Source organism: Agrobacterium sp. FDAARGOS_525 (assembly GCF_003938925.1).
In the GTDB taxonomy this organism is placed as follows: Bacteria; Pseudomonadota; Alphaproteobacteria; order Rhizobiales; family Rhizobiaceae; genus Agrobacterium; species Agrobacterium pusense.
Genome location: NZ_RKIU01000003.1, coordinates 2,107,196 through 2,162,621, shown reverse-complemented (window position 1 = coordinate 2,162,621; position 55,426 = coordinate 2,107,196). Strand labels below are relative to the sequence as shown.

The window sequence follows — 55,426 nt, the reverse complement described above, 5'->3', positions numbered from 1 at the left end:
AAAGACAGAGGCGGGACGGGAAATCACGGCTGAAAATCTCCCGAAAGGGTCCCGTGATGAATTTTGCAACGGGTCCCCTCGGGGAGAAGACGCGGATGCGAGCGCTCGCTCCCCCGTTACCCACAACCTCATCAACCGGGCCTTGCATAAATTCACCAAAAGGGCTTTAAAAACAGCTTCATAATTGGAGAGTCCGTTTGGAAATCCCGCTGTTTATCCTCGCCCTTGTCGCGGCCTTCATCTACACGCTCGTCGCAAGCATCCGCAATTCAAGCCGCATCAAGTCGCTCGAACGGGAGGTTCACAGCCTCAAGCGGCTGATGGCGGCGGGCGTGGTCGCTCCTGCTGCGGCACTGGCAGAAAACGCGGAAACCGCCGAAAAGACTGATTTCGCAGCAGAGACGGAAGGCCAAACGGCGCTGGAACCAGCGGGCATCCGGGATGAAGACGCCTTCGAGCGTTCAGAAGCCAGCACCGCTGCGGCGGATCAAGACGTGGCGCGCGAAGACGCCCCCGCTGCGCCACTCGCCGATGCCGTATCCGTGGCGGCTTCTGATACCGCGCCTGCCCCGGCAGCGAAAGAAAGCTTCGAAAGCCTGCTCGGCGCGCGCTGGGCGGTTTGGGCGGGCGGGCTGGCGCTGGCGCTCGGCGGCATTTTCCTCGTCAAATATTCAATCGAATCAGGCCTGCTCAGCCCGGCGGTCAGGCTGTCGCTCGCCGCCATTTTCGGCCTCTTTCTCGGGCTTGCCGGTGAAGCGATACGCCGCAAGGCGGTGCCAGGCATCGCCACCACCTACTCCAACGCCATGATACCGGGTGTGCTCACTGCGGCCGGCGCATTGACGCTGTTCGGTGTGGTTTATGCGGCTTATGGCATCTACGACTATATCGGCCCCGGCACCGCCTTTATCCTGCTCGGCCTCGTCGCCTTCGCCACTATCGGCCTGTCGTTGTTGCACGGACAGGCGCTCGCCGGTCTCGGACTTCTCGGTTCGATGCTGACGCCGGCGCTGATTTCCACCGAGACGCCGAATATCTGGGCGCTCTTCGTCTTCCTCACCGTCTCTTGGCTCGCAACCGCGGCAGCGGCGCGCCGGCAGGGCTGGACGGTGGTCCCGTCGCTTGCCAATGCCGGACTCGGCCTCTGGGCTCTCGGATATATCGGCTTTTCGGATGCAATCAGTGCCGAACCGCCGACTCTTGCCCTGCTCATTATGCTCGCTGGCACGATCTTCCTTTGGCCCGGAAAACAGTACGACACCACGCCTCCGGACGCTGCCGAAACGGCAGCTCCCGAGCGGCGCGCGATTCGCATCATGCGGCTTTTGCTGCGCCCGTCGCTCGCCCTCAACCTCACCGTATCGATGGCGGTGATCCTGCCGGCCATCGGCTTCCTCTTTGCCGAAGGCAGCGTCGATACTCACCCGGCGCTCATCGTTTCAGCGCTTATTGCAGCTCTTGCAGCACTCGGCGCTGCCCGTCACTATGCCGTCTGGCCGGCGATCATCGCCGCGCTCGGCGCGCAGTCTGCGGTGTCGCTCATGTCGCGGCGTGGCATCGATTTTATTGGTCTCGTGAATGATACCGGCGTGACGCTTCCGCCCGTGGGCACAGGCTACGCTGCGGAAATTGCCATGGCGCTCGGCCTTGGGGCTATCTTCGTGCTGTGCGCCTTTTCCTTCCTGAAACGCAAGGGCGCAGAAGATGCGGATTTCGCCCAGCTCTGGGCTGGCATTGCCGCCCTGTTTCCTGTCTGGCTCGCGACGGCGAGCTTCGTCGAATATGGCAATCTCGGCCGCGACTGGCTGCACGCGGCCTATGGTCTCGGCCTTGGCTTCGTGCTGCTTGCCGGTGCTGAATGGCTGCACCGGCGCAACAGTGAGGCCTATCGCAAGCCGCTGAACATTTTTGTGCTCGGCTCCTTCGCCGCCTTCGCGCTCTGCCTGCACACGCTGACAGAAGGGCTCGCGACGACAGTGCTGCTGTCCGTCATCGGCTTCCTTTACGTGCTGGCGAGCCGCTACCGCAACTGGGATATACTGCCCTGGGTCATGGCTGTCGCAAGTGTTGCCGTTCTTGGCCGGATCGCCTGGGAGCCGACAATCGTCGGGCCGCAAAATCTCGGCACGACGCCGGTCTTCAACGCGCTGCTGCCGGGCTATGGCATCCCTGCCTTGCTGGCCATCGTCTCCGCGTGGCTGTTGCGCGACTGGCCGGGCATGCGGATCAAGAACTTCCTGCAGGCCATCGCCAGCGTCATGGGACTTCTGGCCGTGGCCATCCTCGTTCGCCACGCAATGAATGGCGGTACGCTCGACAGCAGTGTGCCGACGCTCGGCGAGCAGTCGATCTACACGCTGCTGACCATCGGCTTCTCCGGTGTCCTGATGACGCTGGATTTGAAAAGCCCCAGCCCCGTCTTCCGTTACGGCTCGATGATCGCCGGCGTCATCGCCGTCATCAACGTGCTGACGATGCATTTCTTCACGCTCAACCCCTATTTCACCGGCGAGAATACCGGCCGCATCCCGGTCGTCAACCTGCTGCTGATCGGTTACCTTTTGCCGGCATTCGCTTATGGCGGCCTCGCCTATTACGCGCGCGGAAAACGTCCGCCGCCCTATGTCAGCATGCTGGCGGTGGCGGGAGCAGCGCTCGGTTTTGCCTGGGCCACGCTTTCGGTGCGCCGTTTCTGGCAAGGCGAGAACATTGCTGACTGGAAGGGCTTTATGCAGGGCGAGACCTACAGCTACTCGGTGGTCTGGCTGCTGATCGGCGTCCTGCTGCTCGTGCTTGGCTCGCGCTTTAATGCCCGCAGCCTGCGTCTGGCATCGGCCGCCTTCGTGCTGATCTCGGTTGCCAAAGCCTTCCTGATCGACATGAGCAACCTCGAAGGCGTGCTCCGGGCGCTGTCCTTCATCGGGCTCGGCGCGGTGCTCATCGGCATCGGCCTGTTCTACCAGAAAATCCTCACCCGGAAGCCGCAGGCATGATCGCGGCGGAGGCTTTCGCGCCCCATGCGGCGCTTGCGCAGGATTTGATCCCGCACGCCGCCGATGCGGGCGACGGCTCGCATGATCTGGCCCATATTCACCGCGTCTTCCGCAATGCCATGCGCATCCATGCGGGTGAAGGCGGCGATGGCACCGTGCTGGCGGCCAGCGTGCTGCTGCATGATTGTGTGGCCGTGGAGAAAAACTCGCCCTTGCGGGCACAGGCATCACGGCTGGCGGCAGAAAAGGCTTCAGGCATTCTGGCCGGCCTCGGCTGGAAGAAGCAGGATATCGACGCCGTCACGCATGCGATCATCACCCACAGCTTTTCCGCCAATATCGAACCGCAGACACTGGAAGCGAAAATCCTTCAGGATGCCGACAGGCTGGACGCCATCGGTATGGTGGGCGCGGCGCGCTGCTTTTATATTGCCGGACGCATGGGATCGGCACTTTACGATCCGGTCGACCCCTTGGCGAAGGAACGGTCGCTTGATGACCGCGCTTTTGCTATCGACCATTTCGAGACCAAGCTGTTCAAGCTGGCAGATGGTTTTCGCACAGAGACCGGCAGGCAGATGGCCAGAGCCCGCCATGAGCGGCTGAAACAGGTGCTGGACCTGTTTCTCGATGAAATATGAGGAAGCATGATGCGTGTGACAGAGCTTAATATCTACCCGCTGAAAAGCGCGCGCGGCATTTCCCTCCCGGACAGCGCCGTGTCGGCCGAGGGTCTGCCGGGTGACCGTCGCGCCATGCTTGTGGACCCGTCGGGCCACTTCATCACCCAGCGTGAATTGCCTGCCATTGCCACGGTTCTGGCGCGGCACGAGGACGGGGGCATGTTGCTTTCGCGCGACCAGCATGGCGAGATCGTCGCAAGGCCATCCGGCGAGCGCATGGATGTGGCGGTATGGAAATCGATCGTCAGCGCCAATATGGCCGACGCTGTGACCAATGACACGCTCTCGGCATGGCTCGGACGCGAAGTGAAGCTCGCCTTTTTCGATAACGCTTCCAAACGCATCGCGAGCCTCGAGTGGACAGGCGATGAAACGCCCGTCACCTTTGCCGACGGCTACCAGATCCTTGTCACCACCACCGCCTCGCTCGCCGCGCTGAACGACAACATGCGCGAAAATGGCGAAGACGACGTTGGCATGGAGCGGTTCCGGCCCAATATCGTGCTTGAGACGGACGAACCATGGGCGGAAGACGGGTGGGCGGCCATCGAGATCGGCGGCATTCGCTTCGATCTCGTCAAACCCTGCGCCCGCTGCATCATGACCACGCAGGATCAGACGACCGGCTCCCGCGATGTGCCCTCTCCCATGAAGGCCATGGGCCGCATCCGCATGTCCGCAGACCGGCGCGTGCCCGGCCCGCTGTTCGGCTGGAACGTGACACCGCGCGGTGAAGGCAGGCTGTCTGTCGGCGACGTCGCAAAGGTGATCGAGGAAAGGCCCGAAGGCTGGGCGATCAAGAGGCGCTAAGTCAGTCCGGTTCAAACGGAATCCTCTGGGCGTCAGGCAGCGCTTTAACGTGCCGTCAAACCCTCGCTCCCCTCATTCCTGTGCTTGTCACAGGAATCCAGCCGATACGCGTCTGCGCGGCAAAACAATCCCTCAGCCCAAAGACTTGGGCTGGCTGGATCTCTGTGACAAGCACAGAGATGAGGAGGGACGGAGCACTGTGAACAAAGCAAGCGTCGAGCCTGACGCGCCGATCTCAATCTTTGTGCACCCCGGCGATACAACGCACGGGTCATGTCACGACTTCTTCACACCGACGATCAAAAAGATCGGGCGGCGGTCTTCATGCTTCAGCTCCGGGCGCTCGGCCACCAAAGCCGGATCCGGTCGTGGTTCCGCCAGACGCGTCAGGGTGAAACCAGCGGACAGGAGGCCATTGACGATAGCTGACACGGTGCGGTGGTATTTCACCACATCGTCTGCCATCCAGTTGCAGTGGCGCACGCCCTCGTTCTGGTAGTTGTCGAGTGGCCAGTGCAGGATTTCGCCATCCTCGCCGTAAAACCAGTCCTGTTTTTCCAGCGCCGTAAAAACGGGATGCTCGATGGAAAAAATGAAATCGCCGCCCGCTTTCAGCACGGCGAAAATCCTTGCGAATGCCACGTCGAGATCGCGGACGTAATGCAGGGCAAGGGAACTCAGCACCACATCGAAACTCTGCCGCGGAAAATCGATGTCTTCGATAGCGGCGCGGCGATATTCGATGCCGGACCCACCATTGATCTCGGCGGCGCGGCGCAACATATTCTCCGAGAGATCGACGCCGACGACATGGCGTGCGCCCTGCTCCGCGGCAAAGCGGCAATGCCAGCCGAAACCGCAACCGAGGTCGAGAAAGGACTTGTCTTTCAGCGGGGGCAGCATGGCGCGCAATTCGTGCCACTCACCGGCCTGACGCAGACCTTCCACGGAACGCGGCATGGCGCTGTAGCGCTCGAAAAACCCTGGATCGTCGTAGATATTCTGTTTCATCGTCGCCTCTTAGGCCGCATTCCATCAATCGCATGAATAATGGCCGTCAAGAAAAGTCGCTAGTGGGGCCGGCTGACAAAAGATAATATTCATCCCATCATTGTGGAATCCGCAGCATGCTTAGCGCTTCTTTCAGAGGTGGGCGCTGCGAGGGGGGAATATTCATGTCGCAAGCCACTCGCCAGAGCATGCCCTGGCTGATTATCGCAGCCGGGTCGCTGATTGCAGTCATGACGTTCGGCCCCCGCTCCGCGATGGGCTTTTTCCAGTTGCCGATGCTGGCCGATACCGGCTGGGATCGTTCAACCTTCGGTCTTGCCATGGCGCTGCAGAACCTCTTCTGGGGTCTCGGCCAACCCTTCTTCGGTGCCATCGCCGATAAGTTCGGTACGGGCCGCGTGCTCGTGCTCTCGGGCTTTCTTTATGCGACGGGCCTCATCTGCATGTCCTTCGGCACATCGCCCTTCTGGCTGCATTTCGGCGGCGGCGTTCTCGTGGGGCTTGGCATTGCCGCAGGGTCCTTCAGCGTCATCCTTTCCGCCTTCGCCCGCCATGTCACGCCGCAGCAGCGTTCATTCGCCTTTGGTATCGGCACGGCGGCGGGTTCGGCAGGCATGTTCCTGTTTGCACCTATCAGCCAGGGGCTGATTTCCACCTATGGCTGGTCGGATAGTCTCGTCTGGCTCGCCGCCATGATGATGCTGGTGCCGCTGCTCGCCTTTTTCATGCGCGGAAACTCGTCCTCCGGCACCCAGTCGCAGGCGCAGTTCCAGCAGACCGCGGGCGAAGCGCTGAAGGAAGCGCTTGGCCACAAGAGCTATCTGCTGCTGACGACGGGCTTCTTCGTCTGTGGTTTCCAGGTGGCCTTCATCACCGCGCATTTCCCGGCCTATCTCGGCGATATCGGTATCGAACCACGATACGCGGTGATTGCCATGGCGCTCATCGGCTTCTTCAACATCATCGGATCGCTGGCCGCCGGCGTCATCGCACAGCGTTATTCCAAGCCCTATTTCCTGGCCTATATCTATATTGCCCGTTCCGTGGTCGTGACTGCCTTTCTGCTTTTGCCGCAATCGCCGCTTTCAGTCATTCTCTTTGCTTCCGTCATGGGCATCCTCTGGCTCTCCACCGTGCCGCCCACGAATGCGCTGGTGGCCATCATGTTCGGCACGCGCCATCTCGGCATGCTCGGCGGCGTCGTGTTCCTCACCCACCAGATCGGCTCGTTCCTCGGCGTCTGGCTGGGCGGCTTTCTTTATGACAGGTTCGGTTCTTACGACCTCGTCTGGTGGCTTGGCGTCGGCATGGGGATTTTTGCGGCCGTCGTGCACTGGCCCATTGAGGAACGCCCCGCCCCACGGCCGGCCTTCGCCCAATAGCGATGGCCCGGAACTAACCGGCCCTGTCCAGTGCGGGCGGCGATCCCCTGCGCTCCAAAGCCTTCAGCGCCGCCTGCACGAAACCGTCGCGGGCGGCGTTTTCATTGAGCCCGCGCGGATCATAGACATGGCGGTTGAGAAAATGGGCGGTCAGGCGAAAAGCTGCCGCAAGGCTCTCGGGATCAGCGGCTTTCGACTGGCCTTCGCCGAGAAAAGCCGGAAGCGACAGCATCCGGTCCGCATAGGGCGCTCCCGCCGTGCGGCAGACCGCCCTTCCCGTTTTCGGCGACACATAGATGAGATCGTTGCGCAGCCCCGTCGCCGCACATTCGGTAAGATCAAGCCCGAAACCGAGATCATTCAGCACCGCCAACTCGAAGCGCACGAAAAGTTCGCCTGCATCGGCCGGGTCGTGGAGATTATCGAGAATGATATCGAGCGCCTGATAAAGATGCGGATGCGGATCGCGCTCCGGCAAAAGCCTCAGCAGCGCGCCCATGGCCTGGACGCCGTATACGGCGGTGGCCGTTTCCATCAATTGCGCCGCGCGCAGTTGCAGGGGCTCGATGCGGTATTCTCCGAGATGATCGTCAAGGCGCGCGCGCCAGACGACGTCTACCCGGTTTCCCGCCTGCAGCACCGGCTGCATGCTGCGGGAGCGCCCGGAGCGCACCATGCCGAGATGGCGGCCGCGTGTGCGGGTCATCACCTCGGCGATGACACTCGTCTCGCCATGGCGCTTTACGCCGAGAATGATCGCCTCATCCTGCCACTGCATGAAACCTGTCCGAATTTCGATTCAAGCCCGATCATAACCGATCCGGTGGCGAAACGTTATTCTTTTACGGTAACACGCGCCGCATCGACGAGGCGGAGGACGAAATCGGTGATTTCGTTTTCTCCGAAAGGCTTGCCGAGCAAGGGCGCATGCAGGAGATCTTCGGGGAATCCGGTCGTGTCGCCGTAACCGCTGACAAAACCGAAAGGAATGGACGCAGACCGCAAGTGGCGTGCAAAATCATAGCTTTTACCGTCAGAAAGGCTGACATCGAGAAGCACGCAATCGGCGCCATCCTCTTCGAGAGCCTTCCTCGCCTGCGCAAGCGTCGTGGCGATGATAACGGTCTCCACACCCATCGACTGGAGAACCGCCTCAACATCGAGCGCCACCAGATATTCATCCTCAACGATGATAACCCGTTGTGGCACCATATTTTTCTTCCTAACAAAGAGAGCCGTCAGGCTCGAAGCCGTCGTCTTCGAAACGATTCTCCAGTGAGATATCATGGGAGCAGTCGCAAATTGCGGCTCGCCCGTCATTTAAAAAAGACATGTCGGAAGATCAGATAAACGGTCTCTGCCGCTTGCCGTCGCTTTCCCAGCCCGCAACTTGCGCCAGTCCGGCGTCATCCAGCACCAGACAGCCCTTGTCCGTCCAGCGGATAAGCCCGCGATCGACGAGCTTTCTCAGCGTCTTGTTGGTGTGGACGATGGAGAGGCCGAGCGTATCGGCCACGTGCTGCTGGGTGACAGGAATCGTCGCCTCGCCCTGCAGCAGCGCGACCGCTTTCGCCCTGCTGTAAAGGAAAGCGATAAGGTAGGCCGCGCGCTCAAGCGCCGTGCGCCGGCCGATGCTGAGCAGATGACTGTCGAGCATGCGCTCTTCGCTCGCCGCAATCCATGTCAGATCATAGGCAAGCGTCGGGTGGTCGGTAAAGAGATTGTTGAGGCGCGATCGCTCGAAGACGCACAGCGTAACCGGCGACAAGGCCTCAACCGAGTGCTGCATCTCCCCCATCACCGTGCCCTGCAGGCCGACGAGGTCGCCCGGCATCACGTAATTCAGGATCTGCCGCCGGCCGTCCTCCAAAGTCTTGTAGCGAAATGCCCAGCCCGCAAGCACCGTGTAGAGGTGAGCGCTGTGTGAGCCTTCCATCAGGATGACGGAGCCGCTCTCCACCGCCAATTCCCCCGTCTTGAAACGGGACACGAAATCCAGTTCCGAAGAAGAAAAGTCCCTGAAATGCGGTAGATCGCGCAGCGGGCATTGCTGGCAGGGGGTGGTGGAAATCCCGTTCGGTTTTTTGGGTGACATGATTATCCATCATGAAAAAAGGTTGCGCCCAATTGTTTTTGGAACAACCCGTTCCAAGGATATTCGGTTCCCTGCCGGGAACAAAGACATCGCGCTCCTCCCACCGCGTTTCTGTATCCTCACAGAGACGCGGGAATGACGCGCTTTCAGCCTCGCGGGAATTCCAGCCCCATTTCGCGGAAACGCTCCGGGTCGTCGCCCCAGTTCTCGCGCACCTTGACGAACAGGAAGAGATGCACCGGCTGTTCGAGGATTTCCGAGAGTTCCTTGCGCGAGGCGGTGGAGATCGCCTTGATGGCATCGCCGTTCTTGCCGAGCGCAATCTTTTTCTGGCTGTCGCGCTCGACATAGATCACCTGCTCGATGCGCACTGAGCCATCCTTGCGCTCTTCCCACTTTTCCGTTTCGACATGCGAGGCATAGGGCAGTTCCTGGTGCAGGCGCAGGAACAGCTTTTCGCGGGTGATTTCGGCGGCAAGCTGGCGCATGGGCAGGTCGGAGATCTGGTCTTCCGGATAATACCATGGGCCTTCCGGCAATTCGGCGGCCAGATAGTTCATCAGGTCTTCACAACCGGAGCCATTGGTCGCCGAGATCATGAAGGTGCGGTCGAAGGCGACCGTCTCATTGGCGGCGGCGGCGAGCTTCAGGAGGTCTTCGCGCTTTACCTGGTCGATCTTGTTGAGGCAGAGGATTTTCTTCTGGGGGACGTCCTTCAGGCCTTCGAGAATCGCCTCAGCGTCGCCCTTCAGGCCGCGCTCGCTGTCGATCAAAAGAAGAATGAGATCAGCGTCCTTCGCGCCGCCCCAGGCGGAGGTGACCATGGCGCGGTCCAGCCGACGGCGCGGCTTGAAGATACCGGGCGTGTCCATGAACACGATCTGCGCGTTGTCGTGAATGGCGATGCCGCGCATGACCGCACGCGTCGTCTGCACCTTGTGGCTGACGATGGAAACCTTGGCGCCCACCAGCCGGTTTACCAGCGTCGACTTACCGGCATTTGTAGGGCCAATGAGGGCAACGAAGCCGGAGCGGGTCGGAAGGGCATTGTCTTCGCCTGTCGAGGCGGGGTTTTCGTGATCGGTCATGATATCCATTCAAGGTCAGAGGTATTCAACATGCGGCCAGAGGGCTCGCCATGCGCTTGATAGTCAGCTGCCGTCGCCGGTCAGCTCAGTTTCAGGTAGAGCTTTTCTGCCAGACGCCTTCGCGTTCCAGCAATCTGGTTGCCGCCACCTGCTCGGCCGCGCGCTTGGAACGCTCGACGCCGGTTTCCGGCTTTACGCCGGGAATTTCAACAGTCACCGTAAAGCGGGGATCGTGATCCGGTCCGGAGCGATCGTCAACCCGGTAAGATGGGGTGACCGCAAACTTTGCGTGCGCCCATTCCTGCAGTTCCGTTTTCGCGTCACGCCGTCCGGCATCCACGCTCGTGGCACGGCCCTGCCAATATTTCAGAATGAATTTGCGCGACGCATCGAGGCCGCCATCCAGATAGATGGTGGCAATCAGGCTTTCGACGACATCGGCGCGCACGTTCAGCATCGCCTTGCCGGTGAGTTTCTTGACGTCGGATCCGGTGCGGATGAAATTGTGCAGGCCCATCTCGTCAGCGATCGACGCGCAGGATTCGGCGCTGACCAGTTGGTTCAAACGCACCGAAAGCTCACCTTCGGACGCATTGCGGAAGATGGAGAACAGAAGCTCTGCAACGCAGAGACCCAGAACGCGGTCGCCCAGAAACTCCAGACGTTCGTAATTGCCCGCCGCGGCGGAGCGGGCACTGGCATGGGTCAAGGCCCGGTCGAGCCGGGCCTTTTCCTTGAACTCATATCCGATCAACGCTTCCAGACGGGAAATCTCGTCCGCGGAAAGCGGCTTGGTCTTGCTCATCCCACAACCTTGAACAGGCGGTCCCAACGCATGTTGGCCGGCCATTCCCAAATGCGGCTGAACGGCGTGTCGTTGCCCAAAGAGAAGAAGATGACGCTGGCGCGGCCAATCAGGTTTTCTTCCGGCACGAAACCGACATCGAAGCGGCTATCCAGCGAATTGTCTCTGTTGTCGCCCATCATGAAATAATGGCCTTCGGGGACCACGAATTCGCGGGTGTTGTCGCCGCGCGAGTCGGGCGACTGATCGAGCGTGTCGTAGGTAACGCCATTGTCAAGCGTTTCGCGGAAAACGGGCACGTTGGCGCCTGGATCGGCCCGATAATCCGACGTGAAGGTGCCGTCGGGCTGCTTGGGCACCGGCTGGCCGTTGATGAACAGCACGCCGTTCGTGACCTGAATTCGGTCGCCCGGCAGGCCGACCAGACGCTTGATGTAATCCACTTCAGGATTGGGCGGCAGGCGGAAGACCACGACATCGCCGCGCTTCGGCTTGCTGAATTCCAGAATGCGGCCCGAAAACAGGTTCGGCGAGAAAGGCAGCGAATATTTAGAATAGCCGTAGGAGAACTTGTTGACGAAAAGATAGTCGCCGACCAGCAGCGTCGGCATCATCGAGCCCGACGGGATGGTGAAGGGCTGAAACAGCACGGTGCGGATGACCATCGCCAGCAGCAGCGCCTGAATGATGACCTTGACGTTCTCCCAAAGGGCGTTCTGCTTCTTTTCCGCTTTTTCCGACACTTAAAGACCTGCCTGATTGTTTCCCGGCTTCTTCGATCCAAGAAGCTGACGGGCCGTTGCTTATCGCGCCTGGGGCGGGTGATGCTGTTTCACGCGGCCCGCAACGCTTTCATATTTCTGCGACTTCTCTAGAACCTTTCCAGCCCGAAGGGAAGCGCTTCTGTGACAGCGGTGTAAATAGAGCGCGCCCAACGGTGCCCCCAGGCCTCAATCGATCACGGGAAGCGCCTCGATGATCACAAATGCCTGAGCGTAAGGGTGGTCATCCGTGATCGTCAGGTGAATATTGGCGCGATGGCCTGCGGGCAGCATGGCCGCCAGTCGCTCCCCTGCCCCGTTTGTCAGCACCATGGTGGGCTTGCCGCCCGGAAGGTTGACGACGCCCATGTCCTTCCAGAAAACGCCGTTCGCAAGGCCGGTGCCAAGCGCCTTGGAACAGGCCTCCTTGGCGGCGAAACGCTTGGCATAGGACGCGGCGCGGTTCTTGCGGCCATCGGATTTGGCGCGCTCGATATCGGTAAAACACCGATGAGTGAAACGCTCGCCGAAGCGCTCGATCGATTTTTCCACGCGCCGGATGTCTATCAGGTCGCTTCCCAATCCAATGATCATTTCAACATCTCCAGAGAAGCATTCTTGTTGGCGGCGCGATGCGCGAGATTTTCCATCTTGCGGCGCTGAAAGCCGTTGATGAGCCCATAAACGGCGATATAGGCGATGACCGCGCTGATGATGGCAGGCGGAACCGCACCAATGGTCATGGGTTCCAGCACCGGCGTCCATATCTGCCGGAATTCAAGATGGCTAAACAGCGCCACGAAATCCACATGCGCAGCACTTTCCGACGTCTTTCGCCCGAGAATGACATGTCCCAGCTCCCAGGTGGAGGCCCAGATGAAAGGAAATGTCAGCGGATTGGCGAAAGTCGTACCGAGTGCCGCCGCCACGAGGTTGACGCGCATGAGGAAACCGAGCGCCATGGCAATGATGATGTGAACACCGAGAAACGGCATCCACGCCACACCCACACCGATGGCGACACCGGCGGCAATGGAATGGGGAGAGGCGGAAAGCCTGAGCAGGCGCAACTTCATATAGCGCAACGAACGGGAAAAACCCGTTCGCGGCCAGAAGAGGTCGCGAATCTTCTCTGAAAAACCAAGGGGTTCACGGCGGCGAAACGGCATGGGGGCAGTCTATTTCATCACCCCGGCCGAGCCAAGAGCGTGGTAGGCAACAAAGAACTTTTGCCCGGTTATCCCACGCTGATCATTGCAGATGCAGCATACCCGATCAGTCACACTGGACAGCGGCATGGAGGAGACGCGCTGAGGCGCGTATCTCCTGGGCTTGCGGTGCACAGGAAAACACAGGCCATTACCGCCGCGCTATCCGTGTCCATACGCATGGCGATTGGCTGCCATGCGCTCAGCGCATTACCGGCGGAACAGGCCGCGGTCGATTTCGCGCTGACGGAACTCGAGGTCGACATTCGATACCGAGCCGCTGAGATATTCGAATTCGCGTTCCTGGGTGGTCTTGCCACGAACGGCGCGGGCGATCTTGCGAAGCGGAGTAAACATGATTTTCGGTCCTTTCGGTTTGGAACTGGCGTTTCTCATCGGTGTTCATCCACCGGCACGCCGCGTTTCCTTCTCTTCAATTTCTGAGAGGAAAATAGTCGCAAACCGCATTAACCACCAGAGACAGGAAAAGGCCGCTGCCATGCTCAGAACGCATAACAGCGGCCTTCCGCTATCTCAAAGGCATCAAAAATGCCTCAATCAAAGGCACGCGTGACCGTGGAGACGCAATCCAGATCCTTGAGCTGCGACAGAAGCTGGTTCAGCTGCCTGAGATCCCAGACTTCCACGTCCAGCGCCAACTCGGAGAAGTCAGTACCGATGCGGACCATGTTCAGCCCGCGAATATTGACGTCGAGCGTTGCGATCGACTGCGCCACCGAGGCAAGCGTGCCCGGCTCGTTCAACGCATTGATCATCACCCGCGCCATGAAGCGCGACTTGTTCGCTTCGTCCAGATCCCACCGCACATCGATCCAGCGTTCCGGCTCGTCGTCGAAGCGCTGAAGCGCCGGCGCCTGGATTGGATAGATGGTGATGCCCTTGCCCTTTTCCATGATGCCGACGATGCGGTCCCCCGGAACGGCGCCGGCCGGCCCGAAATGCACATCGACATTGCCGGAAAGGCCACGAATGGGCAGCGGGTCAGGCCCGTCGAGCATTTCGGCCGCACCGTCATCCTCCAGCGCCGAACGGGACTTGCCCGGTATCTTGAAGACCATGCCCGAGGCGCTGCGCATGTTGAACCAGCCGTCGTCACCGGTCATCTTCACCGTCACGCGCTCGTCCTGATAATCCGGGAATACCGCGCGCAGCACATCGAGCGAGGAAACCTCGCCACGGCCGACAGCCGCGATGGCGTCCTCGACATCCTTCTGCGCCAGCCGATGCAGGACCGGCTTCAGCGCCTCCTTGGAGAAGGCCTTGCCGGCGCGTTCGAAGGTGCGCTCGAGAATGCGATAACCAAGGCCGGAATATTGTTTGCGGATGGCCATACGGGTGGCGCGGCGAATGGCCGAGCGGGCCTTGCCCGTCACCACCACCTCTTCCCATGCGGCGGGCGGCACCTGCACGCCGGAGCGGATGATCTCCACCTCGTCGCCATTGTTCAGCCGGGTGACGAGCGGCATGATCCGGCCGTTGATCTTGGCGCCAACGGTGGTGTCGCCGATATTGGTGTGCACCGCATAGGCAAAATCGATGGGCGTCGCGCCGCGCGGCAGGGCAATCAGCTTGCCCTTGGGCGTGAAGCAGAACACCTGATCCTGAAAGAGTTCCAGCTTGGTATGCTCAAGGAATTCTTCCGGGCTGTCGCCTTCCGCCAGCGATTCGATGGTGTGGCGCAGCCAGGAATAGGCGTTGCTTTCCGGCGAAAGCAGATCGCCCTCCCCGTTTTCGCCGTCCTTGTAGAGCGCGTGGGCGGCAATGCCGAATTCGGCGATCTCATGCATGCGCTTGGTGCGGATCTGCAGCTCGATACGCTGGCGCGACGGGCCAACGATGGTGGTGTGGATGGAGCGATAGTCGTTCTGCTTCGGCGTGGAGATGTAATCCTTGAAGCGGCCCGGCACCACACGCCAGCGTGTGTGCACGATGCCGAGCGCCCGATAGCAGGAGGGAATGTCGTCGACCAGAATGCGGAAACCGTAGACGTCAGACAGCTGCTCGAAAGAGAGCGACTTCGACTGCATCTTGCGAAACACCGAATAAGGCTTTTTCTGCCGACCCTTGACGCCCGCGCCGATGAGGCCGTTCGCCACGAGCAATTCACGCAGCTCGTCCTCGATCTTCTTGATGAGGCCTTCATTGCGCGTTTCCAGTTCCTGCAAACGGTTTGTCACCGTCTCATAGGCTTCCGGATTGAGATAACGGAAGGACAGGTCCTCCAGCTCGTCGCGCATGTCCTGCATGCCCATGCGGCCGGCGAGCGGCGCATAGATTTCCATCGTCTCTTCGGAAATGCGGCTGCGCTTGTCGGCCGGCATGTATTCCATGGTACGCATGTTGTGCAGGCGGTCGGCGAGCTTCACCAGGAGAACGCGCACGTCATCGGAAATGGCGAGCAGCAGCTTGCGCAGGTTCTCCGCCTGTTTCGCCTTGCGGGTGACGAGATCAAGCTTCTTGAGTTTGGTCAGCCCTTCCACCAGCCGGCCGATGTCTTCGCCGAATAATTCGTCGATTTCAGCGCGAGTTGCGGTGGTGTCCTCGATCGTATCGTGCAGCAGCGCAACCGCGATGGTCGATTCGTCGAGATGCATTTCGGTGAGGATTGCGGCAACTTCCAGCGGATGCGAGATGTAGGGGTCGCCATTGGCCCGCTTCTGCTGGCCGTGTTTCTGCATCGCGTAAACATAGGCCTTGTTCAGCAGGGCCTCATTCGCATCCGGTTTATATTTTTGAACCCGCTCAACGAGTTCGTATTGCCGCATCATGCGATATTCCACAAAAAGAAAGCGCGCCAACCTTGGGGTCGGCGCACAATGCTGCATCAATAAGGATCAGATTATGACGGCAACTATTGACAGACGGTAACCGCCATCTGCCAAAGGCGTCATAAAACCGGATCAATAATCGTCATTTTTTTCCGGCGGCACAAGGCCTTCGATACCGGCCAGCAGTTCTTCTTCCGACATCTGGTCGAAGGTGACAGTTTCCGGCTGGTCGTCTTCTTCGCTGTCGGCAGCGGCGGCGGCAAGCGTGACCGGATCGGGCTCGGGCTCGTCCACTTCCACGTGCTTCTGCAGCGAATGGATGAGGTCTTCCTTCAGATCGTCGGGAGACAGCGTCTCGTCGGCGATTTCACGCAGCGCAACGACGGGGTTCTTGTCATTATCGCGGTCAACCGTGATGGAAGAGCCCTGAGAAATCTGGCGCGCACGGTGGCTGGCGAGAAGCACCAGCTCGAAACGGTTGTCTACTTTATCAATGCAATCTTCAACTGTGACGCGGGCCATTGCCTGTCCTTTGCGGGTCGTAATGTCGTGGATCAGAGCGCCGTGCGGTCTTCAGGATGCACAAGGGTTGCTCTAACCTATTGAATCTGCGCTTCGTGCCGTGCGGAAAACACCTGGAAATTCTCGCGACGAAGCTTTCCAGCTTCCGATACAGCCATTGGCCGCGGAATTCAAGTTTTTCCTGTCTTTGGCGTCTTTTGGCACCTTATCCTCGATGTTTGGCGCCTGATGAACAAAATGTCTAGAAGAATTGTCTTGGAATAAGGGGGAAGGTAGCTTACTTAAAACGCAACGGCGGTACGCAAAGCGCGTTGATACGACATGATATTTAGCGCTATCGACCGGATATAAAAGCCAGATAATGGCCTTTCCAAAAAAAAGGAATGGGATGGAATGTTCGATCCACGGGAGAAAATTGCGCTCTTCATAGATGGAGCCAATCTTTATGCAGCATCGAAAAGCCTGGGATTCGATATCGACTACCGCAAGCTTCTGAAGGCGTTTCAAAAGCGCGGCTATCTGCTGCGCGCCTATTATTACACGGCCCTGATCGAAGATCAGGAATATTCCTCGATCCGCCCGCTGATCGACTGGCTAGACTATAACGGTTACAAGGTCGTGACGAAGCCGGCGAAGGAATTTACCGACGCGCTCGGCCGCCGCAAGATCAAGGGTAACATGGATATCGAACTGGCGGTCGACGCCATGGAGCAATCCGAAACGGTCGATCACCTGGTGCTGTTTTCCGGCGACGGCGATTTCACCACGCTGGTGGACGCGCTGCAGCGCAAGGGCCGCAAGGTTTCCGTGGTTTCCACCATGGCCACCCAGCCAGCGATGATCGCCGACGACCTGCGCCGCCAGGCCGATCACTTCATCGACCTGATGACGCTGAAAGCCGAAATCGGACGCGACCCGAATGAGCGCCCTGCCCGGCACGCGGAAGGCCCCGAGACGGTCTGATCCCGATTTCGCAATCACCGATATTTCGAAAACGCGTCCGTCTCAAAGACTGGCGCGTTTTTGTTTACCCCCCTATCGGCAGGGAAAAAATTCCCCCTGAAATTAACAACCGTCAAATCCGGCCGGGGAAAATTATATCTTGGTTAATTTTAGACGTGTCTAAATCAAGTAACGGCACCAACGACATGATTTGGGTGCCAAAGCAGGATGACTAGACATGCATGGCCAAGAAAAAACCGACCGACAGCTCGAAGAAAGACTGAATTTTCTGGGGCTCGGCCACGAGCAGCGACAGAATCTCTCAGACATGAAGGGCGTCATCACCGGCTCTCTCGATGCGTCGCTGGACCGCTTCTATGCGAAAGTGCGCTCGGTGCCGGAGACGGCGAAGTTCTTTGCCAATGACGCACATGTGCAGCACGCCAAGGGCATGCAACTCAAACACTGGACGAGAATCGCCTCCGGTACATTCAACGCGGACTATACAGATGCCGTGACCGCGATCGGCCGCACCCATGCCAGACTGGGGCTGGAGCCGCGATGGTACATTGGCGGTTATGCGCTGATGCTTGACGGCATCGTCAAGGCCCTGATCGAGTCGGAGTTGAAGGGCCTATTCATGGAGAAGAAGGCCAGGAAGGTGAAGGATGCCTTGTCCGCCACCATCAAGGCCGCCCTTCTGGACATGGACTATTCGATTTCCGTCTATCTCGACGTGCTCGCCGCCGAGCGGCATAAGGTAGAGGCCGAACAGGCGCAGATGAAGAAGGAGCAGGACCATATTCTCACGCTCCTCAACAGTGCCCTCGACCGGCTGGCCAACGGCGACCTCAGCTCCAGCATCAACGAAAAGACCGCGCCGCAATTCGAAGGGCTGATCGCCAATTTCAACACCGCCGTCGGCAATCTCGCCGGTGCATTCGCCCAGATCGTGGAGGAAGCGAACAAGATTTCCGGCAATACGCGCGAGCTCACCTCCGCCACCGATGACATGGCCCGCCGGACGGAGCAGCAGGCGGCCGCGCTTGAGGAAACCGCCGCAGCCGTTGAGGAAATCACCACCATTTCCAGATTGTCGGCGCAACGTTCCGAGGAGGCCAAGGCCATCGTCGAAAGTTCGGCCATCGAAGCAGCACGCTCTCGCAATGTGGTGACGGATGCGGTGAAAGCGATGGGCGCCATCGAGGACTCGTCGCAGAAGATCACCCAGATTATTTCCGTCATTGATGAGATTTCGTTCCAGACCAATCTATTGGCGTTGAACGCCGGCGTGGAAGCCGCGCGCGCCGGCGAGGCTGGCAAGGGTTTCGCCGTCGTCGCGCAGGAAGTGCGTGAACTGGCGCAACGCTCCGCCACCGCCGCAAAGGAAATCAAGACACTGATCGCCAAGTCTTCCGAGGATGTGATGCAGGGCGTTTCGCTGGTGAACAAAACGGGTGAATCCCTGAATACGATCGGCAGCAAGGTCGATCACATCAAGGATCACATCACCTCGCTCACCAAGGCGGCGCAGGAACAATCCGTCGGCATTCAGGAAATCAGTGCGGCGATCAACAGCATGGACAATCTGACGCAGAAGAATGCGGCGATGGTGGAAGAGACCAATGCAGCCACGCACAATCTGAGCGATGTCAGCGCCAACCTGGCGGCGCTTGTCAGCCGGTTCAGCGTTTCGACGACGAAGGCGCATGTGGAGCGGACGTACCGGGCGGCGTGACGGGCGCAGCGGGCAGTAACACACTCCCGTCATCCCGGCCTTGAGCCGGGATCCAGCCAGCCCAAGTCCTTGGGCTGAAAGGGCACTTCTCACAGGGCAGACGCGCTGCGACTGGATGCCGGATCAAGTCCGGCATGACGGAGGAGCATGCTGCGAAAGGCGGCGAACTTAGGCCGCCCCACCCTTCAACAACCGCGACTTCTGCCGGTTCCAGTCGCGTTCCTTCTCCGTCTCGCGCTTGTCGTGCAGCTTCTTGCCCTTGGCGAGCGCCAGTTCCAGCTTCGCACGGCCCCTGTCGTTGAAGTAGATCTTGAGCGGCACCAGCGTCATGCCTTCGCGGTTGATGCCAGCGCGTAGGCGGTTGATCTCGCGCTTGCTCAGGAGCAGCTTGCGGCGGCGGCGCGGCTCATGGTTGAAACGGTTGGCTTGCAGATATTCCGGCAGGTGGGAATTAATGAGCCAGATTTCATCGCCCTCGTCCGACGCGTAGGATTCGGCAATGTTCGCCTTGCCTTCGCGCAGCGACTTGACCTCGGTGCCGGTCAGCACCAGTCCTGCCTCATAGGTGTCGACGATTTCGTAGTTGAAACGGGCCTTGCGATTTTCCGCAACGATCTTGTTCACCACGCGCTGGCTGCCTTTGGGGGCCATGATATTTCAATCCCTTGTTTTTCTTATTGCGCCTTCGGCCTGCCGCCGAGAGCGGTTTTCGAACCTCTATTTAGTATCGTCGCCACGAAAAGAAAAGGCGCGCGGGACGGCTTCTGCTGCGAAGCGGTCCATTGCGCGCCTTCTGGCTTTTCAGACCTGTCTCAGTTCATCAGGCCGGCATGCTTCAGCGCCGCATCGATGGCTGCTTCGGTTGCCCGTTCCAGCGTGCTCATCAAGGGCGAACGCACACGGCGGTTGCCGCCGCGCGTCTTCGACAGCGCATATTTTGTGCCGCAGACGCCTGGCTCCATGAAGATGGCCTTGTGCAGCGGCATCAGGCGATCCTGGTACTCCAGCGCCTTGGCATAATCGCCGGCAAGCATCGCCGCCTGGAATTCCGAACAGAGGCGCGGTGCCACGTTGGCCGTGACGGAAATGCAGCCGACACCGCCATGGGCGTTGAAGCCTAGAGCGGTACCGTCTTCACCCGAGAGCTGGACGAAATCCTTGCCGCAGGAAATGCGCTGTTCGGAAACACGGTCGATCTTGCCCGTCGCGTCCTTGACGCCAACGATGTTCTTATGGGCCTTGACCAGGGCGCCCATGGTTTCCGGCAACATATCCACCACCGAGCGCGGCGGAATATTGTAGATGACGATGGGCAGCTTCACCGCTTCCGCGACGGCGGAGAAATGGGCGAACAGGCCCTTCTGGGTCGGCTTGTTGTAATAGGGGGTAACCACCAGCAGCGCATCCGCACCCGCTTCCTGCGCATGCAGGGCCAGCTCGATCGCTTCATCGGTATTGTTGGAGCCTGCACCCGCAATGACCGGAACCCGTTTCGCCGCAACCTCGATGCACAGTTCAACGACACGTTTGTGCTCGTCGTGGGAAAGCGTCGGGGATTCCCCCGTCGTGCCCACCGGCACAAGTCCGTTACTGCCTTCGGCGATCTGCCATTCCACATGGGCGGCGAAAGCCTTTTCGTCCACGGCGCCATTGTCCGTGAACGGGGTAATGAGGGCGGGAATTGATCCCTTGAACATGCAAAGCTCCTGGCGCCGAGCCGGTTCATGCTTCGGCCGCATTCGATGGTTAAAACCGGCACACATTAGTGCCAGCCCTTGGCGCCGACAAGCGCAAAGGCAGCGTATTTTGTCCGAAATTGTCGGAAGTGTGACAGTGTTCGGGCCGTGATCTGCAAGCATTAAATGCACATAGCGAAAAGCGACATTGCTCGCGGGCCGGTGAATAAAAGTTGATTGAATTGCAGGGTCGCGCTTAACATTTCATTAAGCCTGAAATCCCAAGATTTCCAGGCGGGAGATCAGACCTTTTTTCGGCAATCCCGCTGCAATGTAGCGATATTAGAAGAAAGTCGGCAACTCCGTTACACGATGAAGAACGGCATGAAAAAAACAGTCTGGGGATTGATGGCGGCGGGCCTTGCCGCAACCGTGTGGAACGCGCTGGCCGGGCCGCTGCCCGAGGGCGCCGCGCCGCTTCCCTATGTGAAGCCGGATGCGCCCACCGTTCCCGCTTTCATGCCCGCTTCGCCAGAGGTTACCGGCGCCATTCCCCGCCTTAACCGGCCCGATGATGCGAGACAGCTGAAGGCAGGCCTCGACGCGCTTTCCGGGCGCGATGCGGCGCGGGCCATCGCGCTGCGCAACGCCATGCCGACCGGCAGTCTGGACCGTCACATCCTCACATGGGCAATCGCCGTTTCGGGCCAGAAGGATGTGCCTTCAGCCGAAATCGCCGCAGCACAGCGCGAACTCGCCGGCTGGCCGGGCGCCGCGACTTTGCGGGCCAATTCCGAAAAAGCGCTTTATCGCGAGGACCCGCCGGCACAGCAGGTGCTTGCTGCATTCGGCGGCAGCAAGCCAGAAACGGCGGAGGGCACGGTGGTTCTCGCCAAGGCGCTGGCCGCCTCCGGCAAGGTCGTGGATTCGCAGCGACTCATTCGCCAGCTGTGGGTGAGCGAAGGCATGGACAAGGATATGGAAGACCGCGTGCTGGCCGCCTTTCCTGCCTATCTGACGGCCGCGGACCACAAGGCGCGCATGGATTATCTGATGTATCGCAGCCGCATCAGCCAGGCGAAACGTTTCGGCGAACTCGGCAAGGCGCAGTCCCTTTACAATGCCTGGGCGGCTGTACTGCAGCGTTCCGCCAATGCCGGCGCCCTGCTCGGCAAGGTGGATGCCGGCTGGCGCGATGATCCCGCATTCCTTTTCGCGCGCGTGGAGAACCTGCGCAACCGGCAGAAATATCCTGAGGCGGCGGCTCTTCTGCGGCAGGCGCCGCAGGATACTGCCAAGCTGGTCAATCCCGGCGAATGGTGGAACGAGCGGCGGATCATCGCGCGCGGTCTCGCCGATCTCAGCGATTTTGCCGAAGCCTATCGTATCGTCGCCAATCACAATGCCACATCAGCGGTGGATGTCGCCGATGCCGAGTTTCATGCCGGCTGGTATGCTCTGCGGGCGATGCGCGACCCGGCCACGGCTTCGCGTCATTTCAACGCCCTGCTCCAGACATCAAACCGGCCACTTTCGGCCTCCCGCGCCTATTACTGGCTCGGAAGGGCGGCCGAAGCCGGAGGACCCGGCAATGCACGCGACTTCTTTGCAAAGGCGGCAGCCCATCCCGGTACGTTTTACGGCCAGCTTGCCGCTGCACGGATCGGCACGAAGACGCTGAACGTGACCTATCCCAGCCCGAGCAATGGCGACCGAGAACGCTTTGCCGGCCGCGAAGCCGTGCGCGCCATAGACCGCCTCGAGGCGGCAGGTTACGGCTGGCGCGCCGACAGCCTTTACAGGTCGCTGGCCGAACAGCTCGACAGTCCCGGCGAGCTTGCCATTCTGGCGGCGCGGGCTGAGGGCAACGGTAATCATCAGGTCTCGCTGCAGATCGGCAAGACGGCCTTCAGCCGCGGTATCGATGCGGCAGCCCTTGCCTACCCGCTCGGCGTCATTCCCGCCAGCGCCAATATTGCCGGCTCCGGAAAGGCGCTTGCCTATGCGATCGCCCGGCAGGAAAGCGCCTTCAACCCCGCCGCCGTCTCCGCCGCCAATGCCCGCGGCCTGCTGCAACTGCTGCCCGGAACCGCCAAGGGCGTGGCCGGCCGCCACGGCCTGCCCTACACGCAGGCGATGCTGACCAGCGATGCGGGCTATAACGCCACGCTCGGCGCCCATTATCTCGGCGAGCAGATCGATAGCTTCGGTGGCTCCTACATCCTCACCTTCATCGCCTATAATGCCGGCCCGAAACGTGTCCCCGAATGGATCGCCCGTTATGGCGACCCGCGCGGCAAGCCTATCGATGAGGTGGTTGACTGGATCGAGCGCATCCCCTTCCCCGAAACACGCAATTACGTGCAGCGGGTGATGGAGAATTATCAGGTCTACAAGACGAGGCTCGGGCAACAGGCCGATATCGTTGATGATCTGCGCCATGGGCGCTCCGGGTAAAGGCGGTTTCCCTAGCCGACGAGCGGCGCATTCAAGCACCTGCCGGCGAGCGCTTCTGACCACTGTGAAGCCTAAGGTTCCTTGCGTCATGCTCGGGCCCGTTCCGAGCATCTGCAGCGTTCAGATTTCATGCGACGTGATTGGATCACTGGGGCAAGCCCAGGGATGACACCAACGGCTTGGACAGATGAGCGACAGGTGGGCTGGTCGATGCTTCAAAGCACACGCGATGCCCGACGACTTACAGTCCCATCCGGTCTTCCAAAAGAAAAACCCCGGCATTTCTGCCGGGGTTTCCATCACTGACAATGTCAGATCAGATTAGAACGTGCGCTGGAGGCGAACGAAACCGGTAACTTCGTCGTCTGCACCGTCTTCGTCGTAGTAGTTGGCGGTGATCTTGGTAGCCAGACCTTCGGTGATCTTGTAGTCGACCGTCAGACCAGCAGTCCAAGCGTCGCGGTCACCAACGAAATCGCCATCAGCAGGATTTACGTCGAGCTTGCCAAGATACTCAAAGCCGGGAGTAAGCGTCAGACGATCAGTCGCCTTGATAGCGTACTCAACAGCGACAGCCCATTCGGATTTCGCGTAGTAAGCGTTGTCGCCCGAAGCCCATACACCTGCAAGACCAAAGGTGCCCGGACCAATGTCTGCAAAGAGCATGCCACGAACAGCAACGTTCTCTGCGTCGAAGTCGTAGCTGGCAATGAGGTTAGCCGTGACAGCGCCAAACTTGGCACCGATCATGCCGCCGATACCGACGTTGTTATCATCCTCGTACTGGTACTGACCGTACTGGCCTTCCAATTCGTCAACCGAGAGAGCGGCCTGGAATGAGCCTGCGTCGTATGTGTACTTGATCGAGTTAAACAAAGTGTTGGTCGACAGAATGTCGGTTTCGCCGTTCAGATCGTCATCCCACCAGCTGTAGAACTTACCGACCTTCAGGCCGCCGAGTTCGATGAAGGCTTGGTCAACAAAAACGCTCGAAGACGAGGACGAGCCGTTGTCAGCGTTGCCGCGGAAGCCGATGAAGCCACGCAGAGCGCCGAGCTCGGTGTCGGTGCGGGTGTCAACTTCGAACTGAGCGCGTGTGAAGGAGTCCCAGTCAGACGTGCCGGACGCGTCGCGACCGAAGTTGGTCTGGAAACGGATATAACCGCCGAACTTCAGGCAGGTTTCGGTGCCGGGGATGTAGAAAAAGCCGGTGCCGAAAGCGTCGCAAACGCGAACGTATTCCAGGGGCTCGGGCTCAGCAGCGACGATTGCGTCAGCGGCCTGTGCGCCGGATACTGCTGCGAGAGCCGCAGCGGAGCCGATCAGAAGGCTCTTGATGTTCATGGTTGACCTCCAGTCAAACGCTAATTTGCTAAGCAGCGGGTGGGAAGCGCAGATAGATGCGTGCCGCTTATGGATTTGATTAGAGCCAAAACCGTGCGGCTCGGCAATCTCAATCATGACAAAAGAGAGACAGTAAGGTGTCCTTAGTTTTTCATTGTTGCGAAATAGCTACAATTCTAATGGTCGAGCCTAATGGCCGCGTCCGTTCGTTAAAAAATCGTTAATTACTGATGCGTTTCAAAAGCTTAGCCAGACCCGTGGATGCTTGCCCAGGCTGTGGCAGTCACTTCGAAATCGTCATAAATCTGGAAAACGATATTTGGGATCGAATATCTTGCCGCTTTAACCGCCGCATTTTCACTGGATCCACTCTGTCCGTCCAGCTATCTCGCGAATCACCGCTGTACGAAAAACGGCGCCTACTCCTTTTCCTGAATCGATATTCCCGCTGGGATAACAAAAAAGCCCCGGCATTTCTGCCGAGGCCTCCATCACTGACTATGTCAGATCAGATTAGAACGAACGCTGCAGACGGATGAAGCCGTTTACGTCGTCGTCAACGTTGTCGACGTCGAGGTAGTTAACAGCGATCTTCGTGGAGAGACCCTGCGTGATCTTGTAGTCGACCGTCAGGCCAACCTGCCAAGCGTCGTCGTTGGTGAAGTCAGGACCGCCAACGTAGTAGTTGCCGAAGTACTGTGCACCGGGAGTGATGGTCAGCTTGTCGGTTGCCTTGATGGCGTATTCACCGGCAATCGCCCATTCAGATTCGGTGTAGTAAGCGTTCGGACCAGAAGCCCATACGCCTGCCAGGCCGAGGGTGCCCGGACCAACGTCAGCCGTAGCGATCAGACGAACAGCGCCTTCCTCGCGGTCGGTGTCGTAGCCGCCGATGAGCTGGAAGGAAGCTGCGCCGAGCTTTGCGCCGAGGCCGAGAGCAACGCCAACGTTGTTGTCAGGCTCGTCGTAGCCAACGCTGATGCCTTCGAGTTCATCAACCGAAACGCCAGCCCAGAACGAGCCTGCATCGTAGGTGTAACGGATCGAGTTGAACAGAGCGTTCGTGGAGAGAACGTCAGATTCGCCAGAGAGGCCATCATCCCACCAGCTGTAGAACTTACCGACCTTCAGGCCGCCGAGTTCGATGAAGGCCTGGTCAACAAAAACGCTCGAAGACGAGGACGAGCCGTTGTCAGCGTTGCCGCGGAAGCCGATGAAGCCACGCAGAGCGCCGAGCTCGGTGTCGGTGCGGGTGTCAACTTCGAACTGAGCGCGGGTGAAGGAATCCCAGTCAGACGTGCCACGGCCAGAGTTGTACTCGTCACGGCCGATGTTGGTCTGGAAACGGATGTAACCGCCGAACTTCAGGCAGGTTTCGGTGCCGGGGATGTAGAAGAAGCCGGTGCCGAAAGCGTCGCAAACGCGAACGTATTCCAGGGGCTCGGGCTCAGCAGCGACGATGGCGTCAGCGGCCTGTGCGCCGGATACTGCTGCGAGAGCCGCAGCGGAGCCGATCAGAAGGCTCTTGATGTTCATGGTTGACCTCCAGTCAAAGTTTTTAAAAGGGTCTGGGTACTTTCGCTGAAGGACAGCATTCCCTGCCCCATTCCCGTGTTCTCAGAAGCCAAACGATCCACCGCCTCGCTTCTGGTGGTGAAAATACAAAAGGTTTCGCCGCATGCAATCGCCAACATCCGATAAATAGCATTTACGTATATGCTTCATTTCGGTTTGTTGCGGAAACAACACACACCGCCCCGCGGATGGACAAAAGCTTTTACAATACGTTAAGATTTCTGTTGAGAATCCGTTAGTTAGGGCGGTTAACAAGGTATTTCCAATCCACCGGTGTTTTCCGCGATCCCTTGCTACGCAGGCCGCGCTATAGAGATTTTTTGCCTCCGCTGCATACATCGCAGGTGCGGCCGTCATGCGGGAACGAGCCGGCTTCGGAAACGAACGCGAGCGGGGAGCGATTCACTGGCAATGATTCGAAAAGCGATTCACCCGCCCTGGTCGATCGCGTGCGGCGGTGGTTGCTGTCCGACCGTGTCATTGCCGGACATGGCGTAAGCGATGACCGCGATGAGGATGGCGGCCGCAAGGATGGAGAGAACAAGGCGCATTGTCAGTTACCTTCCGCTGGAAGAGAGCCGAACAAGGTCGGAGCACGAAAGTTCGCGCATTCACGATATTTGCGGATGATTTGTAGAGTAATATCCAGATATCAGTCAGCGATGCCAGCCCGGCCAATGTCAATGAAGCCCGCTATCTCACCTTTATGAATCAGAAGATTATAAAGCGAGGAATCGCAACGGGTGGCAACCGAATCAGCTGTGAACGTGAACGATAGAGGCGCTGAATTGCCTGCCACACCTGCGCGGCGGCGCAGGCCTGTTCCGACTGGTATGGATCATTCATCAGTCTCCATACGGTCTTGACGCCTACGACAAGCCTCTCCCCCGCCTGCCGAAGGGATGAATCCGTCTTCATTGCACGGAACCGGTCCATGAACTCGATATTGTGGTTTGGGGCTTAAGAAAGGATCAGAGCTTCGACTGCCTGGTGGCGTACGGTGATCGTCATTAAATGGCGGAGAGGATGGGATTCGAACCCACGATACGCTTTTGACGTATACTCCCTTAGCAGGGGAGCGCCTTCGACCACTCGGCCACCTCTCCGGTGCGGCCTGATTATTGCGTAAGAAAAATGATTGCAAGGCTTTTTCGCCAAGAAGCCAAAAAACCTGTTGGCCAAATAAACGCGGGTCAAACTTTACGCCCGGTTGCGGAACTTCTTCAGGGCCCGCACGTTTTCGCCTCGGTAACAAAAGAGGTGTTCTAATGGCTCAGACCAAACTGAATGTTGTCGAAGACACGATCGAAAACCAGATTGCAGAACTGCGTTCGCAGATCGCGTCCCTGTCCAAATCCGTTTCCGCCCGTGCGGAAGGTGTCGGCGAGGATGCATCGGAATTTCTGGATGAGGCGCGCGGCCGCGTTCGCAAGGCGGCGCATAATGTCCGGGCGCAGGGCCAGAATGTCGTGGAAGCCGTGAAGGAAAATCCAGGCACCGCCACTTCCCTGCTGACGATCGTCGGCGCACTCGGTTTTGCGATCGGTTATGCGGTGGGCACAAGCACGCAGCAGAGTTCGTCGAACAGCAGCCTTTATCGCTGGCGCTGATGACGAACGGGCATTAAATCAAGGCAAGGCGGGTTTGCCCGCCTTGCCTTTATGCATTGGTAAAAAAAGCAGGAATGAAGGGGGCGAATATGCGGTTCAGCGACGATCTTGAAGCGGCATTGTCTGATTTTGCAAGGGATCACGGCATCGACAGGGACGAAGCAATCCAGCGCATCGTCCGCTCCGCCCTCATCAATGGCGGTTATCTCGCCTCCGGCGAGGAAGGTATTCCGCCGGAGAAGCTGAACGCCAGTAACGACGATTGATCAATATCCTGATCCGGACGGTGTCACTGCCGGCCCGCCCTTGTAGCGGGCGGAAAGCGCACGCAGCGTATTGGCGAATTCCGTGACATCGGCTCCCACGGCGACGAACGACGCGCCGAGTTCAAGATAACGGCGATTATAGGTTTCATTGAAGGTGAGGATGCCGGCGGCCTTGCCAGCAGCGACAATTTTCACGATCGCCGCTTCGATAACCGCCTGCACCGCCGCTTCGTCAATCCTTCCCAGATAACCCATGTCCGCGGCGAGATCCGCCGGGCCGATGAAGACGCCATCCACGCCGTCCACCGCAAGAATATTGTCGAGATCTTCGATTGCCGCGCGGGTTTCCGCCTGCACCAGCAGGCAGACGCTGGCCGAGGCGCTATCGGCATAATCCGTTATCGTATTAAAAGCGGAAGCACGGGCGACGGCCGCTCCCATGCCGCGAATGCCGCGCGGCGGGTAATGCATGGCGCTGACGAGAGCTTCCGCCTGTGCCGCTGAATCGACCATGGGCACAAGAAGCGTGCGGGCGCCAGCATCCAGGAGCTGCTTGATCATCCAGCTCTCGCCGACAGGCACACGCACCACCGGCTCGGCGGCAGAGGTGGCAAGCGCGCGCAGCTGGTCGATGATGCTGCGCAGGTCGTTCGGCCCGTGCTCACCGTCGATCACCAGCCAGTCGAAGCCAGCCGTTCCGGCGATTTCCGCCGTAATGGCCTCGCCCATGTCGAGCCACAGGCCAATCTGCGGCTTGCCGGCATGAATGGCGGTTTTGAAACGGTTTTCGGCAGCGGGCATGATATCCTCAGGAGAGCAGTAATTTCAGATCGGCGGACGGATCCGCCAGGATTGTGCGGTCGGGTTGGGCGGCTGTATCGAGCAGTTTCTTACCCGCAACATAGGCCTTGGCGTCATTGACGGCATCGACAGCCACGAAGCGGCCATCACGGAAATACCAGATGGACCAGCTGCCGTCCCTTGCGCCGGGCCTCAAAATCGTCTCGTCGTAACCGAGATTGAAGCCGGCGATCTGCAGCTTCACATCGTACTGATCCGACCAGAACCAGGGTTTCGCGTCGTACGGCGCTTCCGTGCCGGCGAGTACGGCGGCGGCCGCCTCAGCCTGATCGACCGCGTTCTGGACCGATTCGATCCTCACCTGCTGGCCGCGCCAGGGCAGAAGCGCGCAATCGCCCACCGCATGAATGGCGGGGTCGGATGTGCGGGTATATTCGTCAACCACGATGCCGTTACCAACATCGAGACCCGATTCGCGGGCAAGCCGGTCGTTCGGTGTCACGCCGATGCCGACGATGACGAAATCCACGTCGATCGTCGAACCATCTGAAAGTTCGGCCGCAGCAACCCGCCCGTCCATACCGACGAGGCGCACGAGGCCGGTTTTTTCGCGGATGGAAACGCCCTGGGCCTGATGAATGCCGCGCATGATATCCGCAGTTTCCTTCGCCGCCACGCGCTGGAGAATACGGTCGGCCATTTCGATCAGCGTCACCTCGAGGCCAAGCTTGCGGGCAACGGCGGCAGCTTCAAGGCCAATATAACCGCCGCCAATGACCAGCAGCCTGCGGCCCGGCTTCATCTCCTCCGTCAAGCGGTCGGCGTCGCGCCTGTCACGGACGGTAAGCACGCCGTCGAGATCGCCACCGATGCTGGCGGGCAGCAGCCGGGGCGCGGCCCCGGTCGCAAGAACCAGCCGGGCATAAGAAAGCGTACTGCCATCCTGCATGCGCACGGTCTTGCCGGCGCGGTCTATCTCCTCCACCCAGGTGGAAAGCCGGATATCGACATTGTTTTCGGCATACCATTCTTCCGGGCGGAACATCAGCCGGTCAAAACTCATCTCGCCGAGGAGGTATTTTTTGGAGAGCGGCGGCCGCTGATAGGGGTAGGCATCTTCCGAGCCTATGATGGTGATGGCACGCTCGTCCTTCAGCACACGGAGCTTCGACGCCAGCGCAAAAGCGGCCTGCCCCGCCCCGACGATTACCAGCCTTCCAGTCACTTTCCACTCCCAGGACAATCACAGCCGGCCGATGACGCCCGAGGCTGCGAAGCGATGTTGCGCGATCAGGCGTAACGCCAAGTACGGCCGGCGTCAACCGCACGAGGCTCCAGCCCTGTACAAGCATGCCCGATTATCAAAACGGGCGCCCGCCTTCTGCAACCAGTCGAGATAATGTGCGTTTTAAACAGGCGAAACACGGGTTGCGTACACAAAGCTGGCCCATGTCGATACGGACTAGAGACAATTGCGGATATTTCCTTCACGCCCTGGCAAGGAAGCCGCGTTAAAATCAGACGGAAGAGGCAATCCGGGAGGTTGTCATGGCTCTACATATGGATATCGGTCAAAACGTCCCGCAGGACGAGATGTATGAGAAATTTCAGATCGACCGGCCCGGCAAGATCACCTTCATAGGGCACCACCTGAGCGCCAAGGACACCATGCGCTGCCTGGTGCGCACCATTTCGCTCTACGGCGCTGAGCTGGATGTTAGTGCCGATCTGGAAATGCCGGTCAACTTCTATCTGGAAATTCTCGGTATCCGCGACGAAATAGGCTGCACGCTGATCCGCCGGGAAGAGGAAAAAGTGACGATCGGCTTCAACATGCTGATCGATGCCGAATTTCTGCACCATGTCCGCCGGCTGAGCTTCGAGACCAGCGTCTGAGCGGCAACCGCGCGTCAGCCCGCTGACCTTTGCGTTGTGCCGTGGCGAACCAAAAATCTGTTGCCAAACACTCATCTAACCCCCGGGCGCGGCTTGCGTCCGGTTTTTTTGTACCTAATGTGAGCCGGGTTTTCAAACACAGGTCCCGGAACTTCTGTCAATGTCCGCTTTTTCACGCCTCACGCCGCTTGCCGCTTCGCTTCCCTCCACCGTTCCCTTCGTCGGCCCGGAGGCCATAGAAAGGAACCGCGGCTTGAAGGTGGAGGCGCGAATCGGTGCAAACGAAAGCGGCTTCGGCCCCGCCCCATCAGTGCTTCTGGCGATGCGCGATGCGGCGGCTGAAACCTGGATGTATAGCGATCCGGAAAATTTCGAGCTGAAGGAAGCGCTTGCCATCCACCACGGGGTTTCGCGCGGCAACATCGCCATAGGCGGCGGAGTGGACGGATTGCTCGGTGAAATCGCCAGGCTGATCGTGGAACCAGGCACGCCTGTTGTCACCTCTTTGGGAGGCTACCCCACCTTCAATTATCACGTGAACGGTTTTGGCGGAAAACTGGTGACCACGCCCTATGTAGACGACCACGAAAACCTCGACGGGCTTCTCGACCTCGTTCACAGGGAAAACGCGCCGCTCGTCTATTTCGCCAATCCGGACAATCCCATGGGAAGCTGGTGGGATGCGAGCGAGGTGGTGGCATTTGCCCGCGCGTTGCCGGAGACCTGCCTGCTCATTCTGGACGAGGCCTATTGCGAAACCGCGCCCGCGAGCGCGGTGCCTGCTATCGACGCGCTGATCGGCCAGCCCAATATCCTGCGCATGCGCACCTTCTCCAAAGCTTACGGGCTCGCCGGCGCCCGCGTGGGTTACGCCATCGGTACGCTTGGCAATGTCGAAGCCTTCGACAAGATCCGCAACCATTTCGGCATGGCGCGTATTTCTATCGCCGGCGCTTTGGCAGCGCTCAAGGACCAGTCCTATCTGCATGAGGTGGTTGGCAAGATTTCCGAGGCACGGGATCGTATTTCCGCTGTCGCCCGCAATAACGGCCTTTCACCGCTGCCCTCCGCTACCAATTTCGTTACCATCGATTGCCACCGCGACGGCGCCTATGCGCGCGCCATCGTTGACGGGCTGATGGACCATGGGGTTTTCATCCGCATGCCGGGCGTGGCCCCGCTTAACCGTTGCATCCGCGTGAGCGTTGGGCCGGGTGACAAGCTCGATCTGTTCGAGCAGGCATTGCCGAAGGTTCTCAAGGCCATCGGGTAAGCTCCCAACCCACCCTCATTCCTGTGTTTGTCACAGGAATGAGGGTTGGAAAGTGCCGCGCGTTACACGCATCGAATCAACATCCTCCCGCAAGCCCCTGCGCGAGAATCATTTTCCGGCGAAGACACATTACCGAACATAAGAAAACCGCGCCGGCCTTGTTCCTGCCGGTCGCGGTTCGATGTGTCAGCGCAAAAGCTTCGTTTCGGAGCCCTCGCCGCGTTCCCCTTCGGGTTTTACTTTCGTTTGGGCCGGTCGTCGGGACTGGAGGGAACCGGACCGGCAATCTCACGGGTCGCGGAGATGGATCAGTGCATCGTCATCCAGTCGCGGGCGGCGCGAAGGGCTTCGGCCAGTTCCGCCTTCGTCATGTTGCGGGCGAGATCCGCACGGAGAGAAGCCGCTCTTTCCGATCCGCGGATCGCGGCGATGTTAAGCCATTTGTGGGCCGCGATCAGATCCACCTTGCAGCCCCGGCCGGTCGCATAGACCAGGCCGAGATTGCAAAGGGTGTCGGCGCGGGTTTCGCCACCGGCAGCCATTTCGATATCACTGATGTCAAAGCGTGCCATTGTTTTAATCCCTGTCGTTCTACCTGTTTTCATCGTGCGCCTTCTTGCCGAGGCGTCTTCCGGACTGCCGTCTTTTGCGGCTTTTTTGTCCTTCCGTCCGGCAGGTTTTCCCTGCGCTTTTGATGAGTTCACTATGCCACGAGGCTTTCAACGCTCGCTTAAAAGGCATGATTAATGTGCCGCAAACAAACTGCAAACGATTGGTAAAATTGGGTTTTTGTTAAATATCATTGCCTGCGGAAATTAAGGACTTTCCGGTGAATTTTACGAAAGCTTTACAATTGGATTTAAACCCTTCCTTCACCACGATAAGAACCGCGATTTTCGAAACTGCTCTCCTTCGCCCTCCCCGCACACGCCGACGCTACACTGGCACCGCAAATTTCTGTTTCCTTTTACGTGAACGTCAAATACTATCCGCCCTGCCTGTCACGAGGATGAAACGGGCATGGAATGGCGCGGTGGGAGGAGCAATCGTTGCACCGCACGGCGGCCGCCGGCCAGAGATGGTGGAGGCATGCTGAAGGGAGTTTGATCTGCGCATCGCGTCCTTGGCCACTACGGCCTGGGAAAAGCCTGCGCGAATTTCGGGAGGAATTTCATGAAGCTTATGATGACGATTGCCGCTGCCCTGTTGATGAGCGGCAATATTGCCTTTGCCGCCGAGGCGATCGAAGGCAACTGGAAGACGGCCAGCGGCGAAACCGCCGTGATCGGCCCCTGCGGCGGCGCTTTCTGCGTAACGCTGAAGACCGGCAAGCATGCCGGAAAACAGATCGGCAAGCTTTCGGGAAAGGGAAACAGCTACTCGGGTGAGATCACCGATCCCGCCAATGACAAGACCTATAGCGGCTCCGGCACCGTTTCGGGGAATTCGCTGAGCATGAAGGGTTGCGTACTGAAGGTCCTGTGCAAATCGCAGACCTGGACACGGCTGTAATACAGGGAACGGCAGGCGGGCTTTTGTCCCCCAGCCTGCCGTCTCGCGACGCAGAGCGCGGTGGCTGCCAGGAATCGCGCGCAGGCTGCGAACAGACGTCGCATGGAAACCATATATCCGTTTATTATCGCTGCATCCGATGCCAATGAGAGCAACGATATGCGCCCCACCCTTTCGACAATTCTGATCGCGGGCACCTCGCATGTCGGCAAAAGCACGCTGGCCGGCCTGCTCAGCGAAAGGCTGCGTTGCGAGGCGATATCGACCGACAGTCTCGCCCGCCATCCGGGGAGGCCATGGGCGGGTATTCCGGTGCCGGTTGAGGAATATTACGCACAGCTGTCGGCGGATACGATCCACTGGTTTCTCAAGGTCCATCACCAGAACATCTGGCCGCTGATCCGCGCGATGATTGACAGAAGATCCGGCACAGGGACTACGACGATCTTCGAGGGCGCCGCCCTGCGACCGGAGTTCATATCGCCTCTCCTCGACAGCACGGTGGCGGGCGTATTTCTTCATGCCGACAATGATTTTCTTCTCGAAAGAATGCGCTCTGAAGCACGCTACCAAGATGCAACGGCGAAGAGGCAGCGGATCATGGACGCCTTCATCGAACGCTCGCTACGTGAGAACACCGAGATGCTGGCATCCGCGCAGGAACACCGGGTGCCGATTGTCGACGTGACCCAAGGTGAAGAATTGGAGAAACTGCTAACTGATCTTGCGCCAGGCGCGGACATCCCTCTGTCCTGAAGCTGGGCATGCGCACCACTGCGGCATCAATCCGCCATGTCACCGCCCGTTAACATCCCTGAACACCATATGAACCGGGGCCTCAGGGTCCGTTCAGTCCGACTATGGCAAAACTCTGTCCATCAACTCCGATAAAGGGGAATGGACATGACAAAGCTGATCAGCCGACTGGCAATCTTCGCGTTTCTCATGGCGATCTTCGCCATGTCCTTCGCCTCGCTCGTCGTTAATCCGAACCGCAGTTTCCAGCGCGTGAATGCCGGTGCGGCAATCGCCTGCCAGCACGGCCCGGCGCCCGCCGCCAATTGCCCCGTCGTATTGTGAGGACCTGCCAATGACAACCAGTTTTTCCAACGGCCTATTCTCCGCACTGCGGCTTATGCTGATGGCCTCGATCTTTCTCGGCCCGGTGGCCGGACTTGCGGTTTACAAGGCCGATCCCCGCCCCGCCTCCAAAGGCGCCGGCTTCGTGCTGCTGATGAGCCTGCAGCGCGGCGCGCTCGGCTGAGTTCTGCCGCGCCAGCATTGTCCGGCTGCATTTTCGCGTTTCTTTTCAGTTTCTTCGTATTTCTGTCGCTTGCCTGTCGAAATTGGCCTCTTATAATGGGCCATGACAATAGCAAAACCAACGATTCCGCCCCTCACCTTCATCAGTCCAGAGCCTTTCGCGCCGCAGACATTCACGGACCCGAAAGAAGCTGTTGCGGCTTTGAGCGCGCTCTACGAACGCAACACGGCGTTCCTGATCAATTCCTTCACAGACCTTGCCAAGGGCGCGCCGATTGCCGGGCGTTACCGCGCCTGCTACCCGCAGGTCAGCCTCGAGACCGCCACTTTCGGCCATGTCGATTCCCGCCTTTCCTATGGCCACGTGACCGCGCCCGGCGTCTATACGACAACCATCACACGGCCTGAGCTTTTCCGCCACTATCTCAAGGAACAGCTGGGGCTTCTTATGAAGAACCACGGCGTTCCGGTCACGGTGTCGGAATCGGCTACGCCCATTCCGCTGCATTTCGCTTTCGGCGAAGGCGCGTATGTCGAGGCGGCGGCGGCTTCGTCGCTGTCAGACGTGCCACTGCGTGATCTCTTCGATACGCCCGATCTCAACAACACCGACGATCTCATCGCCAATGGCGAATATGATCAGGTGCCGGGCGAGCCGGCGCCGCTTGCGCCCTTTACGGCGCAGCGCATCGATTATTCGCTGGCGCGCCTCAGCCATTATACGGCGACGAGCGCCAGCCATTTCCAGAACTTCGTGCTGTTCACCAACTACCAGTTCTATATCGACGAATTCGCTGCCTGGGCGAGGCAGATGATGAAGAATGGCGGCGAGGGTTACACGGCCTTTGTGGAGCCGGGCAACATCATCACCCATGCGGGTTCCGACAAGCCCGAGACGGACGCGGTGCTGGCCCGACTGCCGCAGATGCCGGCCTATCACCTGAAGAAAAAAGGTCATGCCGGCATTACGCTCGTCAATATCGGCGTCGGCCCCTCCAACGCCAAGACGATCACCGATCACATCGCCGTGCTGCGCCCGCATGCGTGGCTGATGGTCGGCCACTGCGCCGGCCTGCGCAACAGCCAACGGCTGGGCGACTATGTTCTGGCCCACGCCTATGTGCGCGAGGACCACGTGCTTGACGACGACCTGCCGGTCTGGGTACCCATCCCGGCGCTTGCCGAAGTGCAGCTCGCGCTGGAAGGTGCAGTCGCCGAAGTCACGGGTTACGAGGGCTTCGAACTGAAGCGCATCATGCGCACCGGCACCGTCGCTACCATCGACAACCGCAACTGGGAGCTCCGTGATCAGGCCGGTCCCGTCAAGCGCCTGTCGCAGTCCCGCGCCATCGCGCTTGACATGGAATCCGCTACCATAGCGGCCAACGGCTTCCGCTTCCGCGTGCCCTACGGCACTCTGCTGTGCGTTTCCGACAAGCCACTGCATGGCGAATTGAAGCTGCCAGGCATGGCGACGGAATTTTACCGCACCCAGGTCGCCCAGCATCTGCAGATCGGCATCCGCGCCGTGCAGAAGCTTGCCGCCATGCCGACGGAAACGCTGCACTCGCGCAAGCTCAGAAGCTTCTACGAGACGGCGTTCCAGTAAAAAGAGATATCGCAGAAGCATGCCTTGGCGTATGATTTTGAAAATCGATACACCAAGGATTATCCATGCGTACGAATATTGATCTTGATGACGCCTTGATCGCCGAAGCGATGGAAATTACCGGCCTTTCGACAAAAAAGGCGACGGTGGAGAAGGCGTTGCGCGATCTTGTAGAGAATCTCGGACGACGCAAAGCGCTGGAAGAACTGAGAGGCATCGGCTGGAGTGGTAACCTGGACGATGTGCGCCGTAGCTGGAGCGTGGACGACATCGAAGCGCAAGACGCCGCGGAATGATAGTCGTCGATACTTCTGTCTGGATTGACTGGTTTCAGAATAAATCCACCCGCCAAGGTAGGATGCTAAATGATATCGGCGATCTGACCGACGTCATCATCGGCGACATTATTCTCCTCGAAATCCTGCAGGGCGAACGCAACGACGATCGGGCGGCGGCGATACATGACCGGTTAAAGCGCTTCGGTTTTGTCTCGATGCTCACGCCAGAACTTGCCGTGAAATCCGCCGCTAACTATCGGAAACTTCGAAGCGTTGGGAAAACCGTGCGTAAAACTCCCGACCTCATCATCGGCACCTACTGTATTGAGCACGGCCATAAGCTGCTGCAAAACGACCGAGACTTTCAGCCGATGGCCGATCATCTCGGTCTGCAACTGGCATGAGTCTCAAACCACCTTCACGGTCCCCTCCACCCGCACCGGAAAATTCACCGACCGCGCGATGAAGCACTTGTCGTGCGCGTCATGGTGCAGCGCATCCGCCCGGGCGGGATCACCCTTCGAGATGGTGATGACCGGTTTCAGCACCACTTCGCTGAACTGCCCGGCGCCATCCTTTTCCATGACGAGCGTGCCTTCGGCATCGTCGACATAGTCTTCGACGATGATGCCGTTGACCGAGCAGAAATGCAGGTACCAGAGCTTGTGGCAGGCCGAGAGCGAAGCGACCAGCAGGTCTTCAGGGTTCCAGCGGGCGGGATCGCCACGGAAGGCCGGATCGGACGAGCCGGCTATATCAGCCTTTCCCTCGGTGGAAATCGTGTAGTCGCGTTCGTAGTCGCGATAGCCCGACGTGCCCTTGCCACGATTACCCGTCCACGTCACCTTCACGGCGTAATGGTGTTCCTGTCCTGCCATTTCAGTCCTCCCTTGGCATCTATTTTCGCATTCTTTAACGGAAAACCGGTGTCCACTTTCCCTAGAAATGCTCGCGCGTATCACGCAGGTGGTCGAGCCCCTTGCGCAACGTCTCTATGATCTCATCCACTTCCGAACGGCTGATGGTCAGCGCCGGCGAAGCCAGCATTCGGTCGCCCGTTGCGCGCATGACGAGGCCGTTTGCAAGGCAATGATTGCGCACCGTTATACCAACATCGTCCGGCTTGCCGAAGCGTCTGCGGGTCGCCTTGTCCACCGTGATCTGCAGTCCACCCATCAAGCCGACATTGACGGCTTCGCCCACCAGTTCGTGGTCCTCAAGGCTTTTCCAGCCCTCGGAAAAATAAGGGCCGATATCGTCGCGCACCCGCTCCACCAGACCCTCCGCTTCGATGATGCGGAGATTTTCCAGCGCGGCGGCGGCGCAGACGGGATGTCCGGAATAGGTGAAGCCGTGGTTGAAATCACCGACCTCGGACAACATCACTTCTGCCACCCGATCTGACACGACCACGCCGCCAATCGGCAGATAACCCGAGGACAGGCCCTTGGCTATGGGGGCAAAGTCCGGCTCCACGCCGAAATACTGGTAGCCGAACCAGGAGCCCAGGCGACCGAAACCGCAGATCACCTCATCGGAGACGAGCAGAATATTGCGCGCTTTGCAGATACGGGCGATTTCCGGCCAGTAGGTCTCCGGCGGGACAATGACGCCACCGGCTCCCTGAATCGGTTCGGCCACGAAAGCAGCAACGTTTTCCTCGCCCAATTCGTCGATTTTCTCATTGAGTTCGCGAGCCACCTTCAGGCCGAATTCGGCCGGAGAAAGATCGCCACCCTCGGCATACCAATAGGGCTGGCCAATATGGGCGACGCCATCGATGGGCAGGCTGCCCTGCTCGTGCATCCACTTCATGCCACCCAGCGAGGCCCCGGCCACCGTCGAGCCGTGGTAGCCGTTGCGGCGGGCGATAACCTTCGTCTTCGCGGGATGGCCGAGGGCCTTCCAGTAGACCCGCGCCATGCGGAACCAGGTATCGGTGGCTTCCGAGCCGGAATTGGTGAAGAACACGTGGTTCATGCCAGGCCCGGCGTGCGAAGCGATCTTCTGCGCCAGCAGCGTCGCGGGCGGCGTGGTGGTGCCGAAAAACGCGTTGTAATAGGGGAGCTCGTTCATCTGACGCCGTACCACATCGGCGATCTCGCGGCGTCCGTAACCGATATTCACACACCAGAGGCCGGCGAAGGCGTCGAGATATTTCCTGCCGGTGCCGTCGTAGATGAACACCCCTTCCGCGCGCTCGATGATGCGGGTGCCGGCGGCGTTGAGCTTGCCCATGTCTGAAAAGGGATGGAGATGATGGGCGGCATCGATGGCAGCAAGGTTGGAGAGGGGGTTGGAGATTTCATTCATGACAGATCGCACTCCCATAGAAGCGACAGCGCGCACGCCATCGCACCCGCCGACCATGGCCGGGCGGCTTCGATTTGGCAAGACTGGAGGTTTTCAGGGGCTAGGGAGGATACGGCATCGCCGCCTGTTTTTCTCCCCGCCGGCAGAAGAACAGGCGGCGATGGCCTAATTCACAGTCGGTTTGCGCTAAGCGAAGAACGCCCGCCCCACCAGCACCTTCAACTCGCCGGCGTGCACTTCCAGTGCCACGTCGCGTTCCATCGGCAGCAGCTCGCCATCGATGACGCAGCGGACATCATGGCGTTTCTTGGGAAAATGCAGCTCCACATCCGTCACGGTCATGGCTGTCACGGCGGCATTCTGCTTGAACTTGCCGCGCAGAATATCCAGGGCGAGTCTGGCGACACCGGACGGGCGTAACGGATCGGTGAGATAAAAACCCAGATGGCCGCCGGAGACGTTATCCGCCACCAGCAGCGAATTCTGGCCGAATTCATTGTTGGAGACGGAAATGGCCGATACCTTTCGATGCTGCGTCCGGCCATCAACGGTGTATTCCACCTCGAAGACAGGCGGGTTGAGGATGACGCTGATGGCGGCGCGGATGCTCGCCTTGATCTTGCCGAGACGGGAGGCAAAGGCGAGATTGTTTCGATAGCGCACCATGCGCGAATGCAGGCCCGCGGAAAACTGGTGGACAAAGAGGCGGCCATTGGCGCTGGCGATGTCGACACTGGCAATCTCGCCATTCGCCAGCGTTTCCAGCGCCTGACGAATGTCGAGCGGCAGCTTCAGCGAGCGGGCGAAGAGGTTCATGGTGCCGGCCGGCACGATGCCGAGCGCGATGCCCTGTTTCCAGGCAATGCCGGCAGCCGCCGAAATGGTGCCATCTCCGCCGCCGGCAATGATGCCTTCAATGCCCGGCTCCTCGGCGGCGCGTTCCATTTCCTCGACGACGTCCTTTCCGGAGACGAGACGGCAATCGATCACGTGTCCGGCGCGGGTGAAGACCTCGCGGGCATGATCACAATAGGCTTCCATGTCGGTGGTGCGAAATGTGCCGCCGTCACGATTGAAAATTGCAATGAGCTTCATGTTTCCAACCCGGTCCCGTAACATTCGCAGCCGCGCGTAAATGCCTGGCCTTATATAGAGTTCCGAACACCATCGCGTGAAGATCGTCTTTTGCCGAGAATCGCTCTACCGCAACGCATCATTTCATGTTAGAGGTCACTTAAGGTCATTTTCATGACCGCGCATCTCCAGTCAGGGCAGACCGCTCCCATACGGTCTTGCCCTTTTTTCTGTGGGCCCTTCCCGCTTTCAGGTCACGATGAGCCATTCGAACATCTCCGAAGCCCGCCCTGGCGGGGAGAATGAAACCGTTTACACGGCTGCGCCTGCCGTGGTCCTCTCCCCACTTGCCATTGCGCTTATAGAGCTGGCGCTGGCTGCCGGCGGTTTTGGCATCGGTACCGGCGAATTCGCCATCATGGGCCTTTTGCCCGACGTCGCCTCGACCTATGGCGTCACGGTGCCGGAAGCGGGTTATGTCATCACCGCCTATGCGCTGGGCGTCGTCATTGGCGCGCCGATCATCGCGGTTCTCGCCGCGCGTATCACGCGCCGCACATTGCTTCTCAGTCTGATGGGACTTTTTGCGGCTGGAAACATCCTGAGCGCCGTTGCGCCGGATTTTGTGAGCTTCACCATTCTCCGCTTCATCACCGGCCTGCCACATGGGGCCTATTTTGGCGTTGCGGCGCTCGTGGCGGCCTCGATGGCGCCAATCCACAAGCGCGCCCGCGCCGTTGGCCGCGTCATGCTCGGCCTCACCATCGCCACCCTGCTCGGCACTCCGCTCGCCACCTTCTTCGGCCAGCTGCTGTCCTGGCGCGCGGCTTTCATGCTTGTCGGCGGCATCGCACTTCTGACGGTGGCCCTGCTTTGGCTGTTCCAGCCGCGTGACAGGGTGGAAGAAGGCGCCAGCGTATGGCGCGAACTCGGCGCCTTCCGCCGCGTACAGGTATGGCTGACGCTCGCCATTGCCGCCGTCGGCTTTGGAGGCATGTTCTCGGTCTTCAGCTATATCGCGAAGACCACGACTGACGTGGCGATGATGCCGGTTTCCACGGTCTCCATGGTGCTGGCGCTGTTCGGCATCGGCATGAATGTCGGTAATGTCGTCGGCTCACGGCTCGCCGATATCTCGCTCAACGGCACGATTGGCGGCATGCTGGCCTTCAATGTGCTTGTCATGGCTGTCTTCGGCATGACGGCGCAGGATCCCTTCATGCTCTGCCTTTGCGTCTTCCTGATCGGCTGCGGTTTTGCCGCCTGCCCGGCCGTACAGACGCGGCTGATGGATGTGGCGCAGGATGCGCAGACGCTGGCTGCCGCCTCGAACCATTCCGCCTTCAACATCGCCAATGCGCTTGGCGCCTGGCTCGGCGGCCTCGTCATCGCCATGGGCTTCGGTTACGCCTCGACGGGTTATGTGGGCGCCGTTCTTTCCCTTCTCGGGCTTGGCGTTTTTCTTGTTTCCGTCACCGTAGAGCGGCGTCAAAAGGCGGCTTGACCCGGCCCTTTCGAAGCTTACGGAAAATTCACAATCGGGCGCTTGACTCTTTCCGGTTTCAGGCGCAACACGGCCTTACGCGCATGCCTTGGGCACGGCGCGGATTTCAACGGAGCATCATTAGATGTCTAGCGACAGTAGCAGTCGATTGCCTTTGCCGAGACCGGCGAACGTGAACTGATCCGACCGCTGTCGGCTCACCACCGCGTTCGCCGTGATCGGCGAATCGACGGAAAGGTGAGCAATCATGAACTTCCACAACCTCTCCCAGAGGGCCAGCAAGGCCGCACGCCTTCTTCGTAGCGGAAATGCCGGCTCCACCACCATTGCCGAACGCGTCGAGCACCTCAACACGCTGGATGTCGGCGCCGCCGCAGCCGCCCTTCTCGCCATGCCGCAGGCAAAGGCCGTCGCCATTCTCGACCGGCCGGAACTGCATGGTGCCGCCGCGATCATAGCCGATATTCCGGTCGAACAGGCCGCGCGCCTCGTCAACCTGATGTCGGACGACCGCGTGGCCGACGTCATGGCGGAAATGGCCGAAGAACCGCGTGCCAAGCTGTTTGCCCGGCTGGACCGCACCACGGCGCTCTCCATCAAGCACCTGATGGGTTACCCGCCGCGCACGGCCGGCTCGATCATGACCACGGAATTCGTTAGCGTGCCGGACAACTGGACGGTGGAACAGACCCTTTCGCACATCCGCGTCGTCGAGCGGTCGCGTGAAACGGTCTATGCCATCTATGTGCTGGCCGAGGACGGGACGCTAACCACCGTCGTGACGCTGCGCCGCCTTTTGACCGGCGAAGCGGGCGCCTCCATTCTTTCGGTCGCATCCAAGGAAGGCATTGTCTGTGCGAGCCCCCTGATGTCACAGGAGGATGTCGCGCGGCTGATCCGCAAGCACGACCTTCTGGCGCTGCCCGTAGTGGATGACCGCTCGCATATTCTCGGCATCGTCACCGTTGACGACGTGATCGACACCATGATCGCCGATACCACGGAAGACGCCCACAAGTTCGGTGGTATGGAGGCGCTGGGCAAGCCCTACATGACGATCGGCTTTCCGGACATGATCCGCAAGCGCGCCGGCTGGCTCGCAGCACTGTTCCTCGGCGAAATGCTGACGGCCAGCGCCATGCAGCATTTCGAAGGCGAGCTGGAAAAGGCCGTGGTGCTGACGCTGTTCATACCGCTCATCATGTCTTCGGGCGGCAACTCCGGTTCGCAGGCCACTTCGCTCATCATCCGGGCGCTGGCGCTGGGCGAACTGAAGCTTTCCGACTGGTGGCGGGTGCTGCTTCGGGAAATCCCGACGGGCCTGACGCTCGGCTGCATTCTGGGCGCCATCGGCTTCCTGCGGCTCACGGTCTGGCAGCAGGCTGGCTTCTACGACTACGGTGAGCACTGGCTGCTCGTTGGTGCCACGGTTTTTGCGGCCCTCGTCGGTATCGTCACTTTCGGTTCGCTCGCCGGCTCCATGCTGCCCTTCGTGCTGCAACGTCTGCGGCTTGATCCCGCCAGCGCTTCGGCCCCCTTCGTCGCCACGCTGGTGGATGTCAGCGGGCTCGTCATCTATTTCTCGGTGGCGCTGGTGATCTTGAGCGGTACATTGCTCTAAACACAAAGGCCCGTTCGAAAGAGCGGGCCTTCTACATTTCGCGGCACGTCATAATCTCTCCTCCGTCATGCCGGACTTGATCCGGCATCCAGCCACGGCGCGTCTGCACCGTGAGAAGAGTCTTTTGCGATCAATGACTTGATCGCGCTGGACCCCGGATCTAGTCCGGGGTGACGGCGTGCGGATGATGCAACTCTGCCAAAAGCATGGTTCCTGGAAAGCCCCTCACCCACCCGCGTTAATCACGCCCGTTCCCAGCAGCCCCAAAAGAATGACGCCGATGACCACGCGGTACCAGACGAAGGGCATGTAGCTTTTGGTCGAAACCAGCTTAAGGAAAACGACGATAACGGCGTAACCGACGATGAAGGCGATCAGGGTCGCGAGGCCTGTCGGGCCCCAGCCCACCGGATTGTCTTCGCCGATGCTTTTGAACAGCTGGTAGAAACCGGAGCCGAAGACGGCGGGTACGGCGAGCAGGAAGGAATAACGGGCCGCCGCCTCGCGGGTATAACCCAGAAGCAGGCCGGCGCTGATGGTGCCGCCGGAACGCGAAACGCCGGGGATGAGCGCCATGGCCTGCGCGAAACCGAAGAGGATACCATCACGCCAGATCAGCTGGTTGAGCTTGTAGCGCTTTTTCCCGATCCTGTCGGCGACGCCAAGAACGATACCGAACACGATCAGCATCACGGCAGTAATGTAGAGGTTTCGGAGCGAATGCTCGATGGCGTCCTTGAAGAGAAGGCCAAGCAGCACTATGGGCACGGAGCCGACGATGATCAGCCAGCCGAGACGTGCATCGGCCTTGTCATAGGGGCCGAGACGAAGGTTTTGCCGGAGCCAGGCGGCAGCGATCCGCATGATGTCGGACCAGAAATAGACCAGCACGGCCATTTCCGTGCCGATCTGGGTAATGGCGGTGAAGGCAGCGCCGGGGTCGGCGCCGGAGGGCAGGAACTCCCCGGCGATCCTCAGATGCGCGCTCGACGAAATTGGGAGAAACTCCGTAAGTCCTTGCAAAAGACCGAGAAATCCGGCCTCCATCCAACCCATGCTCATGTGCTTTGATGTCCCTGCTGCGAATCGAGATCGCAGCATTATGCATCAATCGGGGCAAATCCGTGTTGCATCGCACCATGAAAAATGATGTCCCGGCACGCGCTCTTACCCGTGATTTCTTTCAGGCCGCCTTCTCCGCCACCTGCGGAAGCTGCGTGTATTTCGCGCCGTTTTTGCAGACGACGTGCGCATCGCCCCAGCTTTTCAGCGCCGAAATCACCGGCCGCATCGTCTCGCCAAGCGGTGTCAACGCATAATCCACGCGCGGCGGCACGACGGGGAAAACGGTCCGCGAAATCAAACCCGCCTCCTCCAGTTCCCGCAGCTGCTTGGTCAGCATGCGCTGGGTGACACTTGGAATATGGCGGCGCAGTTCGTTGAAGCGCAGGGTCCCCTCATTGATGAGGTGATAGAGGATCACGCCTTTCCATTTGCCATCGAGAAAACTCAGGGCCGATTCCACCGGGCAGCCGGGAAAGTTGCCGGTGAGCTTGGCGCGTGGTCGCGACATCACAGTATCCTTTTTGTATGTATCATCACAAAATGTGCATTCTTGCGATCGTTGTTCATATGTATCAAGTAAGAGGCACGCAAACAAGCAAAGGAGACTTTTCATGCGCGCCATCGGTTACAGGACGAGCCAGCCCATCACTGCCAAGGATGCCCTCATCGACATCGATCTGCCACAGCCGGAAGCGAAGGGACACGACATTCTGGTGGAGGTGAAAGCCGTTTCGGTAAATCCCGTCGATACCAAGGTACGTCGGAACCAGTCGCCGGAAAACGGCGAGGCCCGTGTGCTCGGCTTCGATGCAGCGGGTGTGGTGAAGGCCGTTGGCGACAAGGTTTCGCTGTTCAAACCGGGTGATGAGGTGTTTTACGCCGGCGTCATCAACCGTCCCGGCTCCAACAGCGAATTCCATCTGGTCGACGAGCGCATCGCCGGTGCCAAGCCGAAGTCCCTGAATTTCGAGGAAGCCGCCGCGCTGCCGCTGACCGCCATCACCGCGTATGAGACCCTATTCGACCGGTTGCGGGTGAATGAGCCGGTTCCGGGTGCAGCCAGCGCCGTTCTCGTCATCGGCGGCGCGGGCGGCGTCGGTTCCATCGCCGTTCAGCTTCTGCGGGCGCTGACCGACCTCACCGTGATCGCGACTGCCTCGCGGCCGGAAACGATCGAATGGGTAAAGGAACTCGGCGCGCATCACGTCGTGGATCACAGCAAGCCCATCGCGCCGCAGGTGGAGGCGCTTGGCCTCGGTGCGCCGGGCTTCGTCTTCTCCACCACCCACAGCGACATCCACGCGGCCGACAGCGTGGCGACCATCGCACCGCAGGGCCGTTTCGCCCTGATCGACGATCCGGCTGGCGGTTTCGACATCATGGCGTTCAAGCGCAAATGCATATCCATCCATTGGGAAATGATGTTCGCCCGCGCCGTTTTCCAGACGCCTGACATGATCGAGCAGCACAAGCTGCTCAACCACGTGGCCGAGCTTGTCGATGCCGGCAAGATCAAGACGACGCTGACCGAGGTTTTCGGCACCATCAATGCCGCAAATCTTATCAAGGCGCATGCACTGATCGAGAGCAACAAGGCCAAGGGCAAGATCGTGCTTTCAGGCTTCTGATCGCCGATGAAGCTTTCGCATCGCGAACGCTTCCCTTCCGCTTACGGAGAGGTTCGGGCCGCGCAAAACCGCGCGGCCTTTTATCACTCGTCGTCGGGATCTTCCGGGCACGGCCAGGAGGCGGGCGCCGTCAGGCCATTCGGCAGTTTGGTCTTGGCGTCGCCGCAGGCGATGTCGATCTGTTTCTGGTCAAGGCCGGTGGCCGTGGAAAGATCGACCCCCTCAATCCGAGTCAGCAGCAGGAAGGCGCTGGTGAAATCGACCGGGCCACCCAGCTTCGCGCCACCGAACCGGGCCCGCGACAGGTTGGTGAGCGAGAATTTCGAGCCGTTCAGCGTTGCGCCCTCGAAATCGGCGCGGCCGAGTTCAGCCTTGGTGAAATCCGTGCCGTCCAGCTTGGTGTTTTCGAATTTGGTTCGCTGCATTTCGGCATTCACGAATTTCGCGTTGGTGGCGTCGGCGGCGGAAAAATCGCTTCGATAGGCTTCCACCTTCGTCAGATTTGCGCCCTGAAGGTTCGCCTCGCCAAGGGCAGCGCGGATGAGCTTGGCCTTCTCAAGGTTAGCGCCCTTCAGCGACGAACCGCGCAGATCCGTATAAGTGAAATCCGTACCGTAGAGCATCGCCGAGTCGAGATTGCTGCCGCCCAGCATCAGGAGGCGCTTGTTGCATTCGCGCCAGTCTATGCCGGCCATGGCATCGGAACGACAGCTCGCGGCAGCCACCGGATTGCCAGTGAAAGAAAAGGCAGCCATCGCAAGCGCCGCGACGCTGCCAGCCAAGCCTGTCTTCCGCACGATATTCAGCCTTTGAAAGCCGGACATTCCTTCACTCCCTGCCGTCTGGCGACGGCACCTAGGACCATATGCACGTTCAAGGCGTTATCGCATTCACTGCCCGCGATCCACAGGCCACATGATGCTACAACGCCCCAACATCCTATATGTAAGAAATCGAAGAGCAATCCACAAATACTGACGGGAAAGAGGGCAATGGCGCTGCTCTGGTGCCGTGGCAGACACAATGAACCAGGCGGACCGACGAACTGCATGACCGCGACGAGCTTTCGCCGACGGAAACAGCGCTCCGCAGAGTATCCGTCCACCTATCGTAAAATCACCCGTTGCAGATGCTCGGGACAAGCCCGAGCATCATGAGGCAGGATCGCTTCACCGTCACATGTTGGCGTAAACCGGCCCCTCGCCGCCCTGCGGCGGCACCCAATTGATGTTCTGGTTCGGATCCTTGATGTCGCAGGTCTTGCAGTGCACGCAGTTCTGGGCGTTGATGACGTAGACTTCCTGGCCGTCCTTCTCCACCCACTCATAAACGCCGGCTGGACAATAACGCGTGGAGGGACCGGCAAAGACGTCGTGTTCGGAGCGCTTCTGCAGCTCCATGTCCTTCACCTGAAGATGGACCGGCTGGTCCTCTTCATGGTTGGTGGACGACAGGAAGACGGAGGACAGGCGGTCGAAGGTCAGAACGCCATCCGGCTTCGGATAGGCGATCGGCTTGTGTTTGGAGGCGGGCTCCAGGCTCTGCGCATCCGTCTTGCCGTGCTTCAGCGTGCCGAAGAAAGAGAAACCGAACAGCTGGTTCGTCCACATGTCGAGACCGCCGAGGCCGACGCCGATGAGCGTGCCGAACTTCGACCAGAGCGGCTTGACGTTGCGGACCCGCTTCAGGTCCTTTCCGATATCGCCTTCGCGCCATTCGGCCTCGATCTCGGTAACCTCGTCATGGGCGCGGCCGGCGGAAATCGCCGCGGCGATCTTTTCCGCCGCGAGCATGCCCGAGAGAACCGCATTATGGCTTCCCTTGATGCGTGGCACGTTGACGAAGCCGGCGGAACAGCCGATCAGCGCGCCGCCCGGGAAGGTGAGCTTCGGCACTGACTGGTAACCACCTTCCGTGATGGCGCGCGCGCCATAGGAAATGCGCTTGCCGCCCTCGAACGTATCGCGGATCGCCGGATGCGTCTTGAACCGCTGGAATTCCTCGAAGGGATAGAGATAGGGGTTCTTGTAATTGAGATGCACCACGAAACCGACGGCAACGAGGTTATCTTCCAGGTGATACAGGAAAGAGCCACCGCCGGTCTTGAAGCCGAGCGGCCAGCCGAAGGAGTGCTGCACGAGGCCCTGCTTGTGCTTCTCCGGCTTGACCTGCCAGAGCTCCTTGATGCCGATGCCGAATTTCTGCGGCTCGCGATCTTTGGACAGGTCGAATCTGGAAATCAGCTGCTTGGCGAGCGATCCGCGCACGCCCTCGCCGATCAACACGTATTTACCGTGCAGTTCCATGCCACGGGTGAAGTTCGGGCCCGGCTCGCCATTCTTCTCGATGCCCATATCGCCGGTGGCAACGCCGATGACAGCGCCTTCGTCGTTATAAAGCACTTCCGTGGCGGCAAAGCCCGGATAGATCTCGACGCCGAGCCCTTCCGCCTTTTCCGCCAGCCAGCGACAGACGAGGCCAAGCGAGACGATGTAATTGCCATGATTGTTCATCAATGGCGGCATCATGGCGTTCGGCAGGCGGATGGAGCCCGCCGGCCCCAGGAACAGGAACTGGTCGTCCTTGACCTCGGTCTTGAAGGGATGCCCCTCCTCGTCGCGCCATCCCGGCAGCAGCCTGTCGATGCCGATGGGGTCGACCACGGCGCCGGAGAGGATGTGGGCACCGACTTCCGCGCCCTTTTCCAGCACGACGACCGAGAGCTCCGGCTCCACCTGCTTCAGCCGGATTGCGGCGGCAAGACCGGCCGGACCCGCACCGACGATCACAACGTCGAATTCCATCGCTTCGCGTTCGGGCAGTTCCATCGCTTCCGTCATTTCCATCCTCTCAGATCGCCGGTCCCATCCGGCTGTTGTTATCGTCTTTTCCACACCTGCGACGCACCGCCTGCGCCGGACAAAAAGTCCATCCGCGACACCGTATCCATCAGCATCCGTCTTTGCAAAGCGGCACGCCTTTGTCGAGCTTCTATAGCGGCAAAACATGTCGCACGCCAGTCAATTGTCAGACAACCTGATGATTGTTTATTACTTTTACGTTCACGTAATAATGAGGATATGATCGACGGGGGAATGCGTCAAGGGTTGCCGGCATTGGGCAGGCATAGCCAGCCTATAATCAGGCGGCCAAAAGCGATTGATGGGCGGGCCGATCGCATGACAAGGGGAGATCGGGACCGCATCTGCGTCAATATGGCCGGTGTCGGATGCAGCGGTTTTGAGCTAATATTCCCGAGAAATATATCGTCGCGTCATAGCTGGAAATATCTGAAATGTGGGACTTCTTCCCTATCGTCTTCTTGCCGTTCAAAATTCTCGTATTGGGAACGGGCATGTTCTTCGCCATCAAATGGCATCATGATCAGGCGAAGAAGGAAAACGAAACCAAGGGACCGTAAGCGCCGCCAGTTTTAAAGGCGCGGGCCGCTTGGCCCACTCCCGGGGACGAAGCAGACCTTGCTTTCCACACTCCGCTCAAACAGCCCATTCTTCATCCGTCGTGAACACGATCGTCAGCCAACGGTCACTCCCCTCGCCGCCTATCGCTTCGCCGATCTCGTCGCGGATCGCATCCCATTCCTCAAGGCGCCGCGGCGGCCAGTTTCTGGGAACAATGAAGAAGAGTTCGATCTGGCGGCCGCGGCCAACCCGGGCCACATAGGAGTAATGCGAGGAAAAGCCGAACTTCGCCACGACCTCCCCCGCCACCCTGTCGACATGCTGTTTGAACTCCAGCGGGGTGACAAGAAGTATGTCGGCCAGCGCCTGTTTCACATTGCCGAGTGGCATGGGAATGATGACGAGGCAGACCAGCGTCAGCACGGCCGGGTCGACATAGGGCGACAGCCATGCCTGGGACGTTCCCGTCAGCCCGTAACCGATGGCGAAAGCGATGAACAGCGCCACGCTCAGCAGCGCGCTCATCAGCCAGCTTTTAGCGTCCAGCGCCACGAAGGCGGATTTCAGCCGTTGGTTCTGCCGTTTGACAAACCATGTCATGGCGAGCGAGACGGCGAAGCTGACGAAGGTGACGATGATGGCGTAATCGAACTCGATCGACCGGCCGCCGTCTATCAGGCTGTCGATGGCATTGATGAGCGCGTAAATCGCCGCCCCCATCAGAAGCGTGCCGTTGAGGCCGAGCACCATTGGCTCCAGATGCCAGAAGCCCATGGTGAAGCGCTCCACCAGCCGGCCGCCCGGCCTGGGTGCCGCGGCGGCGGCGATCAGCCGCGCCACGAGCAATGCGAGCACCGTCATGAAAGCATCCGTCAGGGCGTAGACACCGTCGAAGACGACCGCGAAGGAGCCGGAAAACAGGCCCGCCCCGATGCCGAACAATGCCAGCAGAATCGTGACGGCAATCGAGAATTTCAGCAAAGACTGTTCTGTCATGACACTTGTTCGACCTTCAAAACCGGGCCCGCCTTCACAGGGGGATTTTGCTTTTCCTCGAATCGAGAAAACGCCTAACTCTTTGTTTCGGCGCATTTCCAGACGGAAAACCGGGGTCCACTTTTCCTGGAAATGCTCTATAAACACCACATACAGCACTCACAAGACAGGACAAAACCCATGGATTTCGGCATTTCCGGCAAACGCGCCCTCGTTCTCGCCTCTTCACGCGGCCTTGGGCTTGGCATTGCGACGGCGCTGGCAAAGGAGGGTGCAAATGTCCTTCTCGTCGGCAGGAGCGGCGAAAAGCTGGAAGCGAACTGCAAGGCCATCAACGCCCTTGGCAAAGGCAAGGCCGACTGGGTTTGGGGTGATCTTGCCGACGACAATTTTGTCGAGGCCATGGTTCAGGCCGTCAGGGAAAAGCTCGGCGGCATCGACATTCTCGTCAACAATACCGGCGGCCCGACGCCGGGCCTCGCTCAGGAGATGACGGCGGAGAAGCTGGATACGTTCTTCCAGTCGATGGTGCTGCGGGTCATCACGCTGACCAATGCGCTTCTGCCCGGCATGAAGGAGCAGGGTTTCGGCCGCATCCTCACCGTCGCCTCGTCAGGCGTATTCGAACCGATTGCCAATCTTGCCCTTTCCAACACGTTGCGCGGCGCGCTTGTGGGCTGGAGCAAGACGCTGTCCTCCGAAGTGGCCGGTTTCGGCATTACCTCAAACCTGCTTCTGCCCGGCCGCATCCACACCGACCGCATCGATGAGCTCGATGGCGCCAATGCAAAGCGTCTCGGCAAGAGCATCGAGGAAATCCGCGAGGCCTCGGTCAAGAGCATTCCCGCAGGCCGCCTCGGCACGGTGGAGGAGTTCGCTGCCGCCGGCGCTTTCCTCTGCTCGGTGCCCGCAAGCTACATCACCGGCACGATGCTCAGGGTAGATGGCGGCGCGGCAAAGTCGAACTGACGACTGGGTGCTGTTACGACGCCGTTCCGTAAATCACGTAGCGGTTCCGCCCGGTATTCTTGGCTTCATAAAGCGCAGTATCGGCGTGGCGCAAAACGTCGCTTGTACTCTCGCCGGGATTGGCAAAGGCGATCCCGGCGGAGCAGCTGTAGCGAAACTCGGGCATGTCGCGCAGAGGGGCTGCATCGGCCAGTGACGACAGGAGCTGCCGCATCAGGCTTTCGGCGCCGTGCATGCGCGAGCCACTGAGCACCAGCAAAAACTCTTCCCCGCCAATCCTGCCGAGAAGGTCGTCACGCCCGGCAGCGGCGGACAGTCGTCCTGCGAAATCCTTCAGCACGAGATCGCCGTAGGCATGGCCGAAGCGATCGTTGACGCTCTTGAAGTGGTCGATATCCATGATGATGACGGCGAGCGCCTGCGCCTTGTTGGGCCCAAGCAGGTGGTTGAGCGCATCCATGGCGTAACGCCTGTTTCCGAGCCCGGTCAGCTCGTCGCTCAGGGCGGATTTCAGCGCCCTGTCCCGCTCCTGGCTCAGATCGCGCAATTCGATGCCAAGTTCGGAAACATCGGTGACGACGCATAGCATCCAGCCGCCCGGCAGCGTGGTCTCGGTCGTCAGTATCCAGCGCCCGTCATTGAGACTGGTCTCAATGGTCCGGAACGGCAGCTTGCCGCGCCTCGTCTTGGCCGAGCGCAGCCAGAGTTCGAAATCCGATGTCTCGATGGCCGTACCGGTCGCGTTGCGAAAACCACTGCGCATCAGTTCCACCCAGCTCGGGAAATCGCGCTGTCCGATACCAAGCGCAGCGCGGAAGGCACTGTTGGCGAACCGCAACTCATCGCTGCCATCAAACAAAGCGTATCCCTGCTGCGATGCTTCCAGGAGGGCCATGAGCTGCCGGAAGAAAACGCCCATATCGCCTTGAACGACACCGGCATCGTCCGGCGCTGCATCCTCCACTGCTTGCTGGCTGATTTTGTGGGGCATATAATTTCCAAAACTAAAAACGACCGAAAACCAAATACAGCATGTCCATATGGACATTCCGAAATTTAATAAATATTTACGCCCGACAGCAAAATGGATACGTCTTCGATCCGCTTACTTCGACAAAGCTGGCTTTAACAGAATTCCCTTAAAGCCGTCGCCTAGAACTACACTGTTCTTTCTTAAAGGAATTGTAATCCCGTTTACCATGCGTTGCCAGGATTGCCGCAACTTTGCGACTGGCGCGCGGGCACGGGCGTTCGACCGAAAAAAGACCCACGGCGCTTGCCATTCCGCCCGCCCTGTGCAATCAACCGCCCTCCTCTGACATCGGGGTGCCAAGAGCATCCCTTATTTTCACGCCGGGCCATCCAAGGCCGGGCGGGTTCTTCTATCGACACAAGGAATATGGCGATGACGCAAAAGCGGGCTCTCGGCCTCGATTTCGGCACGACAAATACGGTCATGGCTCTTTCCGACAATGGCGGCGCAAGCCATTCCATGCGCTTTACCAGCAGCGCCGGCACGGATGACAGCATGCGCACGGCCCTCTCCTTCATGAAGGACGCCGGCCTCGGCGCGGCCGCCCTGCATGTGGAAGCGGGCCACGCCGCTATCCGCCAGTTCATCGACAATGCCGGCGACTGCCGTTTCCTGCAATCGATCAAGACGTTTGCGGCGTCACCGCTGTTTCAGGGCACGTTGATCTTCGCCAAGCGGCAGAGCTTCGAGGATTTGATGGAAGTGTTCCTGCGCAAGCTGAAGACCTATGCCGGGACGGAATGGCCCGATGATGTATCGACTGTCATTGCCGGCCGGCCGGTGCGTTTTGCCGGCAGCAATCCGGACGAGACGCTGGCGCTTGCCCGATACAACGAGGCGCTGAGCCGGGCCGGTTTTCCCGAAATCCACTATGTCTATGAGCCGGTGGCGGCCGCGTATTATTTCGCGCAAAGCCTGAAGAAGGACGCCAATGTGCTGGTGGCGGATTTCGGCGGCGGCACCACCGACTATTCGCTCATCCGTTTCGAAACCCATGCCGGCAAGCTTTCCGCCACCCCCATCGGCCATTCCGGCGTCGGTGTTGCGGGCGATCATTTCGACTTCCGCATGATCGACAATCTGGTGTCGCCGGAGATCGGCAAGGGCAGCAAGTTCAAGAGTTTCGACAAGGTGCTGGATGTGCCCTCCGGCTATTACGTGAATTTCGGCCGCTGGAACCAGCTGTCGATCTTCAAGACCTCGAAGGAATTCACCGATCTGAAGTCGCTGGTGCGCTCGGCGCTGGAGCCGGAAAAGCTGGAAATGTTCATCGACCTCGTTGAGCATGACGAGGGCTACCCGCTCTATCAGGCTATTTCCGCCACCAAGATGGCGCTCTCCTCGGCGGAAGAAGCGGAGTTCAACTTTGCGCCGCTCGGCAAGGCCGGACGCAAGATGGTGAAGCGCAGCGATTTCAACAGCTGGATCGCCGAGGACCTTGCCAAGATAGAAGAAGCGCTCGACGAGGTTCTGGAAAAGACGCAGGTTTCGCCAGATGCGATCGACAAGGTGTTCCTGACCGGCGGAACCTCCTTCGTGCCGGCGGTGCGGGAGCTTTTCACCCGCCGTTTCGACGCCGATCGCATCGAAAGCGGCGGCGAGCTGCTTTCGATTGCCCATGGTCTGGCCATGATCGGCGAAAGCGGCGATATTCAGCGCTGGACAGTGTGATTTGCGGGTTCCCCGGGCGGGGAACATGGGGTAATTTCCGCCCATGATCGCCGCTCAAGACCTCTCCCCGGCCGAACTCGCCGCCCTCCTGCATTTCCATGCGGATGCGGGCGTCGACTGGTTGCTGGAAGAGGCGCCCGTAGACCGTTTTGCCGAATTTGCCGCCGCCCGCCCTGCCCGGTCCGCGCCTGTTGAGGCGGCGGCGACATCTGCACGGCAGACTGAAAGGCCTGCGGATCGCGGCGCCGATGTGCCGCAGCGGCAGGGAGCAACGCGCAGTGCTCCCGCGCGCGGAGCGCCGGCAAGTCCAGCCGTTCAGCAGAATGTCGCCATGCCGGATGAGCAGGCGGTGGCAGCGGCGCGTTTTGCCGCAGAAAGCGCGAGATCGCTTGCCGAACTGAAAACCGCGCTTGAGGGTTTTTCCGGGTGCAACCTCAAGAACAGCGCCCGCAATACGATCTTCACCGAAGGTGACGCTTCCTCGGGCATCATGGTCATCGGCCCCATGCCGGATGCGGATGACGATCGCGAGGGCCTGCCCTTTGCCGGCAAGACCGGCCTGCTGCTTGACCGGATGCTGGCGGCCATCGGCCTTGAGCGCAGCACCATCATGCTCGGCAATGTGGTGCCGTGGCGACCACCGGGCAACCGCCCGCCGACCCAAGCCGAAATGGATATCTGCCGCCCCTTCATCGAGCGCCAGATCGCCCTTGCGGAGCCAAAACACCTGTTGCTTCTGGGCAACTTTACCGCACGTTTCTTCTTTGGCGGCACCGGCACGATCCATACATTGCGGGGACAGTGGCGTGATGTCGCAGCCGGACACCTTGTTTTGCCGGCGCTCGCCAGCCTGCACCCCCAGGAACTATTGAACGCGCCGGCCAGTAAGTCCTTGGCATGGCAGGATTTATTGATGTTTCGGGCAAAGATCGCCGAAGGCTGATTGCCTCATTCCTGCTCAATGTAAATGAATTATGAAAATAGCCATGCGCATTACGCATAACAGCGGCGCATTTGGTCAACTTGCCGAATCCATGCTGCGCTGCGATATACGGCCATGTCTTGGGAGGAATTTCGGTTAAAGGAACCAAGGCAATGACCACTCGCTTCCGTCCGGTGCATTCCGGCTTTGAATCGCTCCGCCTGGCGGGCCTCGGCCCTCGCTCCAGTCAGGGCTACCATCGTTTCGGCGCAGCCGCTAACGAACAGTTGACCGCACGCGCTGCCATGCAGCAGGTCCGCGTGACGCGTCCCTCGGCAGTCTTCGCGGATTTCCGCGAGCGCTGAGAAGCACTCAGGCCGGCTTACACTGGCTTACAGATATGATTGCGCGCTGGCGTCTTTCCTCGGAAAGGCGCCTTTCTGCTTTTGTGGGTGTAGGATCATAAGTCTCCGTCATGCCGGACCTGATCCGGCATCCAGCCAGCCCAAGTCCTTGGGCTGAAAGAACTCCTTCGCCGCGCGGACGCGCGTCGGCTGGATCCCGGCTCAAGGCCGGGATGACGGAAGCGGTTGCCCTGAAACACCGGCAATAGCGCTCCTCACCCCTGCGGCGTCGAGGCCTTGCGCGCCGCGCGTCGCGCCAATCCCAGCTGATGTTCACGGAAAATGATGAAGATGCCGGCCAGGATCACGATCGCCGTGCCGATGAGCATCGTCAGCGTGGGTATGTCTCCGAAAAGGACGTAGGAAACCACGATACCGAAGACGATGGAACTGTATTCGAAGGGCGCGATGACCGAG

56 protein-coding genes and 1 tRNA gene (1 of these 57 only partly in view) are annotated in these 55,426 nt (G+C 59.6%); 26 read left to right on the top strand and 31 right to left on the bottom strand.

The genetic code is table 11. The features are described 5' to 3' along the window. The first annotated feature begins 197 nt into the window (after positions 1 to 197). The 3 genes from EGT36_RS11960 to EGT36_RS11950 are packed head-to-tail and all read left to right on the top strand — an operon-like array spanning position 198 to position 4,486. Positions 198 to 2,993: a DUF2339 domain-containing protein gene (locus EGT36_RS11960; RefSeq protein ID WP_037088921.1), complete on the top strand. Its 2,796-nt coding sequence runs from the start codon at positions 198 to 200 to the stop codon at positions 2,991 to 2,993. Next, positions 2,990 to 3,634, top strand: a complete 645-nt coding sequence (locus tag EGT36_RS11955) for an HD domain-containing protein (RefSeq protein WP_037088920.1) — start codon at positions 2,990 to 2,992, stop codon at positions 3,632 to 3,634. Before EGT36_RS11960 ends, EGT36_RS11955 begins: the two co-directional genes overlap by 4 nt. Before the next feature lie 9 nt (positions 3,635 to 3,643). After that, entirely contained in the window at positions 3,644 to 4,486 is an 843-nt protein-coding gene (locus EGT36_RS11950; protein ID WP_037089212.1) for an MOSC domain-containing protein, read from the top strand. Between the two features lie 276 nt (positions 4,487 to 4,762). On the opposite strand, the gene EGT36_RS11940 is transcribed toward EGT36_RS11950, so the two are convergent. Next, positions 4,763 to 5,497, bottom strand: a complete 735-nt coding sequence (locus EGT36_RS11940) for a class I SAM-dependent methyltransferase (protein ID WP_037088919.1) — start codon at positions 5,495 to 5,497, stop codon at positions 4,763 to 4,765. Positions 5,498 to 5,661: 164 nt separating this feature from the next. On the opposite strand from EGT36_RS11940, the gene EGT36_RS11935 reads away from it, so the two are divergent. Continuing rightward, positions 5,662 to 6,879 (top strand): MFS transporter, encoded by a 1,218-nt coding sequence (locus EGT36_RS11935; protein ID WP_004440927.1) that lies wholly within the window; start codon positions 5,662 to 5,664, stop codon positions 6,877 to 6,879. A gap of 13 nt (positions 6,880 to 6,892) precedes the next feature. Here the strand turns inward: EGT36_RS11935 and recO are convergent, their stop codons facing one another. The 11 genes from recO to rpoZ form a co-directional block, all read right to left on the bottom strand. After that, positions 6,893 to 7,657 carry a DNA repair protein RecO gene (gene recO / locus EGT36_RS11930; RefSeq protein WP_006699397.1) on the bottom strand — a complete coding sequence of 255 codons (765 nt, stop codon included), beginning with the start codon at positions 7,655 to 7,657 and terminating at the stop codon, positions 6,893 to 6,895. Positions 7,658 to 7,713: 56 nt separating this feature from the next. After that, positions 7,714 to 8,091, bottom strand: a complete 378-nt coding sequence (locus EGT36_RS11925; protein WP_004440922.1) for a response regulator — start codon at positions 8,089 to 8,091, stop codon at positions 7,714 to 7,716. Positions 8,092 to 8,221: 130 nt separating this feature from the next. After that, a complete protein-coding gene (locus EGT36_RS11920) occupies positions 8,222 to 8,974 on the bottom strand; it encodes a Crp/Fnr family transcriptional regulator (RefSeq protein ID WP_004440919.1) in 753 nt (250 codons plus the stop codon). Between the two features lie 146 nt (positions 8,975 to 9,120). Next, a complete protein-coding gene (gene era / locus EGT36_RS11915) occupies positions 9,121 to 10,071 on the bottom strand; it encodes a GTPase Era (protein ID WP_022555902.1) in 951 nt (316 codons plus the stop codon). 82 nt (positions 10,072 to 10,153) lie between these two features. Then, complete coding sequence (gene rnc, locus EGT36_RS11910) at positions 10,154 to 10,867, bottom strand: ribonuclease III (RefSeq protein ID WP_004440914.1); 714 nt, start codon at positions 10,865 to 10,867, stop codon at positions 10,154 to 10,156. Then, entirely contained in the window at positions 10,864 to 11,610 is a 747-nt protein-coding gene (lepB, locus tag EGT36_RS11905) for a signal peptidase I (RefSeq protein ID WP_003509951.1), read from the bottom strand. The genes rnc and lepB overlap by 4 nt, the downstream gene beginning before the upstream one ends. Before the next feature lie 207 nt (positions 11,611 to 11,817). Further along, positions 11,818 to 12,222 (bottom strand): holo-ACP synthase, encoded by a 405-nt coding sequence (gene acpS / locus EGT36_RS11900; protein ID WP_004440912.1) that lies wholly within the window; start codon positions 12,220 to 12,222, stop codon positions 11,818 to 11,820. After that, the gene (locus EGT36_RS11895) at positions 12,219 to 12,797 is read right to left on the bottom strand and encodes a DUF2062 domain-containing protein (protein ID WP_006699396.1); all 579 of its coding nucleotides are present in this window, start codon (positions 12,795 to 12,797) and stop codon (positions 12,219 to 12,221) included. The genes acpS and EGT36_RS11895 overlap by 4 nt, the downstream gene beginning before the upstream one ends. 249 nt (positions 12,798 to 13,046) lie before the next feature. Further along, positions 13,047 to 13,193 carry a hypothetical protein gene (locus EGT36_RS11890; protein WP_003496944.1) on the bottom strand — a complete coding sequence of 49 codons (147 nt, stop codon included), beginning with the start codon at positions 13,191 to 13,193 and terminating at the stop codon, positions 13,047 to 13,049. A gap of 197 nt (positions 13,194 to 13,390) precedes the next feature. Next, on the bottom strand, positions 13,391 to 15,625 hold the full coding sequence (locus tag EGT36_RS11880; protein WP_004440906.1) for a RelA/SpoT family protein: 2,235 nt from the start codon (positions 15,623 to 15,625) through the stop codon (positions 13,391 to 13,393). A gap of 132 nt (positions 15,626 to 15,757) precedes the next feature. Beyond that, a complete protein-coding gene (gene rpoZ, locus EGT36_RS11875) occupies positions 15,758 to 16,147 on the bottom strand; it encodes a DNA-directed RNA polymerase subunit omega (RefSeq protein ID WP_003521126.1) in 390 nt (129 codons plus the stop codon). Between the two features lie 393 nt (positions 16,148 to 16,540). Here rpoZ and EGT36_RS11870 point away from each other — a divergent pair, with 393 nt between their 5' ends. Continuing rightward, the gene (locus tag EGT36_RS11870; protein WP_004440903.1) at positions 16,541 to 17,110 is read left to right on the top strand and encodes a LabA-like NYN domain-containing protein; all 570 of its coding nucleotides are present in this window, start codon (positions 16,541 to 16,543) and stop codon (positions 17,108 to 17,110) included. A gap of 217 nt (positions 17,111 to 17,327) precedes the next feature. Beyond that, positions 17,328 to 18,827: a globin-coupled sensor protein gene (locus EGT36_RS11865; RefSeq protein WP_037088914.1), complete on the top strand. Its 1,500-nt coding sequence runs from the start codon at positions 17,328 to 17,330 to the stop codon at positions 18,825 to 18,827. Positions 18,828 to 18,995: 168 nt separating this feature from the next. Here the strand turns inward: EGT36_RS11865 and smpB are convergent, their stop codons facing one another. After that, positions 18,996 to 19,478: an SsrA-binding protein SmpB gene (gene smpB, locus EGT36_RS11860; RefSeq protein WP_004440898.1), complete on the bottom strand. Its 483-nt coding sequence runs from the start codon at positions 19,476 to 19,478 to the stop codon at positions 18,996 to 18,998. A 161-nt stretch (positions 19,479 to 19,639) separates the two neighbouring features. Next, positions 19,640 to 20,524, bottom strand: a complete 885-nt coding sequence (gene dapA, locus EGT36_RS11855) for a 4-hydroxy-tetrahydrodipicolinate synthase (RefSeq protein ID WP_125270434.1) — start codon at positions 20,522 to 20,524, stop codon at positions 19,640 to 19,642. Positions 20,525 to 20,887: 363 nt separating this feature from the next. On the opposite strand from dapA, the gene EGT36_RS11845 reads away from it, so the two are divergent. Further along, positions 20,888 to 22,960 carry a lytic transglycosylase domain-containing protein gene (locus tag EGT36_RS11845; protein ID WP_169692015.1) on the top strand — a complete coding sequence of 691 codons (2,073 nt, stop codon included), beginning with the start codon at positions 20,888 to 20,890 and terminating at the stop codon, positions 22,958 to 22,960. Between the two features lie 321 nt (positions 22,961 to 23,281). Here EGT36_RS11845 and EGT36_RS11840 read toward each other — a convergent pair whose 3' ends face one another. The 4 genes from EGT36_RS11840 to EGT36_RS11825 form a co-directional block, all read right to left on the bottom strand. Continuing rightward, complete coding sequence (locus EGT36_RS11840) at positions 23,282 to 24,304, bottom strand: porin (protein WP_037095126.1); 1,023 nt, start codon at positions 24,302 to 24,304, stop codon at positions 23,282 to 23,284. Between the two features lie 513 nt (positions 24,305 to 24,817). Next, positions 24,818 to 25,840 (bottom strand): porin, encoded by a 1,023-nt coding sequence (locus EGT36_RS11835; protein ID WP_065653641.1) that lies wholly within the window; start codon positions 25,838 to 25,840, stop codon positions 24,818 to 24,820. A gap of 467 nt (positions 25,841 to 26,307) precedes the next feature. Continuing rightward, entirely contained in the window at positions 26,308 to 26,430 is a 123-nt protein-coding gene (locus EGT36_RS31005) for a hypothetical protein (protein WP_257784219.1), read from the bottom strand. 464 nt (positions 26,431 to 26,894) lie between these two features. Continuing rightward, positions 26,895 to 26,985: transfer RNA gene (locus EGT36_RS11825), tRNA-Ser, on the bottom strand. A 162-nt stretch (positions 26,986 to 27,147) separates the two neighbouring features. On the opposite strand from EGT36_RS11825, the gene EGT36_RS11820 reads away from it, so the two are divergent. Both EGT36_RS11820 and EGT36_RS30500 read left to right on the top strand, forming a co-directional pair. After that, positions 27,148 to 27,489 (top strand): hypothetical protein, encoded by a 342-nt coding sequence (locus EGT36_RS11820; protein WP_004440887.1) that lies wholly within the window; start codon positions 27,148 to 27,150, stop codon positions 27,487 to 27,489. A gap of 89 nt (positions 27,490 to 27,578) precedes the next feature. Then, complete coding sequence (locus tag EGT36_RS30500) at positions 27,579 to 27,755, top strand: hypothetical protein (RefSeq protein WP_004440886.1); 177 nt, start codon at positions 27,579 to 27,581, stop codon at positions 27,753 to 27,755. Here EGT36_RS30500 and EGT36_RS11815 read toward each other — a convergent pair whose 3' ends face one another. Beyond that, complete coding sequence (locus EGT36_RS11815) at positions 27,756 to 28,556, bottom strand: aldolase/citrate lyase family protein (protein WP_004440883.1); 801 nt, start codon at positions 28,554 to 28,556, stop codon at positions 27,756 to 27,758. Between the two features lie 7 nt (positions 28,557 to 28,563). Further along, complete coding sequence (locus tag EGT36_RS11810; protein WP_037091488.1) at positions 28,564 to 29,781, bottom strand: NAD(P)/FAD-dependent oxidoreductase; 1,218 nt, start codon at positions 29,779 to 29,781, stop codon at positions 28,564 to 28,566. A 323-nt stretch (positions 29,782 to 30,104) separates the two neighbouring features. On the opposite strand from EGT36_RS11810, the gene EGT36_RS11805 reads away from it, so the two are divergent. Both EGT36_RS11805 and EGT36_RS11800 read left to right on the top strand, forming a co-directional pair. Next, positions 30,105 to 30,452: a hypothetical protein gene (locus tag EGT36_RS11805; protein ID WP_004440878.1), complete on the top strand. Its 348-nt coding sequence runs from the start codon at positions 30,105 to 30,107 to the stop codon at positions 30,450 to 30,452. Positions 30,453 to 30,612: 160 nt separating this feature from the next. Continuing rightward, entirely contained in the window at positions 30,613 to 31,725 is a 1,113-nt protein-coding gene (locus EGT36_RS11800) for a pyridoxal phosphate-dependent aminotransferase (protein ID WP_004440875.1), read from the top strand. 308 nt (positions 31,726 to 32,033) lie between these two features. Here EGT36_RS11800 and EGT36_RS11795 read toward each other — a convergent pair whose 3' ends face one another. Continuing rightward, entirely contained in the window at positions 32,034 to 32,297 is a 264-nt protein-coding gene (locus EGT36_RS11795) for an SEL1-like repeat protein (protein WP_004440874.1), read from the bottom strand. A gap of 601 nt (positions 32,298 to 32,898) precedes the next feature. Here EGT36_RS11795 and EGT36_RS11790 point away from each other — a divergent pair. The 7 genes from EGT36_RS11790 to vapC all read left to right on the top strand — a co-directional run bounded on the left by EGT36_RS11790 (position 32,899) and on the right by vapC (position 36,791). After that, on the top strand, positions 32,899 to 33,237 hold the full coding sequence (locus tag EGT36_RS11790) for a DUF2147 domain-containing protein (protein ID WP_004440872.1): 339 nt from the start codon (positions 32,899 to 32,901) through the stop codon (positions 33,235 to 33,237). 159 nt (positions 33,238 to 33,396) lie between these two features. Continuing rightward, entirely contained in the window at positions 33,397 to 33,993 is a 597-nt protein-coding gene (locus EGT36_RS11785; RefSeq protein WP_037091714.1) for an AAA family ATPase, read from the top strand. A gap of 141 nt (positions 33,994 to 34,134) precedes the next feature. Further along, entirely contained in the window at positions 34,135 to 34,317 is a 183-nt protein-coding gene (locus EGT36_RS30495) for a hypothetical protein (protein WP_035210174.1), read from the top strand. A gap of 10 nt (positions 34,318 to 34,327) precedes the next feature. Next, a complete protein-coding gene (locus EGT36_RS30490; RefSeq protein ID WP_004440867.1) occupies positions 34,328 to 34,501 on the top strand; it encodes a hypothetical protein in 174 nt (57 codons plus the stop codon). Positions 34,502 to 34,603: 102 nt separating this feature from the next. Next, positions 34,604 to 36,109 (top strand): AMP nucleosidase, encoded by a 1,506-nt coding sequence (gene amn / locus EGT36_RS11775; RefSeq protein WP_004440865.1) that lies wholly within the window; start codon positions 34,604 to 34,606, stop codon positions 36,107 to 36,109. Between the two features lie 65 nt (positions 36,110 to 36,174). Continuing rightward, positions 36,175 to 36,405 carry a type II toxin-antitoxin system VapB family antitoxin gene (locus EGT36_RS11770; protein WP_004440864.1) on the top strand — a complete coding sequence of 77 codons (231 nt, stop codon included), beginning with the start codon at positions 36,175 to 36,177 and terminating at the stop codon, positions 36,403 to 36,405. Further along, complete coding sequence (gene vapC / locus EGT36_RS11765) at positions 36,402 to 36,791, top strand: type II toxin-antitoxin system VapC family toxin (protein ID WP_004440862.1); 390 nt, start codon at positions 36,402 to 36,404, stop codon at positions 36,789 to 36,791. Before EGT36_RS11770 ends, vapC begins: the two co-directional genes overlap by 4 nt. 3 nt (positions 36,792 to 36,794) lie before the next feature. Here vapC and EGT36_RS11760 read toward each other — a convergent pair whose 3' ends face one another. The 3 genes from EGT36_RS11760 to EGT36_RS11750 form a co-directional block, all read right to left on the bottom strand. Beyond that, on the bottom strand, positions 36,795 to 37,265 hold the full coding sequence (locus EGT36_RS11760) for an OsmC family protein (protein ID WP_004440860.1): 471 nt from the start codon (positions 37,263 to 37,265) through the stop codon (positions 36,795 to 36,797). 61 nt (positions 37,266 to 37,326) lie between these two features. After that, entirely contained in the window at positions 37,327 to 38,700 is a 1,374-nt protein-coding gene (locus EGT36_RS11755) for an aspartate aminotransferase family protein (RefSeq protein WP_172965643.1), read from the bottom strand. Between the two features lie 186 nt (positions 38,701 to 38,886). Beyond that, complete coding sequence (locus EGT36_RS11750; RefSeq protein ID WP_037091492.1) at positions 38,887 to 39,795, bottom strand: diacylglycerol/lipid kinase family protein; 909 nt, start codon at positions 39,793 to 39,795, stop codon at positions 38,887 to 38,889. 238 nt (positions 39,796 to 40,033) lie between these two features. Between EGT36_RS11750 and EGT36_RS11745 the strand changes: the two genes are divergently transcribed. Together EGT36_RS11745 and mgtE are read left to right on the top strand one after the other, a co-directional pair. Next, on the top strand, positions 40,034 to 41,278 hold the full coding sequence (locus EGT36_RS11745; protein ID WP_037091495.1) for an MFS transporter: 1,245 nt from the start codon (positions 40,034 to 40,036) through the stop codon (positions 41,276 to 41,278). A gap of 247 nt (positions 41,279 to 41,525) precedes the next feature. Further along, complete coding sequence (gene mgtE, locus EGT36_RS11740; protein ID WP_004440855.1) at positions 41,526 to 42,899, top strand: magnesium transporter; 1,374 nt, start codon at positions 41,526 to 41,528, stop codon at positions 42,897 to 42,899. Positions 42,900 to 43,124: 225 nt separating this feature from the next. Here the strand turns inward: mgtE and EGT36_RS11735 are convergent, their stop codons facing one another. Together EGT36_RS11735 and EGT36_RS11730 are read right to left on the bottom strand one after the other, a co-directional pair. Continuing rightward, positions 43,125 to 43,961 (bottom strand): undecaprenyl-diphosphate phosphatase, encoded by an 837-nt coding sequence (locus EGT36_RS11735; protein WP_022555883.1) that lies wholly within the window; start codon positions 43,959 to 43,961, stop codon positions 43,125 to 43,127. A 121-nt stretch (positions 43,962 to 44,082) separates the two neighbouring features. Continuing rightward, positions 44,083 to 44,472 (bottom strand): winged helix-turn-helix transcriptional regulator, encoded by a 390-nt coding sequence (locus EGT36_RS11730; protein WP_004440851.1) that lies wholly within the window; start codon positions 44,470 to 44,472, stop codon positions 44,083 to 44,085. 103 nt (positions 44,473 to 44,575) lie between these two features. Here EGT36_RS11730 and EGT36_RS11725 point away from each other — a divergent pair, with 103 nt between their 5' ends. Continuing rightward, entirely contained in the window at positions 44,576 to 45,592 is a 1,017-nt protein-coding gene (locus EGT36_RS11725) for a zinc-binding alcohol dehydrogenase family protein (protein WP_037091498.1), read from the top strand. 83 nt (positions 45,593 to 45,675) lie between these two features. Here EGT36_RS11725 and EGT36_RS11720 read toward each other — a convergent pair whose 3' ends face one another. Continuing rightward, positions 45,676 to 46,416 (bottom strand): pentapeptide repeat-containing protein, encoded by a 741-nt coding sequence (locus tag EGT36_RS11720; RefSeq protein ID WP_004440847.1) that lies wholly within the window; start codon positions 46,414 to 46,416, stop codon positions 45,676 to 45,678. A 351-nt stretch (positions 46,417 to 46,767) separates the two neighbouring features. After that, positions 46,768 to 48,432, bottom strand: coding sequence for an electron transfer flavoprotein-ubiquinone oxidoreductase (locus EGT36_RS11715; protein ID WP_006699372.1), 1,665 nt, complete (start codon positions 48,430 to 48,432; stop codon positions 46,768 to 46,770). A 455-nt stretch (positions 48,433 to 48,887) separates the two neighbouring features. Here EGT36_RS11715 and EGT36_RS31000 point away from each other — a divergent pair, with 455 nt between their 5' ends. Beyond that, entirely contained in the window at positions 48,888 to 49,013 is a 126-nt protein-coding gene (locus tag EGT36_RS31000) for a hypothetical protein (RefSeq protein ID WP_004440843.1), read from the top strand. A gap of 76 nt (positions 49,014 to 49,089) precedes the next feature. On the opposite strand, the gene EGT36_RS11705 is transcribed toward EGT36_RS31000, so the two are convergent. Next, the gene (locus EGT36_RS11705) at positions 49,090 to 50,010 is read right to left on the bottom strand and encodes a cation diffusion facilitator family transporter (protein WP_037091500.1); all 921 of its coding nucleotides are present in this window, start codon (positions 50,008 to 50,010) and stop codon (positions 49,090 to 49,092) included. 180 nt (positions 50,011 to 50,190) lie between these two features. Here EGT36_RS11705 and EGT36_RS11700 point away from each other — a divergent pair, with 180 nt between their 5' ends. After that, positions 50,191 to 50,979: an SDR family oxidoreductase gene (locus EGT36_RS11700; protein WP_004440837.1), complete on the top strand. Its 789-nt coding sequence runs from the start codon at positions 50,191 to 50,193 to the stop codon at positions 50,977 to 50,979. Positions 50,980 to 50,992: 13 nt separating this feature from the next. Here the strand turns inward: EGT36_RS11700 and EGT36_RS11695 are convergent, their stop codons facing one another. Continuing rightward, on the bottom strand, positions 50,993 to 51,970 hold the full coding sequence (locus EGT36_RS11695; protein WP_172965642.1) for a GGDEF domain-containing protein: 978 nt from the start codon (positions 51,968 to 51,970) through the stop codon (positions 50,993 to 50,995). 414 nt (positions 51,971 to 52,384) lie between these two features. Between EGT36_RS11695 and EGT36_RS11690 the strand changes: the two genes are divergently transcribed. The 3 genes from EGT36_RS11690 to EGT36_RS11675 all read left to right on the top strand — a co-directional run bounded on the left by EGT36_RS11690 (position 52,385) and on the right by EGT36_RS11675 (position 54,970). Further along, on the top strand, positions 52,385 to 53,683 hold the full coding sequence (locus tag EGT36_RS11690) for an Hsp70 family protein (RefSeq protein ID WP_004440833.1): 1,299 nt from the start codon (positions 52,385 to 52,387) through the stop codon (positions 53,681 to 53,683). 43 nt (positions 53,684 to 53,726) lie between these two features. Further along, positions 53,727 to 54,626, top strand: a complete 900-nt coding sequence (locus EGT36_RS11685) for a uracil-DNA glycosylase (RefSeq protein WP_037091506.1) — start codon at positions 53,727 to 53,729, stop codon at positions 54,624 to 54,626. 152 nt (positions 54,627 to 54,778) lie between these two features. After that, complete coding sequence (locus EGT36_RS11675; protein WP_004440829.1) at positions 54,779 to 54,970, top strand: hypothetical protein; 192 nt, start codon at positions 54,779 to 54,781, stop codon at positions 54,968 to 54,970. 254 nt (positions 54,971 to 55,224) lie between these two features. Here the strand turns inward: EGT36_RS11675 and EGT36_RS11670 are convergent, their stop codons facing one another. Continuing rightward, positions 55,225 to 55,426: the 3' portion of a DMT family transporter gene (locus EGT36_RS11670; protein WP_004440828.1), read on the bottom strand. 734 nt of this gene lie beyond the right edge of the window; 202 of the gene's 936 nt are visible here — the last part of the coding sequence; the start codon falls outside the window, past its right edge — the gene reads right to left on this strand; it ends in the stop codon at positions 55,225 to 55,227.

Excerpts from the sequence above, each read along its gene's own strand:
- EGT36_RS11890 (WP_003496944.1), bottom strand. The coding sequence starts at position 13,193 with ATGTTTACTCCGCTTCGCAAGATCGCCCGCGCCGTTCGTGGCAAGACC.
- recO (WP_006699397.1), bottom strand. The coding sequence starts at position 7,657 with ATGCAGTGGCAGGATGAGGCGATCATTCTCGGCGTAAAGCGCCATGGC.
- EGT36_RS11705 (WP_037091500.1), bottom strand. The coding sequence starts at position 50,010 with ATGACAGAACAGTCTTTGCTGAAATTCTCGATTGCCGTCACGATTCTG.
- EGT36_RS11735 (WP_022555883.1), bottom strand. The coding sequence starts at position 43,961 with ATGAGCATGGGTTGGATGGAGGCCGGATTTCTCGGTCTTTTGCAAGGA.
- EGT36_RS11950 (WP_037089212.1), top strand. The coding sequence starts at position 3,644 with ATGCGTGTGACAGAGCTTAATATCTACCCGCTGAAAAGCGCGCGCGGC.
- vapC (WP_004440862.1), top strand. The coding sequence starts at position 36,402 with ATGATAGTCGTCGATACTTCTGTCTGGATTGACTGGTTTCAGAATAAA.
- rpoZ (WP_003521126.1), bottom strand. The coding sequence starts at position 16,147 with ATGGCCCGCGTCACAGTTGAAGATTGCATTGATAAAGTAGACAACCGT.
- EGT36_RS11750 (WP_037091492.1), bottom strand. The coding sequence starts at position 39,795 with ATGAAGCTCATTGCAATTTTCAATCGTGACGGCGGCACATTTCGCACC.
- EGT36_RS11840 (WP_037095126.1), bottom strand. The coding sequence starts at position 24,304 with ATGAACATCAAGAGCCTTCTGATCGGCTCCGCTGCGGCTCTCGCAGCA.
- EGT36_RS11805 (WP_004440878.1), top strand. The coding sequence starts at position 30,105 with ATGGCTCTACATATGGATATCGGTCAAAACGTCCCGCAGGACGAGATG.
- amn (WP_004440865.1), top strand. The coding sequence starts at position 34,604 with ATGACAATAGCAAAACCAACGATTCCGCCCCTCACCTTCATCAGTCCA.
- EGT36_RS11700 (WP_004440837.1), top strand. The coding sequence starts at position 50,191 with ATGGATTTCGGCATTTCCGGCAAACGCGCCCTCGTTCTCGCCTCTTCA.
- EGT36_RS31000 (WP_004440843.1), top strand. The coding sequence starts at position 48,888 with ATGTGGGACTTCTTCCCTATCGTCTTCTTGCCGTTCAAAATTCTCGTA.
- EGT36_RS11865 (WP_037088914.1), top strand. The coding sequence starts at position 17,328 with ATGCATGGCCAAGAAAAAACCGACCGACAGCTCGAAGAAAGACTGAAT.
- EGT36_RS11895 (WP_006699396.1), bottom strand. The coding sequence starts at position 12,797 with ATGCCGTTTCGCCGCCGTGAACCCCTTGGTTTTTCAGAGAAGATTCGC.
- EGT36_RS31005 (WP_257784219.1), bottom strand. The coding sequence starts at position 26,430 with ATGCGCCTTGTTCTCTCCATCCTTGCGGCCGCCATCCTCATCGCGGTC.
- dapA (WP_125270434.1), bottom strand. The coding sequence starts at position 20,524 with ATGTTCAAGGGATCAATTCCCGCCCTCATTACCCCGTTCACGGACAAT.
- EGT36_RS11690 (WP_004440833.1), top strand. The coding sequence starts at position 52,385 with ATGACGCAAAAGCGGGCTCTCGGCCTCGATTTCGGCACGACAAATACG.
- EGT36_RS11685 (WP_037091506.1), top strand. The coding sequence starts at position 53,727 with ATGATCGCCGCTCAAGACCTCTCCCCGGCCGAACTCGCCGCCCTCCTG.
- EGT36_RS11880 (WP_004440906.1), bottom strand. The coding sequence starts at position 15,625 with ATGATGCGGCAATACGAACTCGTTGAGCGGGTTCAAAAATATAAACCG.
- EGT36_RS11925 (WP_004440922.1), bottom strand. The coding sequence starts at position 8,091 with ATGGTGCCACAACGGGTTATCATCGTTGAGGATGAATATCTGGTGGCG.
- EGT36_RS11800 (WP_004440875.1), top strand. The coding sequence starts at position 30,613 with ATGTCCGCTTTTTCACGCCTCACGCCGCTTGCCGCTTCGCTTCCCTCC.
- era (WP_022555902.1), bottom strand. The coding sequence starts at position 10,071 with ATGGATATCATGACCGATCACGAAAACCCCGCCTCGACAGGCGAAGAC.
- EGT36_RS30500 (WP_004440886.1), top strand. The coding sequence starts at position 27,579 with ATGCGGTTCAGCGACGATCTTGAAGCGGCATTGTCTGATTTTGCAAGG.
- EGT36_RS11715 (WP_006699372.1), bottom strand. The coding sequence starts at position 48,432 with ATGACGGAAGCGATGGAACTGCCCGAACGCGAAGCGATGGAATTCGAC.
- EGT36_RS11835 (WP_065653641.1), bottom strand. The coding sequence starts at position 25,840 with ATGAACATCAAGAGCCTTCTGATCGGCTCCGCTGCGGCTCTCGCAGCA.
- EGT36_RS11695 (WP_172965642.1), bottom strand. The coding sequence starts at position 51,970 with ATGCCCCACAAAATCAGCCAGCAAGCAGTGGAGGATGCAGCGCCGGAC.
- EGT36_RS11795 (WP_004440874.1), bottom strand. The coding sequence starts at position 32,297 with ATGGCACGCTTTGACATCAGTGATATCGAAATGGCTGCCGGTGGCGAA.
- EGT36_RS11720 (WP_004440847.1), bottom strand. The coding sequence starts at position 46,416 with ATGTCCGGCTTTCAAAGGCTGAATATCGTGCGGAAGACAGGCTTGGCT.
- EGT36_RS30490 (WP_004440867.1), top strand. The coding sequence starts at position 34,328 with ATGACAACCAGTTTTTCCAACGGCCTATTCTCCGCACTGCGGCTTATG.
- EGT36_RS11920 (WP_004440919.1), bottom strand. The coding sequence starts at position 8,974 with ATGTCACCCAAAAAACCGAACGGGATTTCCACCACCCCCTGCCAGCAA.
- EGT36_RS11745 (WP_037091495.1), top strand. The coding sequence starts at position 40,034 with ATGAGCCATTCGAACATCTCCGAAGCCCGCCCTGGCGGGGAGAATGAA.
- mgtE (WP_004440855.1), top strand. The coding sequence starts at position 41,526 with ATGAACTTCCACAACCTCTCCCAGAGGGCCAGCAAGGCCGCACGCCTT.
- EGT36_RS11730 (WP_004440851.1), bottom strand. The coding sequence starts at position 44,472 with ATGTCGCGACCACGCGCCAAGCTCACCGGCAACTTTCCCGGCTGCCCG.
- EGT36_RS11725 (WP_037091498.1), top strand. The coding sequence starts at position 44,576 with ATGCGCGCCATCGGTTACAGGACGAGCCAGCCCATCACTGCCAAGGAT.
- EGT36_RS30495 (WP_035210174.1), top strand. The coding sequence starts at position 34,135 with ATGGACATGACAAAGCTGATCAGCCGACTGGCAATCTTCGCGTTTCTC.
- EGT36_RS11785 (WP_037091714.1), top strand. The coding sequence starts at position 33,397 with ATGCGCCCCACCCTTTCGACAATTCTGATCGCGGGCACCTCGCATGTC.
- smpB (WP_004440898.1), bottom strand. The coding sequence starts at position 19,478 with ATGGCCCCCAAAGGCAGCCAGCGCGTGGTGAACAAGATCGTTGCGGAA.
- EGT36_RS11935 (WP_004440927.1), top strand. The coding sequence starts at position 5,662 with ATGTCGCAAGCCACTCGCCAGAGCATGCCCTGGCTGATTATCGCAGCC.
- EGT36_RS11790 (WP_004440872.1), top strand. The coding sequence starts at position 32,899 with ATGAAGCTTATGATGACGATTGCCGCTGCCCTGTTGATGAGCGGCAAT.
- acpS (WP_004440912.1), bottom strand. The coding sequence starts at position 12,222 with ATGATCATTGGATTGGGAAGCGACCTGATAGACATCCGGCGCGTGGAA.
- EGT36_RS11940 (WP_037088919.1), bottom strand. The coding sequence starts at position 5,497 with ATGAAACAGAATATCTACGACGATCCAGGGTTTTTCGAGCGCTACAGC.
- EGT36_RS11845 (WP_169692015.1), top strand. The coding sequence starts at position 20,888 with ATGAAAAAAACAGTCTGGGGATTGATGGCGGCGGGCCTTGCCGCAACC.
- EGT36_RS11760 (WP_004440860.1), bottom strand. The coding sequence starts at position 37,265 with ATGGCAGGACAGGAACACCATTACGCCGTGAAGGTGACGTGGACGGGT.
- EGT36_RS11955 (WP_037088920.1), top strand. The coding sequence starts at position 2,990 with ATGATCGCGGCGGAGGCTTTCGCGCCCCATGCGGCGCTTGCGCAGGAT.
- EGT36_RS11870 (WP_004440903.1), top strand. The coding sequence starts at position 16,541 with ATGTTCGATCCACGGGAGAAAATTGCGCTCTTCATAGATGGAGCCAAT.
- EGT36_RS11820 (WP_004440887.1), top strand. The coding sequence starts at position 27,148 with ATGGCTCAGACCAAACTGAATGTTGTCGAAGACACGATCGAAAACCAG.
- rnc (WP_004440914.1), bottom strand. The coding sequence starts at position 10,867 with ATGAGCAAGACCAAGCCGCTTTCCGCGGACGAGATTTCCCGTCTGGAA.
- EGT36_RS11815 (WP_004440883.1), bottom strand. The coding sequence starts at position 28,556 with ATGCCCGCTGCCGAAAACCGTTTCAAAACCGCCATTCATGCCGGCAAG.
- EGT36_RS11675 (WP_004440829.1), top strand. The coding sequence starts at position 54,779 with ATGACCACTCGCTTCCGTCCGGTGCATTCCGGCTTTGAATCGCTCCGC.
- EGT36_RS11770 (WP_004440864.1), top strand. The coding sequence starts at position 36,175 with ATGCGTACGAATATTGATCTTGATGACGCCTTGATCGCCGAAGCGATG.
- EGT36_RS11755 (WP_172965643.1), bottom strand. The coding sequence starts at position 38,700 with ATGAATGAAATCTCCAACCCCCTCTCCAACCTTGCTGCCATCGATGCC.